Source organism: Sphingomonas sp. 2378 (assembly GCF_038084995.1).
In the GTDB taxonomy this organism is placed as follows: domain Bacteria; phylum Pseudomonadota; class Alphaproteobacteria; order Sphingomonadales; family Sphingomonadaceae; genus Sphingomonas.
This window is the reverse complement of the sequence record NZ_JAXCMJ010000005.1, coordinates 1-55,655: the sequence shown is the minus strand read 5'-3', so window position 1 is coordinate 55,655 and position 55,655 is coordinate 1. Positions and strand designations below refer to the sequence as shown.

The window sequence follows — 55,655 nt, the reverse complement described above, 5'->3', positions numbered from 1 at the left end:
TCCCGCTTGCGGGAGGGGAGCGGCCAGAGGCGCGGGCAAGTCTCTTTGTCGATCGTCAGGGATGGGGCAGACGTTGCTGAAGTAGGCTCGGGTCAGCCAAGAAGCACGCCCCTCCCGCAGGCGGGAGGGGATGGGGGAGGGCAAGGTGTCTCACCGAGCCCACCCCCGAACCTCAATACCGCCCCGCCGTCTCCCGGATCAGCGCGATCATGTTGGGAATCCCCTGAGTCCGGTTGGAACTCAACTGGTTCCTCAGATCGAACGGCGCGAGTTCGCCTTCAATATCGGTCGCCAGTATTTCAGCAGGCGTCTTGTCCTGCACCGTCTTCAGGACCAGCGCGATGATCCCCTTGGCGATCGCCGCGTTCGAGTCCGCCAGGAAGTGCAGCGCCTCGCCATCCCCCTTGGTCGGATAGACCCAGACCGAAGCCGAGCACCCCCGCACCAGCGTCGCATCGGTCTTCAACGCCTCGGGCATCGGCTCCAGCGCGCGGCCCAGATCGATCAGCAGGCGATAGCGATCGTCGGCGTCGAGAAATTCATATTCGTCGCGGATTTCGGCAAGATCGGACATGGGCCCCGCGCTACCGTTGTTCGCGCGCGACGACAACCGGTCAGTCCTTGAGCAGCGCGTCCACCGATCCGCCGTTGCGCGCCAGTTCCGCGGCGACGCGGCGGCGGCCTTCATAATAGGTCAGCACCGGCGCGGTCGGGTCGAGCCTGCGGATCAGCGCCTCGTCGCCGGGGCGGATGCTGGTTTCCCCCGCGACATAGTCGGGATAGCCTTCGCGCTTCCAGGCGGGCAGGCGAAGGGCGGCCCATTCGCCGATATGGTCGGCGACCAGCCGGTGGGTCGTTTCATGCGCGATGGTGCCCGACAGCGTGCGCACCCCGCCCAGCGGTGCGCCGTTGGTCACCCGGTCCGTCGCGACCGAACTGCGGTTGAAAACCAGCGCATGGGCGAAGGGGTGGCGAAAGGCGATCGCGTTCCGCACGCCGATCGACAGCACGTCCCAGCGCCAGCCGCCATCGGTCAGCACCACCTGCCGCGACAGCCCCGTCCGGTAGAGCGGGCTCGTCGCCAGCAGCCCGTCGGCACGGGCCAGTACCCGGCCCATCGCGGCCCGGTCGATCGGCTGCTCGGACAGCACCGTGGTCGAGCCGAAATCGGCGCGATAGGGAAAGGCGAGCGCGGCGGGGACATGCACCACCCCGGCGATGACGACCGCGCCGCCACAGGCGACCCGGGCCGTCCATCGGCGAAGGCGGGCGAGGCGCGCCATGGTTACAGGTCCACCCCGGCGGCTATGGCCTCGAGCTTGCGAATGCGCTCCTTCAGATCGGCCATTTCGATCCGCGCCGCGGCAGACGTGGCGGGCGGGTAGGGCATGTCGTGGCTGCGGTCATATTCGCGGCTTTTCAGCTGCAACCATCCGCGCCACCCCGCCAGCCCGGCGGTGACGATCATCGCCAGACCGGCCAGGCCGGCGGTCGCGATGACGATATAGAGATTGGTGTCGGTCATGATCCGGGCTCCCTGTCCGTATCAACGGTTGGCTTAACGGTCGCGCAGACGCTCGATTTCGCGGTCGAGGTCGATGCTCTTGTGCTGGTCGGTGATGACGCGCTCCAGCACCTGGATGCGGTCCTTCAACTGCTGAACCTCGGCGCGGAGCGCCTGGGTGTCGCGACTGCCCTCGCCACGCAAATGCTCGATCATGTCGAGGCCGGGCGAGCGGCGATGCTTGGCCTTGAAGATGCTGGCGATCATGACGATCGCGACGATCATGACGACCATGAACTGTGAACCGGACATGGTGGTAACTCCCCTCTAAAATCTTGTGTCAGTGCTCGATGCGGGCGGGCGTTTCGCCCAGCACACGCAGGCTGTCGATTTCGTCGCTGAGCGCCAGGCCGCGATCGGTGATGATCCGCTCCAGCACCCGGACCCGCTGTTCCAGCTTTTCGGTTTGGGCGGCATATTGCGCCGCCTTTTCCGCGACCATCGAGGCTTCGGTGGCCAGCCGCTTTTCGCGGTAAGCGAACCAGGGCCGGACGAAGACGCCGCCGATGATGGCGACCAGGCCGCAGCTGATGCCCATGATCGGGATCAGAAGAGCGATATTGTTCATCCTGTCTCTCCGGGATCAGCGATCGCGCAGCGAGTCGATTTCGCGCGCGGTCCGCTCGGCGGGGTCGGTGGCGATCCGCTCCAGCACCGCGATCCGCTCTTCCAGTCGAGAGACCTGGCCGACCAGCTTCTGGTTCTCGGCGGTCAGCAATTCGACCTTGCGTTCATCGGCCATGCCGGTCTTGCCGACGGTGCCGCCCCAGTCATTGTCCAGGCTATAGCCGTGCTTCGCACGGATCCAGGTGGTGACCACCCAGCCGATCGTCGACATCGCGATCATCGCCAGGACGAAACCCGGTCCTCCCCAAGACATGATCCTTACTCCCCTTCAGATGTGGCGTTGGCCGGGCGATCAGCGCAGGCTGTCGATCTCGTCGGCCAGTTGGCGGTTGCGGCTGGTATAGTGCAGTTCGATATCGGCGAGGCGACGGTCGAGATCGCGGAACTTCGAGCGGACCTCGGCGGTCGAGCGGCGCGGATTGCTGCGCACGCCCTGCCAGAATTTGGCGTCCTCGTCCGACTGGTAGAGCCCGAACGGCTTGGCCGTCGCCATCCAGGCGACCAGGATGTAAGCGAGCGGAACCCAGGGCATACCCACCCCGGTGACGGTCAGCAGGACCGCGGCGATGCGGACCCACAGGACGTCGACCCCGGTATAGTCGGCGATGCCCGAGCACACGCCCTTGAACTTGGCATTCTGCTTGTCGAGATAGAATTGGGTGCGGCTGGCGGACATGTCAGTTCCTCCGATCGAGGCTGTAGTCGGTCTGGCTCAGGCGCTGTTCGGGGCGCCATTCGGACTGAAGACCGGGCTTGAAGTTGGGATTGTCGGCGGCGACGATCCGTTCGATCGTGTGCAACCGATCCTCCAGGCGACGAGCGAGCAGGTGGAGCTCATCGAGAAGCTGCTCGTCCTCATGGGTGATCTTCGGCGCCTGCTTCCACTTGGTGACATAGTGGAGGATCAGCCAGGGCAGCGCGATGAACAGCGAGACAAAGAGGACGAAGGGTACGGCAACGCCTTCCATTTCACTCTCCCTTGTTCAGGCGCGCCTTGAGCGCGGCGAGTTCGGCATCGACCCGGTCGGACGCGCGGAGTTCGGCAATCTCGTCTTCCAGCGTCTTGGGGTTGGAACCCAGGCCCAGCGCTTCCGCGCGGCCCTCGGCCTCATCCACCTTGCGCTCGAGGATGTCGAAGCGGCTGAACGCGTCATGCGTCTTCGACCCGTTCCACATCTCGCGCAGGCGATAGCGGTTGTTCGCGCTTTCCAGACGGGTCTGGACCGCATTCTGCTTGGTGCGCGCCTCGCGCAGCTTGTTCTGCAACTTGGCGATGTCCTCTTCCGAGGCGCGCAGCGCATCGTCGAGCACCTGGACTTCGGCCTTCAACTGGTCGGCCATGTCGGCGGCCTTCTGGCGCTCGATCAGCGCGGCCTTGGCCAGGTCTTCGCGATCCTTGGACAGCGCCAGTTCGGCCTTTTCCGTCCAGCTTTCCTGAAGCTGGTCCAGCTTCATGATGTGGCGGCGGATTTCCTTCTGGTCGGCGATCGTGCGGGCGGCGGAGGCGCGCACCTCGACAAGCGTCTCCTCCATTTCGAGGATGATCATGCGGATCATCTTCGCGGGGTCTTCCGCCTTGTCGAGCAGGTCGGCGAAATTGGCGGCGACGATGTCGCGGGTGCGGGAGAAAATGCCCATCGGAGACTCCTTGATGGCGGCTATTCGGGGATTATGCGGTCGGTGCCTCGATCGCCGCAACCTGGGCCGTGCTGGTGGCGACATGCGCGGGGGCGAGGGCGCCCATCAGGCAGGTGGCGCTCATCACGACGGTGCAGGCGATGGCGGCGATCTGGCGGGTCAGGTTGGTGGCGAACATGGTGGAAACTCCCTGAATTCTATGTTTCGGTCCGCTCATTGGCGGGATGTCGACAGCGTTGCAGGAGCCGTGCCAACTTTAAAAATGACGTAAATACAGGCATTTATGAAATAGTTGCGATGAGCCAACGATTGCGCCCTTGCCAAGCCTTGGCAAAATCCGCCACCTGTTGGGAATGGAGCGGACGAGTCAGGTCATCGGCCAGTCGGGGGCCTTTCTGGATACGCTGGAACGCGCCAGCCGCGCCGCGGCTCTGGATCGCCCGGTGCTTGTCATCGGCGAGCGCGGGACCGGTAAGGAACTGGTCGCCGAACGCCTCCACCGGCTGAGCGGGCGGTGGGACCAGCCCCTGGTCATCATGAACTGTGCCGCGCTCCCCGAGACGCTGATCGAGGCCGAACTCTTCGGGCATGAGGCGGGCGCGTTCACCGGCGCGACCAAGGCGCGGGCGGGGCGGTTCGAGGAGGCCAATGGCGGCACGCTGTTCCTCGACGAACTGGGCACGCTGTCGATGGCGGCGCAGGACCGGCTGCTCCGCGCGGTCGAATATGGCGAGGTGACGCGGATCGGCTCGTCGCGGCCCTTGCGTGTCGATGTGCGCATCGTCGCGGCGACCAACGAGCATCTGCCCGACAAGGTCGCCACGCACCAGTTTCGCGCCGACCTGCTCGACCGGTTGTGTTTCGAGGTCGTCACCCTGCCGCCGCTCCGCGCGCGCAAGAGCGATATCATGCTGCTCGCCAATCATTTCGGGCGGCGGATGGCGGCGGAGATCGGGTGGCAGGACTGGCCCGGCTTCGGTCCCGCCGCGACGGATGCGCTGATGGAGCATCGCTGGCCCGGCAATGTCCGCGAATTGCGCAACGTGGTCGAGCGCGCGGTCTATCGCTGGGACCGGGAAGGGCCGGTGGACGCGATCGAGATCGATCCCTTCCGCTCGCCCTATCGCCCGCAGGGCCAGTCCCCCGCCGCCGCGAAAGGCGATCAGGCCAGCGCGCCTGCTCCCATGAGCGACGGCGATGAGGTGGCGGCCTGCGATGTCGGGCCGTCCGACTTCAAATCGCGTGTCGCCCGGTTCGAACGCGAGTTGCTGACCAAGGCGCTGGCCGAGAATCGCTTCAACCAGCGGACCACGGCGGAGGCACTGGGGCTGAGCTATGACCAGCTTCGCCATGCGCTTCGTCGCCACGATCTGATCGGAACGGTTGCGTAACCGCGTTCGGGGAGCCATTTGAGGCGTCCGGCGTTGCCACAGGCAAACCCCAAAGGAGCAATTACGATGGCTTTCGAACTGCCGCCCCTTCCGTACGACTATGATGCGCTGGAGCCGGTCATCTCCAAGGAGACGATGACCTTCCACCATGACAAGCATCATGCCGCCTACACCAACAAGCTGAACGAGGCGGTCGAGGCGGATTCGTCGCTTCAGGGCAAGTCGATCGAGGACATCCTCGCCAATATCTCGTCGGCCCCGGCGGTCGTCCGCAACAATGGCGGCGGCTATTGGAACCATGACTTCTTCTGGAAGATCATGACCAAGCCCGGCACGACCCAGCCCTCGGGCAAGCTGGCCGAGGCGATCGAGGCGTTCGGCGGTCTCGACAAGCTGAAGGACGAATTCAACACCAAGGGTGCGGGCCAGTTCGGTTCGGGCTGGGCCTGGGTCATCGCGGATGCCGAGGGCAAGCTGAAGGTCACCTCGACCCCGAACCAGGACAACCCCCTGATGGACGTCGTCGCCGACAAGGGCACGCCGATCCTGGGTAACGACGTGTGGGAGCACGCCTATTACCTGACCTATATGAACGACCGTCCGGGCTATCTGAAGGCCTGGTGGGACGTGGTGAACTGGGACGAAGCCGGTCGCCGGTACGAGGCGGCGGTCGCGTAATCTCGCGCTGATCCGGTTCGGATAAGGGAAGGGCGGCTCCGTGCGGGGCCGCCCTTTTCCATTTCGTCATCCCGGCGTTTTCATTCGTCATCCCAGCGAAGGCTGGGATCTCTGGCAACGGACAAGCGCCATCGTGAAAGGCCCCAGCCTTCGCTGGGGCGACGGCCTGTTACTCCACCGGCGGGTCTTGCACCTTCGCCTCATCGGCGTTCAGTCCATGCTTCATCAGCATCGGAATATTGGCGATCGCGAAGCCAAGCGTCAGCGGCATCGCCCCCCACAGCTTGAACCCCACCCAGAAATCCCAGGTCGAGTTGCGCCACACCGCCTCGTTCAACACCGCCATTAGCGCGAAGAAGATCGCCCAGTTGCGGGTCAGCTTGCGCCAGCCCTCCGGGGTGAGCCCCGAATAGACGCTGCCCAGCACCAACTGGATCAACGGCCGTCCGGTCGCCAGCCCGAAGAACAGCAGCGCGGAGAACATCGCATAGACGATGGTCGGCTTCATCTTGATGAAGCGTTCGTCGTGGAAATACAGGGTCAGCCCGCCGAACACGACGACCAGGATGCCCGACATCCACAGCATCGGCGAGATGCGGCCCATCTTCACCCGGCTGACGATCATCGCGATGACGGTCGCCACCATGAACGCGCCGGTCGCGACCAGCACGCGGGTCAGCGGGCCCATGGGCGCGAGGAAATTGACCGCGAAGAACAGGACCAGTGGACCATATTCGATCCCGGCCTTCAGCGCTGCACTCGCTTCTTTCTGTTGCGTGCTCACTTCCGGCCTCCTTCGATCCCGGCAATGATCCGGCTGACTTCGTTCGCGTCGAAGGGGCGCAGGTCGGTCATGCCCTCGCCGACGCCGATGGCATGGATGGGCAGGCCGTATTTCTCCGCCGCCGCGACCAGCACGCCGCCGCGCGCGGTGCCGTCCAGCTTGGTCATGACCAGACCGGTGACGCCCGCCACGTCCTTGAACACCTCGATCTGGTTGAGCGCGTTCTGGCCCGTCGTCGCGTCGAGCACCAGCAGGATGTCATGCGGCGCCTCGGGGTTCAGGCGGCCGAGCACGCGGCGGATCTTGGACAGTTCGTCCATCAACTCGCGCTTGTTCTGGAGACGGCCCGCCGTATCGACGATCAGCACGTCGATGCCGGTCGCGGTCGCCTGCTTCACCGCCTCATAGACGATACCCGCCGCGTCACCGCCTTCCTTGCCCGAGACGATCGGCACACCGACCCGCTCGGCCCAGGTCGCAAGCTGGCCGATCGCGGCGGCGCGGAAGGTGTCGCCCGCCGCCAGCATCACGCCGTAATCCTGCTCCATGAAGAGGTGGGCGAGCTTGGCGATGGTGGTCGTCTTGCCCGATCCGTTGACGCCGATGACCAGGATCACCTGTGGCCGGGGAAAGGCGTCGATCTCCAGCGGGGTGGCGACCTTGGCGAGCGCCTTCTCCACCTCCTCGGCGACGACCAGGCGGATACCCAGTTCCTCCATGTTCCGCTCGAAGCTGCCCTCGGCCAGCCGGGTGCGGATATGGCCCGCCGTCTCGGGACCGAGGTCGGAGGCGATCAGCGCTTCCTCGATCTCGTCCAGCGTGCCCTCGTCGAGCCGCGCGGTGCCGAGGCCCGCCAGATTGCCGACCAGCCGGTCCGAGGTGCGACGGAAACCGCCGAGCAGCTTGTCGTGCCAGGAGGAGGAAGAACTCATGCCAATTGTCCGATCAGATGGGTTTCGGTCGCCGCCGTGACCCGAACGCGGGCGATGCTGCCTGGTTCGGCGGCGGGGGAAAAATGAATGTCGGCGAAGTCGGGCGCGTGGCCGCGGGTGCCGGGCCGCTCGACCAGCACCTCGCGGGTTTCCCCGACTTGGGCCGCCAGCCAGTCGCGACGGCGACGAGCGGCGGCTTCGCGCAGGCGGGCGGCTCGTTCACGGCGGAGCGGATGGCGCACCTGCGGCATCCGTGCGGCGGGCGTGCCGTCACGCGCCGAATAGGGGAAGATGTGCGCATGGACGATGTGGCAGTCGTCGATCAGCGCCAGCGTATCGGCCGCCATCGCCTCATCCTCGGTCGGGAAGCCCGCGATCAGGTCCGCGCCGATCGCGATCTCGGGCCGTGCGGTCAGCAGGCGTTCGACGATCGCGACCGATTGCGCGCGGCTGTGCCGGCGCTTCATCCGCTTGAGGATCAGGTCGTTGCCCGCCTGGAGCGAGAGGTGGAGATGTGGCATCACCCGCGCCTCTCCCGTCACCAGGTCGAACAAACGGTCGTCGATCTCGATCGAATCGAGCGAGGACAGCCGCAGCCGGGGCAAGGCGGGGACATGGGTCAGGATACGCTCGACCAACAGGCCCAGGCTGGGCGCGCCGGGCAGGTCGTGGCCGTAACTGGTCAGGTCGACGCCGGTCAGCACCACTTCCCTGTGCCCCAGTTCGACCGCGCGCACGATCCGCTCGATGACCAGTCCGGCGGGGACCGAGCGGCTGGGCCCTCGTCCGGTCGGGATGATGCAGAAGGTGCAGCTATGGTCGCAGCCATTCTGGACCTCGACAAACGCACGCGCATGGCTCGCAAAGGCGGACACCAGATGCGGCGCGGTTTCCACCACGCGCGACAGGTCGGCGACCAGCATCGGTTCGGCGGAGGCCCAGCTTTCGGGGCGCAGCTTGTCGGCATTGCCCAGCACGCGTGCGACCTCGGGCATGGCGGCGAAGCTGGCCGGATCGATCTGCGCCGCGCATCCCGTCACGACGATCTGCGCATCGGGCCGCGCCCTGGCGGCGCGGCGGATCGCGGCGCGGGTCTGCTTGACGGCTTCGTTGGTGACGGCACAGCTATTGACGACGACCATGTCCTCCCGCCCCGCAGCGAGCGCGCGGATCGTTTCGCTCTCGGCGATGTTGAGGCGACAGCCCAGACTGATGATCTCAGGGCCAGAAAGGGACGACATGACCGCCGATCTAGGGATGGATGAAGCAAGTGTCCACGGACAGGCGCATGCCGTGCTCGACTTCTGGTTCGGACTGGCGCCAGAACGGCATTTCGCCAAGGACGAAGCGCTCGACCGCGAGATTGCCGAGCGGTTCGGGGTACTTCGCGATCAGGTGCTGGCGACCGGGGCGCTCGGCTGGCGGGACGATCCCGACAAGCTGCTCGCGGCGATCCTGTTGCTCGACCAGTTTTCGCCCAACCTGCATCGCGGCTCGGCACAGGCCTTTGCCGCCGATCCGCTCGCGCTGGAACTGTGCCTGTCGGCGATCGATGCGGGATGGGAATATCGCTATCCGCCCGAGCGGCTGGCCTTTGTCTATATGCCGCTGATGCATGCCGAGTCGCGGGCGATGCAGGATCTGAGCGTCGCCAAGTTCGCCGAACTGGGCCGCGAGGACAATCTGTCCTTCGCGCGCGATCACCGTGACGTCATCCGGCTTCATGGTCGGTATCCCAGCCGCAACGAAGCGCTTGGCCGGGCATCGACCGAGGCGGAGCGCGTCTATCTCAGCCGGCCAGACGCGGGCTGGTGAACGGCGGGGCGGGCGCGGCCGCACCCGCCAGCAGGCGCTTTTCGGCCAGCATCTGGCGCACCTGTGCCAGGTCCAGCATCGGGCCGTAGAGCGGTCCCTGGCCGTGCGAACAGCCGATCTCGCGCAGCCGCGCCTCCGTCTCCGCATCGCGCAGCCCCTTGGCGGCGATGGGCAGGTGCAGATTGTCGCCCAGTTGGACGATGGCCGACACGATCGCGCTACAGTCCGGATCGGCGCTCATGTTGCGGATGAAATCGGGATCGATCCGCACCCGGTCGAAGGGCAGGACGCGCAGATGCGCCAGGCTGGACTGGCCACTGCCGAAATGGTCGAGCGCCAGGGCGATGCCCTGATTCTTCAGGCTGGTGACGATCGATTGCGCCAGCGCCAGATTGGCGAACAGCGCATTCTCGGTGATCTCGATCTCCAGGCGGTGCGCCGGAAAGCCGCATTCGGTCAGCGTCTTGATGATCTTCTGCGCCAGCCAGGCATCCTGAAACTGCGACGCGACCATCGGCACGGACAGGATGATCGACGGGTCCCAGTCACGCGCACCCGCCATCGCCTGTCGCATCAGGCTGAGCGTCACTTCGCCCGACAGGCCGCACGCCTCCGCCACCGGCAGGAAGCGATCGGCGGCGATCGGGCCCAGCGTCGGATGCTCCCAATGGCCCGATACCTCGAACCCGGTCAGGCGTCCGGTGCCCAGATCGACCTGCGGCTGGAAGCGGGGGCAGATATCGCTATCCGCCAGAGCGGCACGCAAATCGGTAATGATGACGTTGCGCTCGGCCATCGCGTTTTCCATCGCGGGCTCGAACCACAGGGGCTTGCCGTCGCCGCGCGTCTTGGCGGTGATCAGCGCCAGATCGGCCTGGCGGACCAGCTGGTCGATGGTCGCCTCGCCATGGTCGATCCGGGTCAGGGCGATGGCGGTGCGCGGCGCGAATTCCTGATCGGCGAAGCGAATGGGCTGGCCCAGGCGGATGGCGAGCCGATCCGCCAGCCGGTCGATCCGGTCGCGCGCGCGCGGGTCGAAGGAGAGAAGGCAGCCGAAGCAGTCGCTCTCGAACCGCGCGACGATCGCCTCGGACGGGGCCTCGGCGCGGATCGTCTTGGCGACATGCTGAAGCAGGCTGTCCCCGGCCTCATGGCCGAACGATCCGGCGAAGGCGCGGAACCGGTCGATGTCGAGCAGCAGCAGGGCAACGCCGCGCTTGCGACGCTGCATCGCGTCGATCATCGCCTGCCCGCTGTCATGGAAGAAGCGCCGGTTGACCAGGCCGGTCAGCGGATCGCGCTGATCCGGGGCGGCCCGGTGGCGCAGTTGAAGCGCGGGCAGACGCCAGTAGACGACGGTGGACGCGGTCGCGGCGGTAAAGAGCAACAGCTTGGCGGGTAGATCGAATCCAAGCTCGATCAACAGGATAGCGGCAGCCAATAAGAAGGTGCCGCCCGCCACCGCGACGCCGAGCAGGCGTGCGGAAACATCGGTATTGGCATCGTTCTCGTGCGACCCGGACATAGGGGAAACGGGTCGCATGCGAGGTGTGTACAAGCCGTTAACGGCGCGTCCTGCCGCCCCGTCTCCGCGCCGAGTTGCGGGGTGCGCGGCGGACTTGCGCCGGGCGACCTTTTGCCATAAGAGCCTTCCCCAAGTTCCGTTTCGGAATGTGAAGGTGAAGCGCCCAAGGGTGCACGCTGGCCGGCGAGGTTTCGCCCGCCGGCGCTTTTGCGTTTGGCGGTGCGTCGTTGGTCTTGAGGCCGGGTTGGCCTTCGGGCCGGGTTTTGACGAGGTAAGGCGATGTTCGACAGCTTGAGCGATCGGCTTGGCGGCGTATTCGACCGCCTCCGCGGCCGTGGCGCGCTGACCGAGGCGGATGTCCGCACCGCGATGCGCGAGGTGCGCGTCGCGCTCTTGGAAGCCGACGTCGCGCTGCCCGTAGCGCGCGACTTCGTCGACAAGGTCACCGAACAGGCGATCGGCCAGAACGTCCTGCGCTCGATCACGCCGGGGCAGCAGGTCGTCAAGATCGTCCATGACGCGCTGATCGCGATGCTGGGCGCGGATGCCAGCGAGTTGCTGCTCGACGTCACCCCGCCCGCCGTCGTGATGATGGTCGGCCTCCAGGGCTCGGGCAAGACCACCACCACCGCCAAGATCGCCAAGCGGCTGTCGAGCGGGGCGATGGGCCGCGAGCGCAAGAAGGTGCTGATGGCGTCGCTCGACGTCAATCGCCCGGCGGCACAGGAACAGCTTGCAACGCTGGGCGCGCAGGTCGAGGTGTCGACCCTGCCGATCATCCAGGGACAGCAGCCGGTCGAGATCGCGCGTCGCGCGATGCAGGCCGCCAAGCTCCAGGGCTATGACGTATTGATGCTCGACACCGCCGGTCGTCTGCACGTCGACCAGGCGCTGATGGACGAGATGAAGGCGGTGGCGGAGATTGCCAGCCCTCAGGAAATCCTGCTCGTCGTCGACTCGCTGACCGGCCAGGACGCGGTGAACGTCGCGACCAGCTTCTCGGAGCAGGTGCCGCTGACCGGCGTGGTGCTGACCCGGATGGACGGCGATGCGCGCGGTGGTGCGGCGCTGTCGATGCGTGCGGTCACCGGCAAGCCCATCAAGTTCGCCGGTGTCGGCGAAAAAATGGATGCGCTGGAGGCCTTTCACCCCGAACGGGTTGCGGGCCGTATCCTGGGCATGGGCGACGTCGTCAGCCTCGTCGAGCGCGCGGCGGAGTCGATCCAGCAGGAAGACGCCGAGCGCATGGCCAAGAAGATGGCCAAGGGTCAGTTCGACATGGACGACCTGCGCGGCCAGCTTCAACAGATGCGCCGGATGGGTGGCCTGGGCGCGCTGGCGGGCATGATGCCGGGCATGAAGAAGGCGCAGAACGCGCTGGCCGATGCCGGTGGCGACAAGATCCTGCTCCGCATGGATGCGATCATCACCTCGATGACGCCCAAGGAGCGCGGAAAGCCCGAACTGATCAACGCCAAGCGCAAGATCCGCATCGCCAAGGGCTCCGGCACCACGGTGCAGGACGTGAACAAGCTCCTGAAGATGCATCAGGAAATGTCCACGGCGATGAAGAAGATCAAGAAGATGGGCGGCATCAAGGGGATGATGTCCATGCTTGGCAAGGGCGGCCTCGGCGGCCTGGGCAATGCGCTGGGCGGTCCGCAGATGGGCGAAATGCTCAACAAGGCGGGCGGCGGTGGCGGGCTTCCCGGCCTTGGCGGCATGGGCGCGGGCGGCGGCAAGCTGCCCGACGGCATGCCCAAGCTGCCCCCCGGCTTCGAAAATCTCCTGAAGAAGAAATAACCCCCGCGCCGGACGGAATGCCGGTGATTTTGAACGTTTTACATCAAGGACTAGAATATGGCTCTCAGCATTCGTCTGTCGCGTGGTGGCTCGAAGAAGCGCCCTTACTACCGCATCGTGGTGGCCGACGCCCGTGCGCCGCGCGACGGCAAGTTCATCGAGAAGATCGGCAACTACAACCCGCTGCTCGCCAAGGACAATGACCAGCGCGTGCAGCTCGACGCCGAGCGCGCGAAGCACTGGCTGGCCAATGGCGCGCAGCCGACCGACCGCGTCGCCCGCTTCCTGGACGCCGCCGGTGTCCGTGAGCGCGCCGCGCGCAACAACCCGAACAAGGCGAAGCCCGGCGAAAAGGCCACCGAGCGCGCCGAAGAGCGTGCCGAGAAGCTGAAGGCCGCTCAGGAAGCCGCCAACGCTCCGGCCGAAGAAACCGCCGAGGCGTAATCGCTTCTCGCCTCGTGCGGGGCCCGGTCGATCGCGATCGGGCTTACGCAAGGCACCGGAACAGGGGTCATGCGTTTCTTCAAGTCATTGGCTTGAGAGGATAAGCGCATGACCCCGCCGACCGAACCCGATCCCCGGACCGCACCCGACGATCATGACGACGCGACCAACCAAGGCGTCTCCGCGCCAGATCCCGCCGAAGGCGCAGACGACGCGCCCGCCGAAGGCGGCGGCGACAGCCCCGACGGAGACGGCGATTCGCCCAACGGGTGAGCCGCGCGTCACGCTGGCAGTGATCATCGGCGCGCATGGCATTGCGGGCGAGGTTCGGCTCAAGGTTTTTGCCGACGATCTGTCGGACTATCGCTCGTTCAATGACGGCGCGCTGACGATGAGGTCGGCGCGTGATGGCTCGAACGGCGTCATCGCGCGATTCGCCGAAGTAACCGACCGCAATGCCGCCGAGGCGCTGCGTGGCACCGAACTGACCGTGCCGCGCTCGGCGCTCCCTCCTCTCGACGAGGGGGAATATTATCATGCCGACATCATCGGCCTGCCCGCCATCGCCAGCGACGGCGAGGAATTGGGCCATGTCGCCCTGATCGAGAATTTCGGCGCGGGCGACGTGCTCGAGATCGAACGGCCCGATGGTCGCCGCTTCATGGTGCCGATGAATGCGCAGGCGGTTCCCGAATGGGATCGGGACCGTTTGATCGTGGAGCGTGCCTTCATCGCCTGATCGGGCGTTGCTCGTTCAACAGGTTGCGGATCGTCGTCGCGGCGACGCCTGCCTCGCCCATGGCGTGGCTGATCTGGTCCAGCCCCTTCACCACATCCCCAGCCGCGAACAGGCCGGGGACGGACGTCCGCTGGTGGTCGTCCACCTCCAGGCATCCGCTGGGGTCCGCCTTCGCCCCCGCCGACACCGCCAGTTCCGACCGGATGCGCGACCCCATCGCCGGATAGACGCTGTCGAAATCCATCCGCCCGCTCGCCGTGTCGAGCGCGATCCGGTCGCCTTCGATCGCCCAGCCGCCGCAGGGGCCATCGACCCGGCCTATGCCCGCGTCATCCAAGGCTTTCGCGCATCCGGGATCGAGGTCGTGCGCCGCATCGGGCGCGATCAGCGTCACGTCGCGAGTATAGCCGCGCAGGAACAGCGCCTCGCGCATGCCATGGTCGCTGGTGCCGATTACCCCGACCCGCTTGTCGGTGACCTCATAGCCGTCGCAGACCGGGCAATAGCGGATCAGGCCGCGTTCCAGCGCCGGGTCATGCACCTCGGGCAGCAGGTGCCTGGGGCGGTGGTTGACCACGCCGGTCGCCAGCAACACGGTTCGCGTCCTATGCTCCCGCTCATCGGTTGCGATGCGGAAACGCCCGTCTTCGGGATGGATCGCCGTCACGCGGTGCGGCGTACAATGCGCGCCATAGAGCCGCGCCTGCTCATGCATCCGCGACAACAGCGCCTTGCCGCTGATCCCCTCGGGGAAACCGGCATGATTGTGCGTACAGGGGATCATCGCGGCGCGGCTCGACCCGCTGTCGAACATATGGATACGCAGGTGATAGCGGGCGAGATAGATGGCCGCCGTCAGTCCCGCCGGTCCCGCCCCGATGATGATGCAATCGTCCATGGCGGGGCAAAGCGTGAGGGCGGCCGGTGTTCCCTGGCGTTTCGCGTCGGATCATGTATATACGCGATGTATATACGGAGGCGATATGGGCAAGGATTATCAGGCGAAGGTCTTCCGCTCGGGCAATTCGCTCGCATTGCGCCTGCCCGCCGCGCTGGGGTTGACCGAGGGGACGGAGATGACCCTGCGGGAAGAGCAGGGGCGTTATGTGTTCGAGCCGGTCCAGGCGCCCCGCAAGACGATCGACCTGACGGGCATCGCGGGTTCGATGCCGTGGTTGAAGCCGATCGAGCGTGAGGACTTCGAAATGGAGCCCCGCGTGCTGGACTGGGATGGAAAGCTGCTGGGTCGTGAGTGAACCGCGCTATCTGCTCGATTCCAATATCTGTATCTATGTCTTGCGCGATGCGACCGGCCGCGTGGCGCAGCGGCTCTCGAGCTGTGAGCCAGGCAGCGCGGTTGCCTCGGCGATTACCTACGCCGAGATCATGCGGGGACTAGGGAACCATAGCGGAGATGCGATCGATGCGTTCGATCGGCTCTTCGAACGCATCCCCATATTGCCGTTCGACCAACGTGCGGCGTCCGCCTATGCGGTGATTCCGTTCAGGCGGGGGCGGTTCGATCGGCTGATTGGAGCACACGCCGTGGCCACCGGACTAACACTTGTGACGAATAACGAAGCCGACTTTGCCGACATCCCCGGCCTGACCATCGAGAACTGGACGCTGTGACCTTCCGCGCGACGATATTGACGCTCTACCCGGAGATGTTTCCCGGACCGCTTGGCGCTTCGCTGGCGGGGCGGGCGCTGCGCGAGGATCGCTGGGCGCTGGAGACGGTGCAGATCCGGGACTTCGCCACCGACAAGCATCGCTCGGTCGACGACACACCCGCAGGGGGCGGGGCGGGCATGGTGCTGCGCGCCGATGTGCTGGCGGCGGCGGTGGATTCGGTCGCCGACGACCGGCCCGTTCTGGCGATGACGCCGCGTGGGCGCCCCCTGACCCAGCCGCGCGTCCGCGAACTGGCGGCGGGGCCAGGCGTCACCGTGCTGTGCGGTCGGTTCGAGGGATTCGACGAGCGGCTGTTCGAGGCGCGCGGCATCGAACAGGTGTCGATTGGCGACTATATCCTGTCGGGCGGCGAGATGGGGGCGCTGGTGCTGCTCGACGCTTGCGTTCGGCTGCTTCCCGGCGTAATGGGCGCGGCTTCCAGTGGAGTCGAGGAAAGCTTCGAAAGCGGCCTTCTCGAATATCCGCAATATACCCGACCCGCTGAGTGGGAAGGGCGCATGATCCCTGAAGTGCTGCGATCGGGGGATCATGCGAAAATCGCGGCCTGGCGTCATGCCCGGGCTTGCGAGGATACACGGTCAAGGCGGCCGGACCTTTGGGAACGTCATGAGGGCGTTCGGGTCGGTCGCCCTCTGGCGCGCGGCGACGATTGAGGAATAGTGTCATGAACGTGATCCAGCAGATCGAAGCTGAGCAGATCGCCAAGTTCAACGAGACGAAGAAGATCCCGGAATTCCGCCCCGGCGACACGCTGAAGGTCGGTGTGAAGGTCGTCGAAGGCGAGCGTACCCGCGTCCAGTTCTATGAGGGCGTCTGCATCGCCCGCTCGAACAAGGGCATGGGCTCGTCCTTCACCGTCCGCAAGATCTCCTTCGGTGAGGGCGTTGAGCGCGTCTTCCCGCTCTACTCGCCGAACGTCGACTCGATCGATGTCGTCCGCAAGGGCGCCGTGCGTCGCGCGAAGCTCTATTATCTGCGTGGTCGCACCGGCAAGTCGGCGCGTATCGCCGAGCGTCGCGATCCGCGTCCGGCCAAGGCCACCGCAGCCGCCGAGTAATCGGGGCTACGGACCCCGGCGGTTCGACAGGGAAGGGGCGGTGGCACCAGGCGGTGCCGCCGCCCTTTTCTTTGGGATATGCCCCGAACCGCATCCGGCATCATGGCGCGCAGCATCGGTGGTCTTCCCATGCACTTCGACTTCGCTCAGTGCGAACGGAGGGCAGGGGGACTGGCAGGCGTGTGACCGGGGAGGGGCTCATCCCCAATCCCCGTTCAGCCTGAGGGAAGTCGAAGGCCGAGGGACGAACTGGCCTCAGGGCTTGGTAAGAGCTGAAGCGTGGCCTGATGAATGCCCTCAGACAGAACGCGGGGAAGAGGGGCCTCACCCCCCGAAATTGATCAACCACACCTTGGGTTCGCCGGTCGGCTTGGGCTTGCCGTCCAGGCGTTTGGCGGTGATCAGGCGGACGGGTTGGAGGATCATCTGCCCCTTCATCGCGTCCATGCCGCCCCCCGATGGCTTGGCGAGGATCTTCTTGACCGTCTCCATACCTGCGACCACCCGCCCGAACGCGGCATAGCCCGGATAGCCCGGCCGTGCGTCCATGCCCGGGGTCGGGCCGACGGTGATGAAGAAGTTGCCGCCCGCCGATTTGGGCGACTGGCCCCGCGCCATCGAGATGGTGGCGTCGAGATGCTTGATCCCCGTCTGCGCCGTGGTCTCCAGCGGGAAGGGAGGCAGGATACGGCGTGCATCGGTTCGAATGCCGCCCTGGACGAACCCCTGTTTCGGGTTCCGCTTGTCGCGTGCGGCACGGTAGAAGACCGTGCCGTCGAACCGCCCGTCATCGACATAGGCGAGGAAATTGGCGCTGGTCGCGGGCGCATGACGCGTGTCGAGCGCAACGACGATCGGGCCTTCCGAGGTATTGAGCTGGACCCGGACATAGCCGGGGCGGGGGACATTCTGATTGGCGGGCGCGGCTGCGGTCAACAGCGCGAGGAGGGGCAACGCATACTTCATGCGCGTCCGATTACCCTTTCCGACGGCGATTGTGGAGGGGCGGCCTGACCGGGAATTCACCGACCCGACACGCCGTGGATACGGCGCAAGGCCGAGGATGGAAGCAAAGGATGGGTTAGGGAGACAGGACATGCGGTCGCTTCGGGTCTTGGCCTTATCGGTCTGCGTCATCACGGCGCCGGTCGCAGCGCATCCCCCTCAGCCCTTTGACCAGGGTGACCAACCGATCACGCCCGAGCGTCTCCAGGCTGCGGCGGTGCTCGTCACCCCGGTTACGCAAGGAGACGCGAAAAGTGTGGAAGCGCCGTTCCTGGCCATGGGCAAAGAGGAGTTCGCCAGGGGGATCGCCGGGCTCCCTGCGCCGCAGCAGGCCAGAGCGGCCAGGGACTTCGACGCGGCCTTCGATAAGGTCTGGCAGCGCAATGTGCGGCGAGCGCATGATGATCTGGTCCGCTATTACGCCGCGAACCTGAGCGATGCCGAGATCGCCACGCTGACTGCCTTTTTCGCGACAGGCATCGGCTACCGGCAATTCCATCATCGCGAACCGCTGACCGCCGAGGATCGTCAGGCGTTCAAGCAAGCGATGACGCAGCGGCCCGAGGTCGCCAAATGGGTCAAGCTCGGGATGGATATGTTCCAGAAGGAAATTGCCGAATTCCGACCGCGACTGATCGCAGTGCGCAGTGATTTGAATGCCGAGCTATGCCCGCGACTGGCGCGTGATCGCATTCCCGTCTCGATATGTCCGCCGATCCGGTCGGGTCGTCAGGGCAACTGAAACCCGCCGCCCCAACCCCCGCCGCCGCGGGAATGAAAAAGCCGCCGATCCTTCGACCGGCGGCTTTTTCGATCAGCATTCGCTACGATCTTATTGATCGAGGAAGCTGCGCATCTTGCGGCTGCGGCTGGGGTGCTTCAGCTTGCGGAGCGCCTTGGCCTCGATCTGGCGGATACGTTCGCGCGTCACCGAGAACTGCTGGCCGACCTCTTCCAGCGTGTGGTCGGTGTTCATCCCGATCCCGAAGCGCATACGCAGCACGCGTTCCTCGCGCGGGGTGAGCGAGGCCAGGACGCGGGTGACCGTTTCCTTCAAATTCGCCTGAATCGCCGCATCCACCGGGATGACCGCATTCTTGTCCTCGATGAAGTCGCCCAGATGCGAATCCTCCTCGTCGCCGATCGGCGTTTCGAGCGAGATCGGCTCCTTGGCGATCTTCATCACCTTGCGCACCTTCTCCAGCGGCATGGAGAGGCGCTCGGCCATCTCCTCCGGGGTCGGTTCGCGGCCCTGCTCGTGCAGGAACTGGCGGCTGGTGCGGACCAGCTTGTTGATCGTCTCGATCATATGGACCGGGATACGAATGGTCCGCGCCTGGTCCGCGATCGAGCGGGTGATCGCCTGGCGAATCCACCAGGTGGCGTAGGTGCTGAACTTGTAGCCGCGGCGATATTCGAACTTATCGACCGCCTTCATCAGGCCGATATTGCCCTCCTGGATCAAATCCAGGAATTGCAGGCCGCGATTGGTGTATTTCTTGGCGATGGAGATGACGAGGCGCAGGTTCGCCTCGACCATTTCCTTCTTGGCGATCCGCGCCTCGCGCTCGCCCTTCTGCACCATGTTCACGATGCGGCGGAATTCGGTCAGCGCCATGCCGGTCTGCTGCGAAATCTCGGCGATCTCGCTGCGGATGCGGTCGACGGTCGCGGCTTCGTTGGAGGCGAAGTTACCCCACTTCTTGTCGAGCCCACGCACGGTATCGAGCCAGTTCTCGTCCAGTTCATGGCCCAGATAGCGGTCGAGGAAGTCCTTGCGGTTGACCTTGTGCCGCTCCGCCAGGCGCAGCATCTGGCCGCCCAAGGCGGTCAGGCGGCGGTTGAAGGCGTAAAGCTGATCGACCAGGAATTCGATCTTGGCGTTGTGGAACTGGACGCTCTCGACCTCGGCGGTCAGTTCTTCGCGCAGCTTGTGGTACTTGCGCTCGTCCGCCGCCGACAGTTCGCCGCCCAGCGCCATCGACTCCAGGCGCTGCTGCTGGATCTTCGAGAATTTCTTGTAGATCGAGGTGATGTTGGCGAACTTCTCCAGTGCCTGCGGCTTGAGCGTCTCCTCCATCTGGGCGAGGCTGAGGGTGTTGTCCTCTTCCTCGTCCTCGGCGCGCGGGCCACGGCGTTCGCCGCCCTCGCCATCCTCGTCATCGACCGAGGGTTCCTCGGGCTCTTCTTCTTCCTTGAACTGCGGACCGGCGTTCTTGGCGCTGATCTCGCCATTGTCGTCCTCGTCCTCCTCGCCCAGATTTTCCGGGCCGGCGTCCTTGGACAGCATGGCGTCGAGATCCAGGATCTCGCGAAGCTGCATCGTGCCTTCGTTCAGCGCGGTCGACCAGTCGATGATCGCGTTGAAGGTAATCGGGCTTTCGCACAGCCCCAGGATCATGGTGTCGCGACCCGCCTCGATCCGCTTGGCGATGGCGATTTCGCCCTCGCGCGACAGCAGTTCGACCGCGCCCATCTCGCGCAGGTACATGCGGACCGGATCGTCGGTGCGATCGACGGTTTCCTTCTTCTTCGCCTCAGGCTGAGGCCCGGCATCGGCGTCGCCGTCCGTGGTCTCGGCGTCGTCGGCCTCTTCCTCGGTTTCGCCGTCCTCGCCCTGTTCCTCATTCTCGACGATATTGACGCCCATCTCGTTGAGGGCGGCCATGATATCCTCGAGCTGATCCGAAGACATCTGGTCCTGCGGCAACGCTTCGTTCAACTGGTCGTAGGTGATGTAGCCGCGCTTCTTGGCGCGCGCGATCAGCTTCTTGATCGACGCTTCGTTGAGGTCGATCAGCGGCGCATCGCCCGTTTCCGTGGTATCGGTCGTATCCGCCGCCATATTCGCCTTCGCCATCAAATGCCCTCGGGTCTCAATGCCCGGCCTCTGTCACACCGCTTGCCGATCATGCAAGCGGGTGAGAGGGCCATGCGTAATTTTCCAGTGTGGACGCAACGCGCCCAATATGCCCCGGATATGGGGCGCGGGGTGGCCTGTATCAAGCGGCCTCCCCGGCTTGCTTGTCGGCCAGATCGCGGGCCGCCTCCAGCCAGCGATAGAGCTGGTCCAGCGATTGCGCGTGCGCCGCATGGCACCGCGTCTGCTCGGCGAAGCGATCCTCGGTCATGTCGGACTGGAACGCCTGCACCGCGCGCTCGCGATTGGTGCGCGTCTCGCTTTCCTCCAGCATCACCTCGATGACCTTTTCCAGATCGCGCACGGCGATGGCGGGATCGCTGGCCTTGCTGAAGAAGCTGAACGCCAGGTCGCGGGTATAGTCGCGCGCGTCGATCGGGTGGACGTCGGTGGTCGCCATGATCTGTTCGATCAGGCTTTCCGCCTCGGCCGCGTCCTTCCGCGACAGATGCGGGTCGCTGACCGCCGCGTCGAGCAGATGGTGCCGCCAGGCGTTGAGATAGCGGTCGCCCATGTCCAATCGGCTGAGTTCGTCCATGTACCGGCACAATACATGCGGATAGCGCATCAGCCCCAGCAGCACCGCGCGTTTCAGGCTGTATTCGACCCCGCGCCCGACATGGCGATTGGCTTCGGCCACCGCCTGATGCACCGCCGCCGCATTGACCCGACGGATGCCGAAAATGTCGAAATAGCGCGACATCATCGCGCGCTTATATTCGTAGGCCAGATCCTTGTGCGGGATCTGCTGCGCCAGTTCCTCCAGCCGCTGTTTCAGCGCGGCGCGGCCCTCGGGCGTGTCGGTCTGGGCCTGGGCGATCTCGGACTGCCAGAGCAGGTCGCTGAGCGGGGTGGCGCGGGCCAGCACCGCCTCGAACCCCGCCGCGCCCTTTTCCTGGACCAGATCGTCGGGATCTTGGCCCTGGGGCAGGGTGACGAAGGACAGGCTGCGACCCGGCTGGAGCAGCGGCAGCGCCCGGTGCGCGGCGCGGATCGCGGCCTTTTGTCCCGCCGCGTCGCCGTCGAAGCAGAGCGTCGGCACATCGACCATCCGCCACAACCGCTCAAGCTGATGCTCGGTCAGCGCGGTGCCGAGCGGCGCGACCGCTTCCTCGATCCCGGCCTGGGCGAGCGCGATCACGTCCATATAGCCCTCGACCACCAGCACGCGGCCGGACTTGCGCACGGCGGGCGCGGCGCGGTCGAGATTGTAGAGCGTGCGCCCCTTGTCGAAGAGGGGCGTGTCGGGCGAGTTGAGGTATTTGGGCTCGCCCTCGCCGATGATCCGGCCGCCGAACGCGATCACTCGCCCGCGCGCGTCGCGGATCGGGATCATCAACCGGCCGCGAAACCGGTCGTAAGGGTCCTTGCCATCGACCTTGATGAGCAGCCCGCACTCGATCAGCGCCGGATCGCCATAGTCCTTCAGCGCGGCCTTCAGCTTGCCCCGGCTGTCCGGCGCGAAGCCCAGGCCGAAGGTGCGCGCCGTCTCGGACGTGACGCGGCGGCGTTCGAGGAGGTTGCGCGCGTCACCGCCCGACAGCCCGCCCAGTTGTTCGGAAAACCACGACGCGGCATCGGCCATCGCGTCGTGCAGGCCCTTGGCCCGCTCGGCCTTTTGCGCGGCGCGGCGGTCCTGCGCGGGCATGTCGAGCCCGGCCGCCTGCGCCAGTTCCTTGACCGCGTCGATGAAGGGCAGGCCGCGCTGGTCGGTCATCCAGCGAATGGCATCGCCATGCGCCGAACAGCCGAAACAATGGTAGAAGCCCTTGTCGTCGTTGACGTAGAAGCTGGGCGTCTTCTCGTTATGGAAGGGGCAGCAGCCCTTATATTCCCGGCCAGCCTTTTGCAGCTTCACCGTCTTGCCGATCAGCGCCGACAGACTGGTCCGAGCGCGTAGCTCGTCAAGGAATTGCGGGGTCAGGCTCATGGCGTCCGCGCGATTATAATGTGTAGCGGGAAAGGGGTGTTTTGGCAAGGGTCAGGGTGTTGTGGATGGTCCGGGATAGCCCTCCCCCAGCCCCTCCCGCTTGCGGGAGGGGAGTTGTTCAGGCTGTCCGACCGCGGCTTGCGCTTCCCCTCCCGCAGGCGGGAGGGGATTGAGGGGAGGGCCTATCCGCGAGCGTTCGCTCGATGGTCGCGACGACGCCATCGAGGTTGCCCAGAACATCGTTGTTCCAGAAGCGGATGACGCGCCAGCCCTGTACTTCGAGGTAGCGGGTCCGGGCTTCGTCGTAGGCGGCGCGCTCGCCGTGCTAGCCGCCATCGACTTCGACGACGAGCTTTTCGGAGCGGGCGGCGAAGTCGGCGATGTACGGACCTATAGTGACCTGTCGGTTGAAGCGGACGCCTGAAACCTGACGGCGGGATAGCACCCGCCATAACCTTCGCTCCGCATCGGTCGGGTTCAGGCGGAGTTCTCGAGCGCGCTTCGTAGGGCGGTTTTCGCGGAAAGGCCGCAGGCCCTCCCCTCGGTCCCCTCCCGCCTGCGGGAGGGGATGCGTTTGTGGTGGAGGGCAGTCCTCGCCTCCGAGCGTTACGGGCTCCCCTCCCGCAGGCGGGAGGGGTTGGGGGAGGGGACTCCGCTCGCGATCAATCCGATCCACCCGCCCCACGCCCCCAGTCACATCACGCCAGCGAAGCCTTCACCAGCCCGCTCGCCTTGCTCATGTCCAGCACGGCCGCATGGCGCGCCTTCAACTCCGCCATCACCCGGCCCATATCCTTCATCCCCGACGCGCCGATCTCCGCCTTGATCGCCTCGATCGCGGACCTCGTCTCGTCCTCGGTCAGCGTCTGCGGCAGGAAGCGCTCGATCACCGCGACCTCGGCCTTTTCGGCATCGGCCAGTTCCTGGCGGCCGCCCTGTTCGTACATGGCGATCGATTCGCGGCGCTGCTTGACCATTTTTTGCAGCACTTCGATCACGACCATGTCGTCATCGGCGGGCGCGGTCCCGGTGCGGAGTTCGATGTCGCGGTTCTTGATGGCGGCCTGGATCAGGCTGATCGCCGCGCGGCTTTCCTTGTCGCCAGCCTTCATGGCGGCCACCTGCGCGGCCTTGATGTCGTCGCGAATCATGTTTCGTCCGTCTTGTCTGAAAGGCGGGGACGATAGCCGATCGAAGCAATTCCGTGAACCGGTTGACGGATGGCTCCCCGGTGTCTAGCGGACGCCACTTAGCGACATTGCAGACATTTTAAGCAGGAGTGCCCGCCGATCATGGCCGACGCCAAGCCATTCGCCATGCCCGAAAAGCCTGAAGGCGCCACGGGTGTTCTCGTTCTGGCGAACGGAGACGTGTTGTGGGGGCGCGGTTTCGGCGTCGAGGGTGATGCCGTCGGAGAGGTGTGCTTCCACACCGCGATGACCGGCTATCAGGAGATCATGACCGACCCGTCCTTCGCCGGGCAGATCATCACCTTCACCTTCCCGCATATCGGCAATGTCGGCGCGAACCCCGACGATATCGAGGCGGACGCGCCGCACGCGCTGGGCATGATCGTCCGCGAGGATCCGACCGCCCCGTCCAATTTTCGCGCGATGGAAAATCTCGCCGGGTGGATGGCGCGGCACAACCGCATCGGCCTGGCGGGCATCGACACCCGCGCGCTGACCCGCCGCATCCGCGCCGCCGGTGCGCCCAACGGCGTAATCGCGCATTCGGCTTCGGGCGAGTTCGACATCGCCGCGCTGCTGGAGAAGGCGAAGGCCTGGCCGGGCTTGGAGGGCATGGACCTCGCCAAGGACGTGTCGACCGAGCTGCATTATGGCTGGGGTGAAACCCGCGAGGGTGGCCTGTGGCGGCTGGGCTTCGGCTATGCCGGGGCCGAGGGCGAGAACCGCCCGCACGTCGTCGCGATCGATTATGGCAGCAAGCACAACATCTTCCGCAACCTGGTTCAGGCCGGGGCGAAGGTGTCGGTGGTCCCCGCCACCGCGTCCTATGAGGATGTGATGGCGCTGAACCCGGACGGCATCTTCCTGTCCAACGGCCCCGGCGATCCGGCGGCGACCGGCGAATATGCGGTGCCGGTGATCCGCCAGCTGCTCGACACGGGCAAGCCGCTGTTCGGTATCTGCCTGGGCCACCAGCTTCTGGGCCTGGCGGTCGGCGCCAAGACCACCAAGATGCACCAGGGGCATCGCGGCGCGAACCACCCGGTCAAGCGCCTGTCCGACGGTCTGGTCGAGATCACCAGCATGAACCACGGCTTCGCGGTCGAGCGCGAGACGCTGCCTGCGAACGCGCGGGAGACTCATGTGTCGCTGTTCGACGGGTCGAATGCGGGGCTTGAACTGACCGACCGCCCGGCCTTCTCGGTCCAGTACCACCCCGAAGCCTCGCCGGGGCCGCAGGACAGCTTCTATCTGTTCGAGCGGTTCGTGGGGTCGTTGGAGAGGGCTAAGTGAAGCAGCTTTCGTTTGACGCGCTTCAACAGGTCGCGCTTTATGAATTATATATGTCAACTGTAATGGACGGAATTCAGTTCATTACTGCGGATCAGCTTTGTGAGCGTGCTGGATGTACCAAAGGGTACCTGCTTACCGCTTTGACAGAGCTTGAGGAGCGTACGTTTGTAAAGTACAATTCCACCGCTACGTCTAGGTCTTCATCCATCACGCCGAATGGCATTCGATATGTGGAAAAAGGCCTGATTGATCCCAAGAATGTATTTTCGCAAATTCGAGATCAGCGCGAAAAATATGACGAGGAGCGGACGATTGTAGTTCGCTCAGTACCAGCGTCTGATCGGATCGTGCGCCTGGACCACAACAATCCTCAAGTTGAGGAGATGGTGGCGACCGTCCAAGACCTTAAAGTCAAAATTCGGATGGGCAATGACCTTGGCGATTTGACAGCTGAGGAAGCGCAGGCGGCTGCTCAAGAGGTAGAACAGATTGAACTTGCGTTGAAGGGTGAGTTTGTTCGGCCTGAACAGATTGCGGCATTCGCTCGCAAAAGTTTGAAGTGGATAGGTGATAAGGCTGCTGGAGCCGCAGTAGGCAAGGCAGCGCTAGCGCTACTCGCCATGATCGCAGCTTTTTTTGGAATTGATTGGTAACATGCCAAAACGCACCGACATCTCCTCCATCCTCGTCATCGGCGCGGGGCCCATCGTCATCGGTCAGGCGTGCGAGTTCGACTATTCGGGCACGCAGGCGATCAAGGCCCTGAAGGAAGAGGGCTATCGCATCGTCCTGGTCAATTCCAACCCGGCGACGATCATGACCGATCCCGAGTTGGCCGACGCGACCTATGTCGAGCCGATCACGCCCGCCGTCGTCGCCAAGATCATCGAGAAGGAGCGCCCCGACGCGGTCCTCCCGACCATGGGCGGCCAGACCGCGTTGAACACCGCGCTGGCGCTGTTCGAGGACGGCACGCTGGAGAAGTTCGGCGTCCAGATGATCGGTGCCGATGCCGAGGCGATCGACAAGGCCGAGGATCGCCAGAAGTTCAAGGCGGCGATGGAGAAGATCGGGCTGGAATCCGCCCGCTCGGCCATCGCGCACACCGAAGCGGAGGCGCTGGAGGGGCTGGAGAAGGTCGGCCTGCCCGCCATCATCCGCCCCAGCTTCACGCTGGGCGGCACCGGCGGCGGCGTCGCGTATAACCGCGAGGAATTCATCGCGATCGTCCGCGCCGGGCTCGACGCCTCGCCGACGACCGAGGTGCTGATCGAGGAATCGCTCCTCGGTTGGAAGGAATATGAGATGGAGGTCGTGCGCGATCGCAACGACAACTCCATCATCATCTGCTCGATCGAGAATATCGATCCGATGGGCGTCCACACCGGCGACTCGATCACCGTCGCGCCCGCGCTGACCCTGACCGACAAGGAATATCAGATCATGCGCAACGCCAGCCTGGCGGTGCTGCGCGAGATCGGCGTGGAGACGGGCGGCTCGAACGTGCAGTTCGCGGTCAACCCGAAGGACGGCCGCCTGATCGTCATCGAGATGAACCCGCGCGTGTCGCGTTCCTCGGCGCTGGCGTCGAAGGCGACCGGCTTCCCGATCGCCAAGGTCGCGGCCAAGCTGGCGGTCGGCTATACGCTGGACGAGATCGAGAACGACATCACCGGCGCGACCCCGGCCTCGTTCGAACCGACGATCGACTATGTCGTCACCAAGATTCCGCGCTTCGCCTTCGAGAAGTTCAAGGGCTCGGAGCCCGTGCTGTCGACCGCGATGAAGTCGGTCGGCGAGGTGATGGCGATCGGCCGCAACATCCATGAATCGATGCAGAAGGCGCTGCGCGGCCTGGAGACGGGCCTGAGCGGCTTCAACAATGTCGAGCATCTGGCGGGCGCGCCGCGTGCCGAGATCGAGGCGGCCTTGGCCAAGGCGACCCCCGACCGGCTGCTGGTTGCGGCGCAGGCGCTGCGCGAAGGCTTCACCGTCGCCGAGGTCCATGCGATCGCGAAATATGATCCCTGGTTCCTGGAGCGGATCGCCGAGATCGTCGCGGCCGAGAATGAGGTCATGGAGAACGGCCTGCCGCAGGACGCGGCCGGTATGCGCCGCCTGAAGGCGATGGGCTTTTCCGACAAGCGGCTCGCTTATCTGGCGCTGCAATCGGCGAATCTGCGCGGCATGGATCGCGGCATCGCGCGCGGTTCGGGCCTGATCCACGAAGTCGTCAAGATGATGACCGGCGGCGTCACCGAGCAGGAGGTGCGCGAGCATCGCCTGAAGCTGGGCGTGCGTCCGGTCTTCAAGCGGATCGACACCTGCGCCGCCGAATTCGACGCCAAGACGCCGTATATGTACTCGACCTATGAAGCCCCGACCTTCGGTGAGCCGGAGGACGAGGCGGTGCCCAGCGATCGGAAGAAGATCGTCATTCTGGGCGGCGGTCCGAACCGGATCGGGCAGGGGATCGAGTTCGACTATTGCTGCTGCCATGCCTGCTTCGCGCTGGCGGATGCGGGCTATGAGACGATCATGGTCAACTGCAACCCGGAAACGGTCAGCACCGACTATGACACCTCGGACCGTCTCTATTTCGAGCCGCTGACCGCCGAGGACGTGCTGGCGATCCTCGACGTCGAGAAGTCGAACGGCGAACTGGTCGGCGTGATCGTGCAGTTTGGCGGCCAGACCCCGCTGAACCTCGCCCGCGCGCTGGAAGCGGCTGGCATCCCGATCCTGGGCACCAGCCCCGACGCGATCGATCTGGCCGAGGACCGCGAGCAGTTCGCCGCTCTGGTCGACAAGCTCAAGCTGCTCCAGCCCAAGAACGGCATCGCGCGCAGCCGCGAGGAGGCGCTGATCGTCGCCGAGCGGGTGGGCTATCCGGTGCTGATGCGCCCCAGCTTCGTGTTGGGCGGCCGCGCCATGGAGATCGTCGACGGCCCGCAGCAGCTTGAGGATTATATCCAGACGGCGGTGCAGGTGTCGGGCGACGCGCCCGTTCTGATCGACCAGTATCTGCGCGACGCCATCGAGGTGGACGTGGACGCGATCTGCGACGGCGACCAGGTCGTCGTGGCGGGTGTGCTCCAGCATATCGAGGAAGCGGGCGTCCATTCGGGCGACTCGGCCTGCTCGCTGCCGCCCTACAGCCTGTCGGCGGAGATCATCGCCGAGATCGAGCGTCAGACCGAGGCGCTGGCGCGCGGCCTGAACGTGCGCGGCCTGATGAACATCCAGTTCGCGGTGAAGGACGGTCAGGTCTATCTGATCGAGGTCAATCCCCGCGCCAGCCGCACGGTGCCCTTCGTCGCCAAGGCGATTGGCACCCCCATCGCCAAGATCGCCGCGCGCGTCATGGCGGGCGAGAAGCTGGCCGACCTGCCGCCGATCGACCGCCACATCGATTATTATGCGGTCAAGGAAGCGGTATTCCCCTTTGCGCGCTTCCCCGGCGTCGATCCGGTGCTGTCGCCGGAAATGAAGTCGACGGGCGAGGTCATGGGCATCGACCCCGACTTCACCACCGCCTTCGCCAAGTCGCAGCTTGGCGCGGGCACCGTCCTGCCGACCGAGGGCGCGGTGTTCATCAGCGTCAAGGACGGCGACAAGCCGCATATCGTCCCCGCCGCCAAGATGCTGTCGGAGGCGGGCTTCGCGATCGTCGCGACCGACGGCACCGCCGATTATCTCGACCGGGCCGGTGTCACGGTCGAGAAGATCAACAAGGTCGCACAGGGACGGCCCCATATCGTCGACCGGATCAAGGATGGCGGCATCACCCTGATCTTCAACACGACCGAGGGGTGGCAGAGCCTGAAGGACTCGAAACCGATCCGTCAGGCGGCGCTGGGGCAGAAGATTCCCTATTTCACCACGGCGCCCGCCAGCATCGAAGCGGCGAAGGCGATTGCGGCGGCGGGCAGCCGTGGTCTTGAAGTACGGCCCCTGCAATCCTACTATTCGCGTTCGCACAACTGATCCCGACATGAGAACATGATGTGCTGGCGGACCGCCCTCCCGTTCGGGGATGGCGGTCCGTACCGGGAATGCGTTATGGAATTGGGGACTAGGATTATGGCGACCGTCGAAAAGATGCCGATGCTCCAGGAGGGCTATGACAAGCTCACCCAGGACCTGCGGCGTCTGAAAGAGGAACGGCCGCTGATCGTCGACGCGATCGAGGAAGCGCGGGCGCACGGCGATCTCTCGGAAAACGCCGAATATCATGCGGCGAAGGAGCGGCAGGGTCAGGTCGAGGCGTCGATCGCCGATATCGAGGACAAGCTGAGCCGCGCGCAGATCATCGACCCGAAGGACTTGTCGGGCGACAAGATCGTGTTCGGCGCGACCGTCACGCTGCTCGATGAGGACGACAAGCCGGTCAAGTATCAGATCGTCGGCCAGACCGAGGCGGACGCCAAGACCGGGCGGATCAGCTACAACTCGCCGCTGGGCCGGGCGTTGATCGGGCGCAAGCTGGACGAAGAGGTCGAGGTGACGGTGCCGTCGGGCGACCGTTATTACGTCGTCAACAAGATCGAATTCATCTGATCCGATGAACTGGACAGCGGCACGGGCGACGACGGCCATCGCGGCCGTCACGGCGATCGTGTCGCTGATCCTGATCGCGGGCGGCATGGTGCCCGATGCGGCGGTCGCGGCGGGGTTCATCCCGCTCCGGTTCGAGGGGGCGGCCTTGCCCCCCGATTTCGGTTTCGCGGTGCCGACCCTGTTGACACCGTTGACCGCGACCCTGGTCCATGGCGGGCTGGCGCATATCGCGTTCAACCTGGTCATGCTGGTCTATTGCGGCGCGCAGGCCGAGCGGGCCATCGGCGCGCGGGGCATTGCGGTGCTGTATGTCGTCGGGGCCTATGCGGCGGCGATCGCGCAATATTTCCCCGACCCCGCCTCGCCCATGCCGATGATCGGCGCGAGTGGGGCGATCTCGGCGATCGTCGGGGCCTATGCTCTGCTTTTCGGGCGGCGGCGTGCGACCAGGGGCGTGGCGGGGCTATCCGCCGAGACGACGCATGTGCTGTGGTTGGCGGCGGGGTGGATCGGTATCCAGTTGCTGCTCGGCTATGCCGGGATGGGCATGGGCGCGATCGCGGTCGCCGCGCATATCGGCGGATTCATCGCCGGGCTGGTGTTCGCCAAGCCGTTGCTGTTGTGGCGCTATCGTAACGCCTGAGGACGGGGTTATACCCGTGCACTTCGACTTCGCTCAGTGCGAACGGAGCGCGGGTGGCGGGGCGAGCGGGTTATGGCGCGCTGGCCCATCCCGATCGCCCGCTCAACCCGAGCGAAGCCGAAGGGACCACGCCCCCCGACCTCGCCCGGCAATCGGATCAACCCAGCGTCGGCTCCAGCAACCGGTGCAGGTGCACGACCACGAACCGCATCTCGGCATCGTCCACCGTACGCTGCGCGGCGGCGCGCCAGGCCTTTTCGGCGCTGGCATAGTCGGGGAAGATACCGACCACTTCCAGCGCGGCGGGGTCGACGAAATCGAGGGTCTGCGGGTCGCTGACGCGGCCACCGAACACGAGGTGCAGCTTGCTCATGGTGTCTCCTGAGGATTTGCTCTTTCCCTAGCGGCAAGCGCGGCGCGATTGAAGACGCTCTTTCGCACTCGTAATGCTTTGTCATGGGACGGGGTCATGGCGATGGGGTGATGAAGATTGGCAGCGGCCCTTCTTCCATCCTAGGGACGGCTGATGAGCGACAGTCCCACCACGACCCCTTACGACATCGTCATCATCGGCACCGGCCATGCGGGCGTGCAGGCCGCGATCGCGTTGCGCCAGGAAGGGTTCGACGGCACAATCGCGATGATCGGCGAGGAAGCCTATCCGCCCTATGAGCGCCCGCCGCTGTCCAAGGAATATCTGGCCGGGGAGAAGGCGTTCGAGCGCATCCTGATCCGCCCCGAACGCTTCTGGGAAGAGCGGGCCGTCACGCTTCGTCTGGCGGAGCGGATCGTCGCGGTCGATGCGGAGGCGCGCTGCCTGACCACGGAGGCCGGGGCGTTGGTCGAATATGGCACGCTGATCTGGGCGGCGGGCGGCCATGCGCGGCGGCTGTCCTGCGAGGGGCATGACCTGGCGGGCGTGCACAGCGTCCGCAGCCGCGCCGATGTCGACCGGCTGATCGCGGAACTGCCCGATGTTCGCGAGGTGGTGGTGGTCGGCGGCGGCTATATCGGGCTGGAGGCGGCCGCCGTCCTGACCAAATTCGGCAAGGCGGTGACCATCGTCGAGGCACAGGACCGCGTGCTGGCGCGCGTCGCGGGCGAGGCCCTGTCCCGTTTCTATGAGGCCGAACACCGCGCCCACGGCGTGACGATCCGTTTGAACGAGAGTGTCGCCTGCCTCGAAGGGGAGAGAGCGATCTCCGGCGTGCGCCTGGCCGATGGCTCGGTGCTCCCCGCTCAGATGGCGATCGTCGGCATCGGCATCATCCCCTCGGTCGAGCCGCTGATCGCGGCGGGTGCGGAGGGCGACAATGGCGTGACGGTGGATGCGCAGGGGCGGACCAGCCTGCCGCATGTCTTCGCGATCGGCGATTGCGCCGCCCATGCCAACGCCTTCGCCGATGGCGCGGTGATCCGGCTGGAGTCAGTGCAGAATGCGCATGACCAGGCAACGGTCGCCGCTCGCACGATCATGGGCAGGGATGTCGCCTATCACGCGGTGCCCTGGTTCTGGTCCAATCAATATGATTTGAAGTTGCAGACGGTCGGCCTGTCCGCCGGGCATGACCGCGCGATCCTGCGCGGCGATCCGGCGGGCCGCAGCTTTTCCGTCGTCTATCTGCGGGGCGGTCGGGTGATCGCGCTCGACTGCGTCAACGCCATGCGCGACTTCGTGCAGGGCAAGGCGCTGGTCGCCGACGGCGCCGTGGTGCCGGACGAAGCTTTGGCGGACCAGGAACGACCGCTCAAGACGCTCTGGCCGCTCGGCTGACAGGAGCGCGCCAAAACAAGTCCTTGCGCCGCCTCCCGCCGCTATGTCAGACTTAATGCAAAGCTTTGCAGAAGATTGGGCAGGAGAGTGGGATGCGCTGGCGGAACGTCGTTCGGGCGGGAATGGGCATGGCGGCGGTTGCCGTTACGGGGGCCGCGCCGGTCTCGGCCAAGGTCACGGCGCCTGCGGGGGCCAGGGTCTTTCGCCTCGACGGCGGCGGTGTCACCTACGCCATGGGGGTGGATGAGAAGGGCTATCTCCAGCCGCTCTATTGGGGCTCGGCGCTGGCGGACGGCGATCCGCTGGTTTCCGGCGATCCGGTCAAGACGGGCGACCCCATCGTCCTGAAGGCGCCGGGCGAATTGTCGGGCTTCGATCCCGCCGGATCGGTGACGCTTCAGGAATATCCGGGGCAGGGCGAGGGGCTGGTCAGCGAACCGGGCGTCAAGGCGCTGTTCGCCGATGGCAATCGTGACCTTGTCCTGAAATATCGCAGCCACAAGGCCAGCGGCGAGACGTTGACCGTCGAACTCGCCGATATCCGGCGACCGCTGTTCGTCACCCTGACTTACACCATCGATCCGGAAACCGGCATCGTCGCGCGCTCCGCCAAGGTCCGCAACGGCGATGCCAGGCCGGTGCGGGTCGACCAACTCGCCGCGGCGGTCTTTTCGCTGCCGGTGGGGGACGATTACCGGCTTCATTATCTGACCGGCCGCCACGCCGCCGAATGGACGCAGAAGACCGTGCCCGTCGAGGCCGCCGTGACCGTACTGGAAAGCCGTCGCGGATCGACCGGCCATGGCAACAATCCCTGGTTCGCGATCGGTCGGGAAGGGCTGACCAGCGAGACGAACGGTCCGGTCTGGTATGGCGCGCTCGCCTGGTCGGGATCGTTCCGGATCAGCGTGGCATCGGACAATCTGGGCCGGGTTCGGATCGCCGGAGGATATAGCCCCTATGACTTCTCCTGGACGTTGAAGCCGGGCGAGACGCTGGACACGCCGATCTTCTATGCGGGCTATTCTGGCGAGGGGCTGGGCGGCGCGTCGCGGACCTTCCACCGGTTCGAGGTTTCCCATATCCTGCCGCATGGCGACAGGGCGCGAGTACGCCCGGTCCTGTACAATAGCTGGGAGGCGACCGCCTTCGACGTGACCGAGGCGGGGCAGATGGCGCTGGCCGACAAGGCCGCGAAGATCGGCGTAGAGCGCTTCGTGGTCGATGACGGCTGGTTCGGCGCGCGCAACAGCGACAAGGCGGGCCTGGGCGACTGGACGGTCAACCCGGCCAAGTTCCCCAATGGCCTGAAACCCCTGATCGACCGGGTGAAGGGCTTGGGCATGGACTTCGGCCTGTGGGTCGAGCCCGAGATGGTCAATGTCGACAGCGACCTGTACCGCGCGCATCCCGACTGGGTGCTGAATTTTCCCGACCGGCCCCGGACCGAGGGGCGCAACCAGTTGGTCCTGAACCTCGCGCGCACCGATGTTCGCGATCACCTGCTGTCCGTGCTCGACAAGCTGGTCAGCGAGAACGACATCGCGTTCCTGAAGTGGGACTATAACCGCAACTGGACCGAGGCGGGCTGGCCCGAGCAGCCGGTCGCCGACCAGCAGCGTGTCTATGTCGATTATGTCCGGAACCTTTACTACATCCTCTCCGAACTGCGGCGGCGTCATCCCGGGCTGGAGATCGAGGCATGTTCGGGCGGCGGTGGCCGTGTCGACCTGGGGATCATCGGGTTGACCGATGAGGTCTGGCCGTCGGACAATACCGACCCCGCCGACCGGTTGACCATCCAGGACGGCTTCACCCGCGCCTATCCCGTCGCGGTGATGATGGCCTGGGTGACCGACAGCCCCAATTGGGCGAACACCCGCGTCACCAGCCTGGACTATCGCTTCCTGTCCTCGATGCAGGGCGGGCTGGGCATCGGCGCGAACCTGGACAAGTGGACCGACACCGACTTCGCCACCGCGCGCAAATGGGTGGCGGCCTACAAGACGATCCGCGAGACGGTGCAGCGCGGTGCGCTCTATCGGCTGGAATCGCCGACCGGCGACAACGCGACCGCGGCGACCATGTATGTCGGTCGCGACAAGCGGCAGGGCGTGCTGTTCCAGATGCTGCATTCGTCGATGTGGCGCGACAATCCCGCCGCCATCCATGCGCAAGGGCTGGACCCGGCGCGGGTCTATACGGTGAAGATGCTCGACGGCGCGGCCCGGCCCGCAGGCGTGCCGGAGCGGGCGTCGGGGGCCTATTGGATGAACCGAGGGCTGCGTGCGCCGCTGAAGGGCGACTATGTGGGGACGGCGTTCGTGTTCGAGGCGGTAAACTGATCGACGAAGCGCGCCATTGACGGGGGGCCGGTCATCCACTGGACCGGCCGCCCTCCGCCGGCAATATGGATCAACATCGCTAAGCCGCTATACTGCGCGGTGTTGGATGGTGGAGACTTGCGTGGCGAAGCGCGGCTTTGTCGAGGGGCCTCCGGGCGATCGATACGGGGTGACACGGGCGATCCGGAGGCTGGGGCGCCGATTGGAGTTGCGCTCTTTCAGCCTTCTCCCCGAACATCTGAACCATGCGGAGGGCTATCGCGCGGCGGTGGCGGTCGCCCTGCCATTGCTTCTGGCGATCCTGACGGGGCGGAGCGAATGGGGATGGGCGGTCTATGCCGCCTTCTGGACATGCCTGTGCGATGTGCCGGGGCCGGATCACCTGCGCCGCCGCTTGCTGGCGGTCTTCGTGGCCGGGGGAACGGCGGTCGTGCTGGTCGGCTCCTGGGCGGCGTCGATCGCCCCCCATGCGGCCATGATCGTCGGCCCGCTCCTGGTCTTCCTCGTGACGCTGGGCGCGGGGCGTTTGAGGTTCGGGGGGCTCGTCGGCACGCTGTCGGGCGTGGTGGCGGTGGTCGCGGTCGGCTTTCCGAACCGGCTGGATGCCGCGTTCCTGTTGGCCATGGCGTTCTTCGCCGGAGCGGCGTGGAGCTATGCACTAATCAACCTCCTCTGGCGCATCGATGCGTTCGACCCGCTGCGCCGCGCCGGCCAATCGGTGAGCGCGCGGCTGCTCGACATGGCGGATTACCTCGCCGGGCTGCGCGACCGTCCGCACCGCGACGCGCAGTGGCATAGCGATCATGCCGAGCATCGCCGTGCGGTGCGTCTGGCGATCGAGCGGTTCCGCGAGGTGCTGGTCCGTTTCGAGAGCGAGCCGGGCCGGGCGGCGATGGCCCGGCGCGAACTGGCGGCGGCGGAGACGATGTTCGGGGCGCTGCTGGCGCTCGATCAGGCCTGTATCGATCGTTACGGGCCGGTGGAGGAGCGGACGGCTCTGGCCCAGGCGTGCCGCGACGCGGTGTCCGCCTGGTGGCTATCCCTTCGCCAGCGACCCCGCTCCCAGGCTCCGCTGGCGGAGGCCGACGCGAGGATGCGGGCGGTGCGGGGCGTCCTGACCGACGATCCGTTCAAGGGATGCGCGGCGGCGTTCGGATCGGCGCTGGCGCTGCTGTCGGGGCGGGACGCCGCCGTGGAGGTCGCCCCGGCGTCGGTCGGCACGGGCTCTCCGGTCTCGATGGTTCGCCAGGGGCTGCGTCAGGCCGGGGGGCTGATCATGGTCTATTATGCGGCGATCATCTTCGGGCTGGGCTATCCCTATTGGGCGGCGATGGCGGTGATCGTCGTGCTTCAGGGCGGCGTCCGGGTGACATGGGCGCGCTGTCTGGAGCGTATCCTGGGCAGCCTGATCGGGGGGATGATGGCGCACGCGCTGCCCCTGCTCGGCGGTGGTCCGATCGTGCCCGCGTTGGTCGCGGTGGCCCTGACCGCGATCACCATGGCGCTGCGCTCGGTCAACTACACCATTTTCGTGATGTTCCTGACGGTGCTGTTCGTGCTGGTCACCGACATGCTGCATCCGGGCGTCGGTATCGCGTCGGCCCGGATGATCGACAATGTCGTGGGCAGCCTGGCCGCGCTGGTCGCCGTCCTCGCCTTTCGGAGCGACTTCGGCCCGCCCTTGCCCAAGCGGATCGAGGACGGCATCCGCGCCAATCGCCGCTATGGCGAGGCGGTTGAGAGCGATCGGCCGTTCGCGGTCATCGAAGCCGCGCGCGCCGCCGCCGGGCGGGCCAGCGTGGAGGCGGAGATCGCCGCCCATGATCCCGGCGGCTGGCTGCACCGGCGCGTTCGTCGCGAGGCGGATCTGGCGTCATTGCAGGACATGCGCAACCTGGCCGGGCGTGCCGCCCTGGCATGGCATGCGCGATTGGGAGAGCGGGCGGGGGGCTGAGCGCGCGATTCCGCCGCTGTGTCCTTTCCCGCGCCGTCACCGCGCCAGCGCGCGCTCGGTATCCTCCCGCGCCTGGTCGACCAGAACGATCGTCGCGGCCCGCGCGGCGGCGGCGTCGGATTCGGCGATGGCGGCGAAGAGCTGGCGATGTTCGGGCATGGAGTCGCGGGGCAGCTTGGCGCTGCGATGCTTGTAGAGCGTGGTCCAGCGGACCGCCGCGCCGATGCTGCCCGACAGGCTGATGAGCAGTTCGTTGCCGGTCGCCTCCAGGATGATGTTGTGGAAGAGCTGATCGGCGGCGCGGCCCTGTTCGGTGTGGAGGCCGTTTTCCCCCATCGCCTCCAGCGCGGCCCCCATGCGCGACAATTGGCGGGTGTCGCGCTTGACGGCGGCGAGTTCGGCGGCGGCGGGCTCGACGATCAGGCGAAGCTGGAACAGGCTCTGGACGAAACCGGCGGGTGGTTCCCCCTCGAACATCCAGGCGAGCAATTCGGGGTCGAGCAGGTTCCACTCCAGCCGCTCGCGGACCCGCGTCCCCGCCTTGGGCTTGCTGACCACCAGTCCTTTGGCAGACAACATCCGCAGCGCCTCTCGCACCACGGAGCGGGACATGCCGCGCTGCTCGGCGATCTCGACCTCACCCGGCAGCGTCGATCCGGTGGCGATCCGCCCGGTCACGATGGCGACACCGATGTCCCGCGCCAGGGCGCTATGGGCGGGTCCGCGTCGCTTCACTGTCGTCACTCGACTTGTTCCTCTCCGATGGGAAGGGGGCTTGCTGGCGCCTTTGTCAGACCTTTCTATGGGTCATGATCCCGAAAGGGAAGCATGGTGTCGGGGCGTTACCGGACACCGCACGGCCTTGCCACGGCAATGATACATTGTATCAATGCCAAAATCGGCCGGTTGCCCTGACGCATCGATCGAGGCACGATGGGCCATCAACCGATCCATGAGGGGGATCCGTTTTCATGACGTTGCGTAACCTTTTGCTCGCCGCCAGCGCGCTCGCGATCCTGTCACCCGCCACGGCGCAGCAGCGCGCGGATGCCGATCAACCGTCCACCCCGGTCAAGGTCGTGACCGACTCCACGGTCAGCGACATTCCAGCCAGGTTCACGCCGCCGACCAACATCGCCGAACGCGATTACGACAAGCGCGAAGTGATGATCCCGATGCGCGACGGGACCAAGCTCTACACCGTCATCGTCGTGCCCAAGGGCGCGGTGAACGCACCGATCGTGCTGACCCGCACCCCCTATAACGCGGCGGGCCGCGCCAAGCGGTCGGACAGCACCCGGATGATCGAGGCGCTGCCGCTGGCCGATGAGGAATTCACCAAGGCGGGCTATATCCGCGTCTATCAGGACATTCGCGGCAAATACGGATCGGAGGGGGACTATGTCGTCACGCGTCCGGTCATCGGTCCGCTCAACGCGACCAAGGTCGATCACACGACCGATGCCTATGACACGATCGACTGGCTGGTGAACAAGGCGAACCTGCCTGAGTCGAACGGCCGGGTCGGCATGATCGGGTCGTCCTATGAGGGCTTCACCGTCGTCATGGCGCTGCTGAACCCGCACCCCGCGCTGAAGGTCGCGGCACCCGAGAGCCCGATGATCGACGGCTGGATGGGCGACGACTGGTTGCATTATGGTGCCTTCCGCTTCGCCAATATCGGCTGGATCGGGTCGCAGACCGGCTACAAGGGCGAGGGCAAGGCGCCGTCGAGCGGCGGCTATGACGATTACGAGAATTTCCGCACCGGTTCCGCCAACGACTGGGCCAAGAAGTCGGGGTACGACCAGCTGCCCTTCTGGCAGCGGATCGTCCAGCACCCCTCCTATGATTTCTACTGGCAGGGCCAGGCGCTCGACAAGCTGCTGGCGGCCAATCCCTCCAACGTGCCGACCCTCTGGGAACAGGGGCTGTGGGATCAGGAGGACATGTACGGCGCGATCACGTCCTGGGAAGCGCTGAAGGCCAAGGGCAAGCTGGGCAACAATTTCCTGGTCATGGGCCCATGGCGGCACAGCCAGATCAACCGGACCGGCACCAGCCTGGGGCCGTTCCAGTGGAATGGCGACACCGCCAAGCAGTTCCGCGCGGAGATGGTCCTGCCGCTGTTCAACCAGTATCTGAAGGACGGCCCGCCCGCCAACCTGCCCAGCGCCGCCATCTACAACACCGGTGAGAATCACTGGGACAGGCTGACCCAATGGCCGCTCGCCTGCCAGACCGGCTGCGCCACGCCGCTGACCCCGCTCTATCTGGCGGATAACAAGGGGCTGAGCTTCGACAAGCCGGGGGCGGGGCAGGATGCCTATGTCTCCGACCCCGCCAATCCGGTCCCGCATCTGTCGCGGCCGGTCAATTTCGACGATGGCCGCTGGGGTGACTGGCTGGTCAGCGACCAGCGGCATGTCGATGGTCGGACAGACGTCGTCACCTATACGACGCCCGTTCTGACCAAGGCGGTGCGCGTGTCCGGCGCGCCGATCGCCGATCTGTTCGCCCGGACGACCGGAACGGACGGCGATTTCGTGGTGAAGATCATCGACGTCCTGCCGCCGGAAAATGCGATCGATCCCAAGATGAGTGGCTATGAACTGCCGATCAGCCTCGACATCTTTCGGGGGCGCTATCGCAACAGCTTCGCCAATCCGACCGCGATCCCGGCGGGCAAGGTGCAGGAGTACAAGTTCCGCCTGCCGACGGTGAACCATGTGTTCCAGCCGGGGCACCGGATCATGATCCAGGTCCAGTCCAGCCTCTTCCCGCTCTATGACCGCAATCCGCAGACCTTCGTGCCCAACATCTTCACCGCCAAGGCCGGCGACTATCGCAAGGCCACGATTACGCTGGAACGCGGCGGCACCAATGCCAGCCGTGTCTGGTTGCCCGTCGTACCGCTCGACCAATCGGCGGTGACGGCGCGCTGATTCATCGGCCCCGCGGTCGGGATCGCGCCTTCCCCCTTCTCCGCTCAGGAGGGGGAAGACGCGAAGCGTTGCAGGTGTAAATATACTTAAAATATTGAAAAAGTTGACTTTTGTTTTGCCTTAATGGGTCATCTTACCTCTTGGAGGGGCGGGCCGGGAGCGCTATCTACAGCGTGTGGTTCTCGCCCCGCCATTGACCCCGCCACTGCCCTTGCCCGGTGATACGATCGCGACGGCGACCGCCGATCCCGTCGATGTGCGTCGCTATCTGGCCTTGGTGGCGGCCGCGACCGAGCGGTTGATGACCGCCGACGATCCGGCGGCGATGATCGATTCGCTCTTCGCCTTGATCCGTGACGAGCTGCAACTCGACGTCTTCTTCCATTTCCGCCGCGACGGTGACGCGACCCGGCTGGAGGCATGGGGCGGGCTGACCCGCGCCGAACGCCACGCGGCGGCGATGCTGGATGTCGAAAGCTCCGCCTGCGGGCAGGTGATGCGCGAGCGGCGGACGCTGCACCTGACCGATGTGCAGGGGAACGCAGAAACCCGGACGAGCTATGTCCGGTCACTGGGCGTCGAGGTCTATCTGTGCATGCCGCTTCTGCACGGGGACGAGGTGCTGGGCACGTTGGGCTTTGGGCGACGCACCGCGCGGCCCTTCGATGAAGAGGAGCGGCGGTTGCTCCTGCTGCTCTGCCATTATGCGGCGCTGGCGCAGCATCGCTTGCGCATCGAGGAGGCGTTGCGCCACGGCATCGACACGCAGGCGCGGTTGCTGGCCGAATTGAACCACCGGGTCCGCAACGCCCTGCAAGTCGCGATCGGTCTGGTATCGCACGAGGTGCGTTCGGCGGTCGAGCCCACCGCCCGGACGGCGCTGTCGCGTGCGGCGGAGCGGTTGCAGGTGCTGGCGAGCGCGCACCGCCCGCTCTACGCCACCGCCGATCCGGGGCTGGTCGACCTGCCCGCGCTGTTCGGCGACGTCATCACCCAGTTGCGGGGCGATGTTCCCGCCGGGACCATCCACGCGCCTTTGCCGCTGGCCGTACCGATCGAGCGGGCGGTGGCCGCCGCGCTGCTGCTCGACGCCCTTCTGGAGGGCGGGGTGGCGCTGCCCCGGATCACGTTGCAGGCCGTGGACCGCGACGGGAACGAAAAGCTGATCATCTCGTTTCTGGGCTCCGGATGGGGACGTGTCGCGGCCGTCGCCGAGCAAAATCGGCTCGTCGTGCGGCTTTGCCACCAATTGCGAGCGACATTGACGAACGAGGATGACGAGTGCCTGATCTTGGTCATGCCGCATGACGGCGATGAATACGGGCACGGTTGCGCGCATTGATGACGATCCCCACGGGAACAGCATGCCCGACGATCCGCTGAACCTGCTGATCATCGAAGACGAAGCGCTGGTCGCGATGCTGGTCGAGGATGCGCTGACGCTTCATGGTCACCGCGTCATCGGTATCGCAGACACGGTGGCGTCCGCCATGGCGCTGGCGGAGCAGGATCGGCCCGACCTGGCCTTGTGCGACGTGAAGCTGGCGGACGGGGATAGCGGCCTGACCGCCGCGCAGCTTCTGGCCGATCGCGGTATCCCTTGCGTGTTCCTCAGCGGCAATTGCCCCGACCGTGGCGGGCATCCGCTGGTCATCGGCTGCATCGCGAAACCCTTTCGCCCGGGCAGCCTGGGCTTGGCGGTCCGCGCGGCGTATCGGGTGGCGACGGGTCAGCCGGTGGACCATGCGCCCCCCGCGCTGAAATTCTATGGCGAGCCGCGGTAGCGCATTCCGCCCCGGATCGGGGAGGGACTTCCCGCCCTACGCTTCGCCGGACGGTCCCTCCAGCCGGGTTTCGATCGCCAGTTCCAGCTTGTCGAGAATGCGCTCCAGTTGCGCGGTATCGTCCGGGGTCAGCAGGCAAAAGGCCTGTTCGACGAGTTCGCGGCGCAACGGCTCGGTCTGGCGAATGACCTGTTCGCCGCTCTCCGTGATCTTCAGCCGCTTGGCCCGCCGGTCGGCCGGGTCCGCCACCCGCACCACCAGCCCGTCGCGCTCCATCGTGTCGATCGCCTGCGTCACGGTGCGTGGCGCGAGGTTGAACCACTCCGCGACGTCCGCCGCGCGCACCGGCATGTTGTTCGCGATGAAATAGAGCAGCTTGGCGCGCGCCAGCGATGCCCCCTGCGCCGCCATGCGCCGGTCAAGGTGGCGATGGAGCCGTTGGCAGATACGACTGTAGCGGAGGGCAAGGGCGTCAAGATCGAGCATATTATGAGGTAGCTCAATAAATGGTCTTGCCTTATTGTGCAAGTGCGAGCAAAAGCACCGTCAGGTTCTATTGATTCCATCGACAGGGAGGCCTGGATGGCCGACGCACATCACGTGAATGAGGGGCAGGACGTCGGCGCGCAGGATGCCGCCGAGGCGGAAGACAAGACCCCCGTCCCGCCCGCCAAGAAGCGGCGGATTCGCATCATCCTGCTGGTCGTCGCGGCGGTCGCGGTGATCGCTGGCGTGTTCTGGTACGCGAACTACAAAAGCGTCGGCCAGTATATGCAGTCGACCAACGACGCCTTCATTCAGGCCGACGCGGTGACGGTCGCGCCCAAGGTGTCGGGCTATGTCGACAAGGTGTTCGTCGGCGAAAACCAGAATGTGCAGGCGGGCCAGCCGCTGCTCCAGATCGACACCCGCGACTATCGCGCGCAGACCGCGCAGATCGAGGCCCAGATCGGTGTGGCGCAGGCCAATGCCGAGGGCGTCCAGGCGCAGATCAAGGAACAGCAGGCCGCGATCGACCGCGCCGAGGCCGATCTTCGCGCCGCGCAGAGCGATGCCGTCTTCGCCCAGGCCGAAGTCGCGCGCTACACGCCGCTGGCCGCATCGGGTGCGGAAAGCCGCGAACGTCTGTCGCAGCTTCAGAACCAGGCGCGCCAGGCCAATGCCAAGGTCGCGGCGGCCAATGCCGCGCTGTCCGCCGCGCGCCGCCGCATCGGCACGCTGAATGCGCAAGGGCAGCAGGCCCGCTCGCAAGGCCAGGCCGCACGGGCGCAGTTGGACGCGGCCGAGGTCAATCTGGGCTCGACGACCATCCGCGCGTCGATCGCGGGCCGCGTCGGCAACAAGACGGTGCGCGTCGGCCAGTTCGTCCAGGCGGGCACCCGCACCATGTCGATCGTGCCGGTCAGTCAGCTCTACATCAATGCGAACTTCAAGGAGACGCAACTCGGCCTGATGCGTCCCGGCCAGCCGGTGAAGATCGAGGTGGACGCACTGCCGGGTGTCGAGATCAAGGGCCATGTCGAGAGCGTGGCACCGGGGACCGGCGCGCAATTCTCGCTGCTGCCGCCGCAGAACGCGACCGGCAACTTCACAAAGATCGTGCAGCGCGTGCCCGTCCGCATCGCGGTCGATGCCGATGCGCAGACCCGCGCGCTGATGGTGCCGGGCATGTCGGTCGAGGTGATCGTCGACACCCGCTCGGCCAAGGGCGCGCTGAAGCGGATCGCCGAGCAGCAGGACCAGCATAACGAAGCGCGGGAGGGGGCGCAGCGCCGGTGAGCGCCGCCGCCGCCCAGCGGGGCGCCCCTCCGGCCAAGGCGGACCTGACCGCCTGGCTCGCCGTCGCGGCGGGCAGCATCGGCGCGCTGATGGCGACGCTCGACATCTCGATCGTCAACTCGGCGCTGCCGACCATCCAGGGCGAGATCGGTGCCAGCGGGACCGAGGGGACGTGGATCGCGACCTCCTATCTGGTCGCCGAAATCATCATCATTCCGCTATCGGCCTGGCTGGAGCGGTTGCTCGGTCTGCGCACCTTCCTGCTGATCGCCTCGATCCTGTTCACCGGCTTTTCGGTGGTGTGCGGCCTGTCGACCAACCTGACGATGATGATCATCGGACGGGCGGGGCAGGGGATCACCGGCGGCGCGCTCATTCCGACCGCGTTGACCATCATCGCCACCCGACTGCCGCGCGAGCAGCAGCCGATCGGCACCGCATTCTTCGGCGTGACCGCCATTCTGGGCCCCGTGATGGGGCCGCTGATCGGCGGCTGGCTGACCGAGAATGTCAGTTGGCATTATGCCTTCTTCCTCAATATTCCTGTCGGTGCCGTGCTCGTCACGCTGTTGCTGGTCGGCTTGCCGCACCAGAAGCCGCATCTCTCCGAACTGGCCAAGGCCGATTGGCTGGGCATTGCCGGGCTGGCGCTCGGGCTCGGCGGTCTGACCGTCGTGCTGGAGGAAGGGCAGCGCGAGCAGTGGTTCGAGTCGCGCGAGATCATCGAACTGACGATCCTGTCGATCTTCGGCTTCGCCCTGTTGTTCGCCGGGCAATTCGTCGCCTCGCGCCCCGTCATCCGCCTGAAGCTGCTGCTCGACCGCCAGTTCGGCAGCGTGGTGATCATGGGTATCGTGCTGGGCATGGTGCTCTATGGCACCTCCTATGTGATCCCGCAGTTCCTGGCCTCCATCGCTGGCTACAACGCCTATCAGGCAGGCAAGGTCGTACTGCTCAGCGGTATCCCCAGCCTGATCATGATGCCCTTCACCCCGATCCTCATCAAGAGAGTGGATATCCGCATCGCGGTGGGGCTGGGACTGGGCATCATGGCGCTGAGTGCCGGGATCGACACCGTGCTGACCGCGGATTCGACCGGCGGCTCGTTCACCGACAGCCAGTTGTTGCGTGGTGTCGGCACCATCCTGGGCATGTTGTTCCTGAACCAGGCCGCGATCTCCTCCGTCCCGCCATCGCAGGCCGGGGATGCGGCGGGGCTGTTCAGCGCGGCGCGAAATCTGGGCGGGTCGTTCGCGCTCGCCGGGATCGCGACCGTGCAGGACCAGCGCAGCTTCCTGCACGAGCGCCGTCTGGAGGAATCGCTGTCGGCCAATTCGGGGGCGACCCAGGACTGGCTGTCCGCGCTGACCCAGCAGTTCGGCAGCGCCGACGCGGCGCTGCGCATGATCGGCAATACGATCCGGCAACAGGCGCTGGTCATGACCTATAACGACCTGTTCTTCATCCTGTGCGTCGGCATCCTGATGGTGATGCCGCTTGTCCTGTTCCTCCGCCCGCTGCCCAAGGGCGGCCCCGTGGCGATGCATTGAGAACCATGATGCGCAAGCAGCTTTCCCTCATCCCGCTCCTCCTGCTGGGGGCCTGCACCGTCGGGCCCAACTATGCCGGGCCGCCCCAGGCGATCGGATCGGCGGCGACCCCGCCCGCCGGGTTCGTTCGCGCGGACAACATGCTCGCGACCACCGCACCGGCGGTGGCCGACTGGTGGACGACGCTGAACGACCCGATGCTCACCTGGCTGGAAGAGCGCGCGCTGGAGGCCAATCCGAACGTTGCGGTGGCGCAGGCGCGGTTGAAGCAGGCACGCTCGGCTCTACGGCTGGAGCGGGCCAACCAGGCGCCCAACGCCAATGCCAGTGCGACCTATCTCCATGCCAATCTGCCGGGCCTGAACCTGGGCGGCGGTGAGGCGGGTGAGGGGCAGGGCGGCGCCGGTGGCGGTGGAAGCTCGGGCGGTCAGAGTGTCGACTTCTTCAACCTGGGCTTCGATGCGAGTTGGGAGATCGACCTGTTCGGCGGACGCCGCCGCACGGTCGAGGCGGCGCGCGCCAATGCGGCGGCGGCGGAGGCCAATGTCGCCGACGCGCAGGTGTCGCTCAGCGCCGATGTCGCCCAGGCCTATATCGGGCTGCGCGACACGCAACAGCGGCTGATCCTGGCGCGCGATGCGTCGCGGATGCAGCGCGATACGCTCAAGCTGACCGAGCAGCGCTTCGCCAACGGCACCGCCTCGCAACTGGAGGTGGAGCGGTTGCGCAACCAGGTCGAGAGCACCGATGCGCAGATCCTGCCGCTGTCCTCCTCGGTCGAGACCTATCTCAACGCGCTGGCGATCCTGATCGGCGAGGCGCCGGGGACGTTGGACCAGCGGCTGACCCAGGCGGGGCCGGTGCCGTTGCCGCCCGCGCAGGTGGCGGTGGGCGATCCGACATCGCTGCTCCAGCGCCGCCCCGATATCCGCGCCGCCGAGCGCAACCTGGCGGCGCAGACCGCGCGGATCGGCGTGGCGGAGGCGGCCAAGTTCCCGCGCCTCAACCTGATGGGGATCATCGGCATCGGCGGCACCTCGCTGGACTCGCTGACCGATCTCGACAATCTGGTGACGCTGGGTGCGCCGATGCTCCAGTGGAATGTGCTCAACTTCGGGCGGGCCAATGCGCGTGTCGGCCAGGCCGAAGGCGCGCGGGATGAAGCGGAGGCGCAATATCGCGGCGCGGTCCTGTCGGCGCTACGCGATGCGGAGGATGCGCTGTCGCGTTTCCGGGCGCGGCGGAACACGGTGGCGACGCTCGCCCGCGCCAAGGCGTCGGCGGATCGCTCGGCGGTGTTGATGCAGCAGCGCTATCGCGCGGGCGCGGCGACGCTGATCGACACGCTGGATGCGGAGCGGCAGCGCGTGGCGGCGGATCAGTCGCTGTCGCAGGCGGTGGCGGGGCTGACCAATGATTATGTGTCGTTGCAGAAGGCGCTGGGCCTGGGCTGGCGCGTGCCGTCTTAATTCGCTCGGGAAGAGCGTGATGGAGGGGTGGTGCCGGTCCGTCCTGCCCCTCCACCATCGCTGACGCGATGGTCCCCCTCCCCATCGAAGATGGGGAGGATTGGGGGGACTGGACGGTGCGGAACATCCCAAATTCTCCCCAAGCTCTGCTTGGGGAGGGGGACCGCCGGGCGTCAGCCCGGTGGTGGAGGGGCAGGGGGCCTCTAGCTAGCGTTGCAGGCCCCTCCACCACGCCCTGCGAGCGCGATCCCCCTCTCAATCGGAGATAGGGAGGATTGGAGGCTACGCCCCCGCTGCCGCGATCCGTTCGCGGGCTTCGCGTTCGATCGTTTCCAGTTCCTCGACCGTCTGCACCAGCGCCGTCATCTGCTGGCGGAGTTCGTCCACGCGCTCACGGCACCGCTCGGCCAGCGCGCGCATCTGTTCGACATGCTGCGGATCGGCATCGTACAGCCGTAGAAACTCCTCGATCTCGCGAAGGGAAAAGCCCAGCCGCTTGCCGCGCAGGATCAACTGCATCCGCGCCGTCTCGCGCTTGGAATAGACCCGCGCGGTGCCCACCCGGCGCGGTTCGATCAGCCCCCGATCTTCATAGAATCGCAGCGTGCGTGTCGTGACGCCCAGGCTGTTCGCGACATCCTGGATGCCGCGCAGCTCCTCATTGTCCCCCACCGTCTATTCCCCCACAGGCCGCGCCGTTGCCGCGGCCTTCGCCAATTCTTCCTCGACCAGTTCCTTTTTCGACAATTTGCCGATCAGGGTCTTGGGCAGGCTTTCGCGGATTTCGACTTCGCGGGGAAGTTCGATCTTGCTGACCTTGTCCTGTAAAAAGGCACGCAGGTCCTCAGGGGTCGCATGGTGATCGGCCGCCAGCTTCACGAAGGCCTTGGGCGACTGGCCGCGATAGGGATCGGGGATGCCGATCACCACCGCCTCGGCGACGGCGGGATGCTCGTATAGCGCTTCCTCGATCATGCGCGGATAGACATTATAGCCGCCGCACAGGATCACGTCCTTGATCCGGTCGACGATGAACAGATAGCCGTCCTCGTCCAGATAGCCGACATCGCCGGTGCGCAGCGCGCCGTGAATGAAGACCTGCTCGCTCTCGACGGGCTTGTTCCAATAGCCGGACATGACCTGCGGCCCGCGTGCGCAGATTTCGCCGACCTCACCCGGCGGCATCAGCCGGTCGGGATTGTCGCGGTCGCGAATCTCGATCGTCGTGCCAGGGAAGGGCAGCCCCGCCGATCCGCCCTTGTTCTCGCCGATCAGCGGATTGCAGGTGATGATCGGCGAAGCTTCCGACAGGCCGTAACCCTCGACCAGCTTGGCCCCGGTCGTGGTCTCGAACGCCACGCGCACCTCGGCGGGAAGGGGGGCACCGCCCGAGATGCACGCCTTGATCGCCGACAGGTCGACCTTGCGCGCCTCCGCCACGCCCGCGATTGCATTGTAGATGGTGGGGACGGCGGGGAAATAGGTCGGCTTGCTGCGCGCGATGGTCTTGAGCACCTGATCCAGTTCGAACCGGGGGAGCAGGATCATCTCCGCCCCCACCCGGATCGCGAAGCTGAGCACCGTGGTCAGCGCGAAGACGTGGAAGAGGGGGAGCACGCCCAATATCCGCTCCGCCCCGATCGCCTCTTCGCCGCCGGTATGGAGCACCATCGCATCGGCATTGGCGATTAGATTGGCGTGCGACAGCATCGCCGCCTTGGGGCTGCCTGTCGTGCCGCCGGTATATTGCAGCACCGCCACGTCGTCGGGCCTGGCCGATACCGGGGACAGCGCGCCGCCGCGCTTCATCATCTGCGCGAAGGTCAGGTGGCGGGGGGAGGGGCCGGGCGGCGCGATCATCGACCGCTTGAGCAGGCGATAGGCCAGCCCCTTGATGGTCGGCAGCGCGTCGGCGATGGGGCAGGATATGACATGGCGTACCGACAGCTTCTCGGCGGCATGGCTGACCCGCGCGAAAATGTCGGGAATGTCGCAGGTCGCGATGATCTCCGCGCCCGAATCCTCCAGCAGATGGCAGAGTTCGCGCTCGACATAGAGCGGGTTGACGTTGACGACGATGCCCCCGGCCTTGAGCGTCGCGAAGAACAGCACCGGGTAATAGACGATATTGGGCAGGCACAGCGCCACGCGGGTTCCCTGCTTCACGCCCAGCGCCTGAAGCCCCGCCGCCGCCCGGTCCACCATGTCGGACAGTTCGCCGTACCGGGTGATGCGGCCCATGAAATCGATCGCGGGTCGGTCGCCGTGCCGCCGTACCGTAGTCTCGAACATATCGGATAGCAGCCGGGGTTCCGAAACCAGCGGGCGTCCCGTCGCCTGACCCGGTGCACCGCCCGTCGTGGTTTCCCCGATGGCTCCTGCCGTCATCGCGTCGCTCTCCTATATCATTTTTCGACCATACCCGGTTGTCGATCGGGGTCGAGTTGCTTATTGTCTTGACGTATAGGGTAGGTAACGCACCTTAACGTTAGGCCGCAAGCCCATAAAGAGAGGATTGGATGACCAACATCGTGATCGCAGGCTATGCCCGCTCTCCCTTCACCCAGGCTGGCAAGGGCGCGCTGGCGCGGGTTCGGCCCGATGATCTGGCCGCACAGGTGATTCGCGGCCTGATCGAGCGGACCGGCGTCGATGCCTCGGAGATCGAGGATGTCATTCTGGGCTGCGCCTTTCCCGAGGGCGAGCAGGGGATGAACGTCGCGCGACTGATCGGGCTGCTGGCGGATCTGCCGCTGTCGGTCGGCGGCATGACGGTGAACCGCTTCTGTGGATCGTCCATGTCGGCCATCCATATCGCCATGGGCCAGATCCAGATCGGCGCGGGCGAGGCGTTCATCTGCGCCGGTATCGAGTCGATGAGCCGGGTGCCGATGGGCGGCTACAACCCGCTGCCCAACCCCGAACTCGCCGCGGCGCGGCCCGGTGCCTATATGGGCATGGGCCAGACCGCCGAGAATGTCGCCCAGAAGTACCAGATCACCCGCGCCGAGCAGGAGAAGTTCGCGGTCGCCAGCCAGAAAAAGGCCGCCGAGGCGCGCGCCGCCGGTCGGCTGGCGGAGGAGATCGTGCCGATCCGCACCAAGGCGGGCGATGTGACCGAGGATGGCCTGATCCGCCCCGACACGACCGAAGAGGTGCTGTCCGGTCTGAAGCCCGCCTTCGACAAGGACGGCACGGTGACGGCGGGCACCGCGTCTCCGCTGACCGATGGCGCGGCGGCGGTGCTGGTCACCTCGGAAGAATTTGCCAGGAAGCACGGCCTGACCATCCTCGCCCGGATCAAGTCGGTCGGCATCTCCGGCTGCGAGCCGGAGACGATGGGCCTCGGCCCGATCGGCTCGTCCAAAAAGGCGCTGGAGCGTGCGGGTATCTCTTCGAGCGATCTCGACATTGTCGAGATCAACGAAGCCTTTGCCAGCCAGGCGATCGCCTGCATCCGCGACCTTGGCTTGAAGGAAGACACGATCAACAAGGACGGCGGCGCCATCGCGATCGGCCATCCGCTGGGCGCGACCGGCGCGCGCATCGTCGGCAAGGCGGCGGCTTTGCTGGCGCGTGACGGCGGTCACTACGCACTCGCCACCCAGTGCATCGGCGGCGGTCAGGGCATCGCGACCGTGCTGGAGCGTGCATGATGGCTGACGCGATCAACAAGGTTTGCGTGATCGGCGCAGGGGTCATGGGCGCGGGCATCGCGGCGCAGGTCGCCAATGCCGGTGTGCCCGTCCTGCTGCTCGACATCGTGCCCAAGGACGGCGGCGACCGTGACGCCGTGGCCAAGGGGGCGGTGGCGAAGATGCTCAAGACCGAGCCCGCCCCCTTCATGTCGTCCGCCGCCGCCAGGCTGGTGGAAACCGGCAATATCGAGGATCATCTCGACAAGGTTGCCGAGTGCGACTGGATCGTCGAGGCGGTGGTCGAGCGGCTGGACATCAAGCAATCGCTCTATGCCAAGCTGGAGACGTTGAAGCGTCCCGGTACGGCGGTGTCGTCCAACACCTCGACCATCCCGCTCGGCCATCTGGTCGAGGGGCGGTCGGAGCAGTTCAAGAACGACTTCCTCATCACCCACTTCTTCAATCCGCCGCGTTACATGCGGCTGATCGAGATCGTGACTTCGGAGCACACCGATGCCGGTGTCGCGGCCAGGGTCGAGCAGTTCGTCGATCACCGCATGGGCAAGCGGATCGTCCGCGCCAAGGATAGGCCGGGCTTCATCGCCAACCGCATCGGCACCTATTGGCTGGCGGTCGCGATCAACGCGGCGATGGACCAGGGGCTGACCGTCGAGGAGGCCGACCAGATTGGCGGCTGTCCGATGGGCGTGCCCAAGACCGGCATTTTCGGGCTGATCGACCTGGTCGGCATCGACCTGATGCCGCTGCTCGCCAAGTCACTGTCCTCGACCCTGCCGGAAGGGGACGCCTATTTCGACACGATCCGCCCGCTGCCGCTGGTCGACAAGATGATCGCGGAAGGGTTCACGGGCCGCAAGGGCAAGGGCGGCTTCTACCGCCTCGACCGCAAGCCCGACGGCACCAAGGCCAAGCAGGCGATCGACCTCCAGACCGGCGAATATCGCGCGGAAAAGAAGCCCGAGCGTCTGCCGGGTCGCGCCGAGAAGGACTTGGCCGCTTTGGTCGCAACGCCGGGCAAGGTCGGCGACTATGCCTGGGCGGTGCTGGGTCCGGTCCTGTCCTATGCCGCCGGACTGGTCGGCGAGGCGGCGGACGATGTGGTCGCGATCGATGACGCGATGAAGCTGGGCTATAACTGGAAGTTCGGCCCCTTCGAACTGATCGACCGGCTGGGGCCGGGCAAGTTGGCCGAGCGGCTGCGTGCCGAGGGCAAGCCGGTCCCGGCGCTGCTGGAGACGGCGGGCGACCGCCCCTTCTACCGCGTGGTCGATGGCAAGCGGCAATATCTGACCGCAGGCGGCGACTATGCCGATGTCGTCCGTGCCGAAGGTGTGCTGCTGCTGGAAGACATCAAGCTGCGCTCCGAACCGCTGATGAAGAACGGCTCGGCGGCGCTCTGGGATGTCGGTGACGGCGTCGCGGCGTTCGAGTTCACCGGCAAGATGAACGCGCTCGACGAGCAGGTGCTGACCCTGCTGCAAAAGGCCATCGCGCTGGTGAAGAGCCAGTATAAGGCGCTGGTCATCTATAATGAGGGCAGCAACTTCTCGGCCGGGGCCAATCTGGGCCTCGCCATGTTCGCGGTGAACATCGCCGCCTGGGGCGAAGTCGACAAGCTGGTCGTCGCGGGGCAGCAGGCGTATAAGGCGCTGAAATACGCGCCTTTCCCGGTGGTCGCCGCGCCGGCCGGCATGGCGCTGGGTGGCGGGTGCGAAATCCTGCTCCACGCCGATGCGATCCAGGCGCATGCCGAAAGCTATATCGGGCTGGTCGAAACCGGCGTCGGTCTGGTCCCCGGCTGGGGTGGCAATGGCGAGTTGATCGATCGTCTCGCCAAGTCGCCCAAAATGCCCAAGGGGCCGATGCCCGCGGTCATGAAGGCGTTCGAGACCATCTCGACCGCGCAGGTGTCGCGCTCCGCCGCGCTGGCCAAGGACATGGGCTATCTCCGCAAGGACGATGGCGTCACCATGAACCGCGACCGCCTGCTGGCCGATGCCAAGCAAAAGGCGCTGTCGCTGGTCGAGGGCTATCAACCGCCCGAAAAGCCGGTCTTCCGCCTGCCGGGTGCGGCGGGCAAGGTCGCCTTTGACGGCGCGGTCGCCGACTTCGCCAGGAAGGGCGTCGCCACCCCCTATGACGTGGTGGTGGCGGGCCGTTTGTCGCGGGTCATGACCGGCGGCGATGCCGACCTGATCGATGAGGTGAGCGAGGACCAGTTGCTCAAGCTGGAACGCGCCGCCTTCATGGAAAGCGTCAAGGACGCGCGGACGCAAGGACGGATCGAGCATATGCTCGAAACCGGCAAGCCGCTGCGCAATTGATCGGGAGAGGATAATCCCATGCAAGTCTATAACGCGCCGCTGCGCGACATGCGTTTCGTCCTGCACGAGTTGTTCAGCGAGGACGAGTTCGGCCCCGTGGCGGGGCAGGACGAGTTCGGCCCCGAACTCTACGATGCGATTCTGGAAGAAGCCGCCCGCGTCACGCAGGAGGTCCTGCTGCCGCTCAACGCCACCGGCGATATCGAGGGCTGCAAGCTGGAGAATGGCGTCGTCCGCACGCCGTCCGGTTTCAAGCAAGCCTATAGTCAGTTCTGCGAAGGTGGCTGGGCCGCGCTCGCCTCGCCGGTCGAATATGGCGGGCAGGGGCTGCCAGAGGCGGTGAACAAGCTGGTCGAGGAGATGATCTGCGCGACCAACCTGTCGTTCAGCCTCTATCCCGGCCTGACCCACGGCGCGACCACCGCGCTGATGGGCCATGGCTCGGAGGACTTGAAGCAATTCTATCTGCCAAAGATGATCTCGGGCGAATGGTCGGGTACGATGTGCCTGACCGAGGCGCATTGCGGCACCGACCTCGGCCTGCTCCGCACCCGCGCCGAGCCGCAAGACGATGGTTCGTTCCTGTTGACCGGCGGCAAGATCTTCATCTCGGCGGGCGACCATGACCTGACCGACAATGTGATCCACCTGGTCCTTGCGCGCACCCCCGATGCGCCCAAGGGGGTTAAGGGGATCAGCCTGTTCCTGGTGCCCAAATATCTGCCCAAGGATGACGGCTCGGTCGGCCCCGCCAATGGTGTCAGCGTCGCGGCCATCGAACACAAGATGGGCCTCAAGGCGTCGGCCACCTGCCAGTTGGAGTTCAACAATTCCAAGGGCTGGGTCGTGGGCGAGTTGAACAAGGGCCTCGCCGCCATGTTCACCATGATGAACACCGAGCGTGTTTCGGTCGGCATCCAGGGCCTGGGCGTCAACGAGATCGCGTACCAGTCGGCGGTGGCGTACGCGAAGGACCGCTTGCAGGGCCGCGCACTGGGCGGCGCGGCGCGTCCCGACCTGCCCGCCGATCCGATCATCGTCCACCCGGACGTTCGCCGGATGCTGATGACCATGCGCGCCTATGCGGAAGGGTGTCGTGCGCTGGGTCAGTGGGCGGCACGCGGTCTGGATGCCGAGGCGCATGCGATCGACCCCGCCGACAAGTCGCGCGCGGCGGACTTCGTGGCGCTGATGACCCCGGTCGTGAAGGCGCTGTTCACCGATCTCGCCTTCGAGGCGGCCAACATGGCGGTGCAGGTCCATGGCGGCCATGGCTATATCCGCGACCACGGGATCGAGCAGTTCGTCCGCGACGCCCGCATCGCCCAAATCTATGAGGGCACCAACGGCGTCCAGGCGCTCGACCTGGTCGGGCGCAAGATGCCCGCGCATATGGGCCGCTATATGCGCCCGTTCTTCCATGCGGTGTCGGAACAGGTCGAGGCGCTCACCAAGCATGAGGACAAGGCGATCACCGGCTGGGCGGCGGGGATGCAGCAGGCGTTCGGCGCATTGCAACTCAGCACCGGCATGATCGCGCAGAAGGGGATGAAAGACCCCGAGGAAGCGGGTGCCGCCGCGACCGACTATCTGCGGCTGCTGGGGCTGGTCGGCATGGGGCATTGCTTCCTCAAATCGGCGCGGATCGCCACCGAGCGGCTGGCCGAGGGCACCGACGAGGCGGGCTTCTACAAGGCCAAGCTCGCCACCGCCGGGTTCTTCTTCGACCGCATCCTGCCCCAGGCGACGGCGGCGTTCCTGGCGATCAAGTCGGGCAAGCGGTCGACCATGGCACTGGAACTGGAAGCGTTTTGAAATATTGCGATGCCGACTGGCACTTGATTGCGGTCAGTCGGCATTATAGGCATGGAGCATTATCCTATGCGTCATGCTAATAACGTATAGGTAAGATGGAAGCGACCGTGAAAAGCGGCGCTTCGCCCGGACGAACGGGCATGGAGAGGAGAAGAAGCATGGTGTTGACCCTGACGGCCATGGCCCTTGCGGCGGCTGGCGTGAATGCGGACTCGGTGGTCGGCCGCTGGCAGACCCAGACGCGCGGCGGCGTCGTCGAGATCCAGAAATGCGGCAATTCGGTGTGCGGTCGCATCCTGACCTCGGAAAAGCTGCGCACCAATCCGGCGCTGACCGACCAGGCCAATCGCGATCCCAAGCAGCGCAATCGCCCGCTCAAGAACCTGTTGATCCTGCAAGGCTTTTCGCAGGACGGCGCGGCCTGGAGCGGCGGCACCATCTACAATGCCGAGGACGGCAAGACCTATAGCGCCAAGCTGACCCCGGAAGGGCCGGACACGCTGAAGGTGCGCGGCTGCGTCTTCGTGCCGCTGTGCAAGACGCAGACCTGGACGCGTATCCGCTGATCCTTTGCCCAATCACGAAAATCCTTCGGGGAGTATGCTCATGACCAAGTCGTTCAAGGCTCCGTTGCTGGCCTCCGCCGTCCTGTCCTCCTCCTTCGCCTTTGCGGGCGCGGCGCATGGCCAGGCCTTCTATCTTCAGGAACAGTCCACCCGTGGCCAAGGTCGCGCCTTTTCGGGTGAGGGTGCCGACACCGGCGCATCGTCGCTCTGGTGGAACCCGGCCTCGATCGCAGGGATGGAGCGCGGCGAGGCGGTGCTCGGCGCGTCGGCGATCATCCCGAAGGGCGATGTGGTCGATAGGGGCACGGTGATCGTGCGCCCCGGCCAGTCCGCGCGACCCGTCGGTGGCAATGGGGTTTCCGGCGATCCGATCAATCGCGGCATCGTGCCGTCCGGCGCGGTCGCCATTCCGCTGAACGACCGGGTTGCGGTCGGCCTTGCCGTGACGTCGCCCTATAGCTTCACCACCGAATATGACGCGAATAGCTGGGCCCGGTACAGCGCGCTGAAGACCGAATTGCGCACCATCGACATCCAGCCTTCGGTCGGTATCGCGGTGCTCGACTGGCTGCGCGTCGGTGGCGCGCTGAACGTCGAATATACCAAGGCCGAACTGGGCAACGCGCTCCCCAATTTGTCGCCGCTGCTGGCCGATGGGTATCAGCGGCTGAAGGGCGATGGCTGGGATCTGGGATGGACCGCCGGTGTGCAGCTTCACAATGACTGGGCGACGGTCGGCATCAGCTACAAGTCGCGGATCAAGCATCAGTTGAAGGGGAGCCTGGAAGTGGGCGGGCTGCTGGGCCCGCTCGCGGCACAGAACCGGACGGTCGATGGGGCGACGGCGGAATTCTACACGCCCGCGCAGATCATCGTCGCGGGCCGCTTCCGGGCCACCGACAAGCTGACGCTGAACGCACAGGCGGTGCGCTTCACCTGGGCCGATTTCGACGCGATCCGCCTGGGCGCGCCGATCAACACCGCGATCCCGGAGAATTACAAGAACAGCTTCTCGCTGGCGGGCGGCTTTGACTATGCCGCCAATGAACGCCTGACCCTGCGTGCGGGTGTGCAGCGTGGCATTACTCCCACGCAGGACGGCAACCGCGACGCGCGCGTGCCGGATGCGAACCGCTGGAACTACTCGATCGGCGGCTCGTACAAGGTGACGCCGCGCTTCACCCTGGATGCGGCTGGCAGCTATATCGACTTCGCCAATGCCAGCATCGATCGCCGTACCGCCGCCTATGCGGGTACGGCCGCGCAGACGCCGATCCTGACCTCGGGGCAGGTGCAGAATGCCCGCGCGTTCGTCGGGTCGATCGGTGGCCGTTTCAGCTTCTGATTGAGGGAGTGGATATGAAGATCGTCGTGCCCGTGAAACGGGTGTTGGATTATAACGTGAAGCCTCGGGTGAAGGCGGACGGGACGGGCGTCGATCTGGCGAACGTGAAGATG

The 55,655-nt window shown here is 65.8% G+C and carries 53 protein-coding genes and 3 pseudogenes; 31 read left to right on the top strand and 25 right to left on the bottom strand.

Going from position 1 to position 55,655, the window contains the following annotated elements; translation table 11 throughout:
* Positions 1–172: 172 nt before the first annotated feature.
* From SM191_RS04220 to SM191_RS04175, 10 genes are read right to left on the bottom strand one after another with little or no spacing between them, the layout of a single operon-like run.
* Complete coding sequence (locus tag SM191_RS04220) at positions 173–574, bottom strand: SufE family protein (RefSeq protein WP_341505118.1); 402 nt, start codon at positions 572–574, stop codon at positions 173–175.
* A 40-nt stretch (positions 575–614) separates the two neighbouring features.
* Entirely contained in the window at positions 615–1,283 is a 669-nt protein-coding gene (locus SM191_RS04215) for a hypothetical protein (RefSeq protein ID WP_341505117.1), read from the bottom strand.
* A gap of 2 nt (positions 1,284–1,285) precedes the next feature.
* Positions 1,286–1,525: a hypothetical protein gene (locus SM191_RS04210; protein WP_267433991.1), complete on the bottom strand. Its 240-nt coding sequence runs from the start codon at positions 1,523–1,525 to the stop codon at positions 1,286–1,288.
* Between the two features lie 33 nt (positions 1,526–1,558).
* Entirely contained in the window at positions 1,559–1,816 is a 258-nt protein-coding gene (locus SM191_RS04205) for a hypothetical protein (protein ID WP_306999629.1), read from the bottom strand.
* 28 nt (positions 1,817–1,844) lie between these two features.
* Positions 1,845–2,132 (bottom strand): hypothetical protein, encoded by a 288-nt coding sequence (locus tag SM191_RS04200; RefSeq protein ID WP_306999631.1) that lies wholly within the window; start codon positions 2,130–2,132, stop codon positions 1,845–1,847.
* A gap of 15 nt (positions 2,133–2,147) precedes the next feature.
* On the bottom strand, positions 2,148–2,444 hold the full coding sequence (locus tag SM191_RS04195; RefSeq protein ID WP_341505116.1) for a hypothetical protein: 297 nt from the start codon (positions 2,442–2,444) through the stop codon (positions 2,148–2,150).
* Positions 2,445–2,483: 39 nt separating this feature from the next.
* On the bottom strand, positions 2,484–2,867 hold the full coding sequence (gene pspC, locus SM191_RS04190; RefSeq protein WP_341505115.1) for an envelope stress response membrane protein PspC: 384 nt from the start codon (positions 2,865–2,867) through the stop codon (positions 2,484–2,486).
* Between the two features lies 1 nt (position 2,868).
* Positions 2,869–3,159, bottom strand: a complete 291-nt coding sequence (pspB, locus tag SM191_RS04185) for an envelope stress response membrane protein PspB (RefSeq protein ID WP_341505114.1) — start codon at positions 3,157–3,159, stop codon at positions 2,869–2,871.
* Position 3,160: 1 nt separating this feature from the next.
* Positions 3,161–3,829 (bottom strand): phage shock protein PspA, encoded by a 669-nt coding sequence (gene pspA, locus SM191_RS04180; RefSeq protein WP_341505113.1) that lies wholly within the window; start codon positions 3,827–3,829, stop codon positions 3,161–3,163.
* A gap of 31 nt (positions 3,830–3,860) precedes the next feature.
* On the bottom strand, positions 3,861–4,007 hold the full coding sequence (locus SM191_RS04175) for a hypothetical protein (RefSeq protein ID WP_306999639.1): 147 nt from the start codon (positions 4,005–4,007) through the stop codon (positions 3,861–3,863).
* Positions 4,008–4,182: 175 nt separating this feature from the next.
* On the opposite strand from SM191_RS04175, the gene pspF reads away from it, so the two are divergent.
* Entirely contained in the window at positions 4,183–5,220 is a 1,038-nt protein-coding gene (gene pspF / locus SM191_RS04170) for a phage shock protein operon transcriptional activator (protein WP_341505112.1), read from the top strand.
* 66 nt (positions 5,221–5,286) lie between these two features.
* A complete protein-coding gene (locus SM191_RS04165; RefSeq protein ID WP_341505111.1) occupies positions 5,287–5,898 on the top strand; it encodes a superoxide dismutase in 612 nt (203 codons plus the stop codon).
* A 169-nt stretch (positions 5,899–6,067) separates the two neighbouring features.
* On the opposite strand, the gene SM191_RS04160 is transcribed toward SM191_RS04165, so the two are convergent.
* Genes SM191_RS04160 through mtaB form a run of 3 tightly spaced genes read right to left on the bottom strand, consistent with a single transcriptional unit; the run spans position 6,068 to position 8,855 of the window.
* Positions 6,068–6,682 (bottom strand): septation protein A, encoded by a 615-nt coding sequence (locus SM191_RS04160; protein ID WP_306999642.1) that lies wholly within the window; start codon positions 6,680–6,682, stop codon positions 6,068–6,070.
* On the bottom strand, positions 6,679–7,614 hold the full coding sequence (gene ftsY, locus SM191_RS04155) for a signal recognition particle-docking protein FtsY (protein WP_306999643.1): 936 nt from the start codon (positions 7,612–7,614) through the stop codon (positions 6,679–6,681). Before ftsY ends, SM191_RS04160 begins: the two co-directional genes overlap by 4 nt.
* Positions 7,611–8,855 carry a tRNA (N(6)-L-threonylcarbamoyladenosine(37)-C(2))-methylthiotransferase MtaB gene (mtaB, locus tag SM191_RS04150; protein WP_341505110.1) on the bottom strand — a complete coding sequence of 415 codons (1,245 nt, stop codon included), beginning with the start codon at positions 8,853–8,855 and terminating at the stop codon, positions 7,611–7,613. The genes ftsY and mtaB overlap by 4 nt, the downstream gene beginning before the upstream one ends.
* Between mtaB and SM191_RS04145 the strand changes: the two genes are divergently transcribed.
* Positions 8,854–9,429, top strand: coding sequence for a DUF924 family protein (locus SM191_RS04145; RefSeq protein ID WP_341505109.1), 576 nt, complete (start codon positions 8,854–8,856; stop codon positions 9,427–9,429). The genes mtaB and SM191_RS04145 overlap by 2 nt on opposite strands.
* On the opposite strand, the gene SM191_RS04140 is transcribed toward SM191_RS04145, so the two are convergent.
* Complete coding sequence (locus tag SM191_RS04140) at positions 9,404–10,954, bottom strand: putative bifunctional diguanylate cyclase/phosphodiesterase (protein WP_341505108.1); 1,551 nt, start codon at positions 10,952–10,954, stop codon at positions 9,404–9,406. The genes SM191_RS04145 and SM191_RS04140 overlap by 26 nt on opposite strands.
* Before the next feature lie 279 nt (positions 10,955–11,233).
* On the opposite strand from SM191_RS04140, the gene ffh reads away from it, so the two are divergent.
* The 3 genes from ffh (at position 11,234) to rimM (ending at position 13,940) form a co-directional block, all read left to right on the top strand.
* A complete protein-coding gene (gene ffh, locus SM191_RS04135; RefSeq protein ID WP_341505107.1) occupies positions 11,234–12,757 on the top strand; it encodes a signal recognition particle protein in 1,524 nt (507 codons plus the stop codon).
* Positions 12,758–12,814: 57 nt separating this feature from the next.
* A complete protein-coding gene (rpsP, locus tag SM191_RS04130; protein ID WP_007404083.1) occupies positions 12,815–13,201 on the top strand; it encodes a 30S ribosomal protein S16 in 387 nt (128 codons plus the stop codon).
* A 154-nt stretch (positions 13,202–13,355) separates the two neighbouring features.
* The gene (gene rimM / locus SM191_RS04125; RefSeq protein WP_341505106.1) at positions 13,356–13,940 is read left to right on the top strand and encodes a ribosome maturation factor RimM; all 585 of its coding nucleotides are present in this window, start codon (positions 13,356–13,358) and stop codon (positions 13,938–13,940) included.
* Here rimM and SM191_RS04120 read toward each other — a convergent pair.
* A complete protein-coding gene (locus SM191_RS04120; RefSeq protein ID WP_341505105.1) occupies positions 13,930–14,838 on the bottom strand; it encodes an NAD(P)/FAD-dependent oxidoreductase in 909 nt (302 codons plus the stop codon). The genes rimM and SM191_RS04120 overlap by 11 nt on opposite strands.
* Before the next feature lie 85 nt (positions 14,839–14,923).
* Here SM191_RS04120 and SM191_RS04115 point away from each other — a divergent pair, with 85 nt between their 5' ends.
* From SM191_RS04115 to rplS, 4 genes and pseudogenes are all read left to right on the top strand, one after another.
* Entirely contained in the window at positions 14,924–15,196 is a 273-nt protein-coding gene (locus tag SM191_RS04115) for an AbrB/MazE/SpoVT family DNA-binding domain-containing protein (RefSeq protein ID WP_306999651.1), read from the top strand.
* Complete coding sequence (locus tag SM191_RS04110) at positions 15,189–15,572, top strand: type II toxin-antitoxin system VapC family toxin (RefSeq protein ID WP_306999652.1); 384 nt, start codon at positions 15,189–15,191, stop codon at positions 15,570–15,572. Before SM191_RS04115 ends, SM191_RS04110 begins: the two co-directional genes overlap by 8 nt.
* A pseudogene (trmD, locus tag SM191_RS04105) lies at positions 15,569–16,284 on the top strand (tRNA (guanosine(37)-N1)-methyltransferase TrmD); the annotation flags it as partial. The gene SM191_RS04110 and the pseudogene trmD, both read left to right, overlap by 4 nt.
* A gap of 15 nt (positions 16,285–16,299) precedes the next feature.
* Positions 16,300–16,692, top strand: coding sequence for a 50S ribosomal protein L19 (gene rplS, locus SM191_RS04100; RefSeq protein ID WP_341505194.1), 393 nt, complete (start codon positions 16,300–16,302; stop codon positions 16,690–16,692).
* A gap of 324 nt (positions 16,693–17,016) precedes the next feature.
* Here rplS and SM191_RS04095 read toward each other — a convergent pair whose 3' ends face one another.
* A complete protein-coding gene (locus SM191_RS04095; protein WP_341505104.1) occupies positions 17,017–17,658 on the bottom strand; it encodes a peptidylprolyl isomerase in 642 nt (213 codons plus the stop codon).
* 130 nt (positions 17,659–17,788) lie between these two features.
* On the opposite strand from SM191_RS04095, the gene SM191_RS04090 reads away from it, so the two are divergent.
* Positions 17,789–18,439, top strand: a complete 651-nt coding sequence (locus SM191_RS04090) for a hypothetical protein (RefSeq protein ID WP_306999654.1) — start codon at positions 17,789–17,791, stop codon at positions 18,437–18,439.
* A 90-nt stretch (positions 18,440–18,529) separates the two neighbouring features.
* Here the strand turns inward: SM191_RS04090 and rpoD are convergent, their stop codons facing one another.
* From rpoD to SM191_RS04070, 4 genes and pseudogenes are all read right to left on the bottom strand, one after another.
* The gene (gene rpoD / locus SM191_RS04085) at positions 18,530–20,557 is read right to left on the bottom strand and encodes an RNA polymerase sigma factor RpoD (RefSeq protein WP_341505103.1); all 2,028 of its coding nucleotides are present in this window, start codon (positions 20,555–20,557) and stop codon (positions 18,530–18,532) included.
* A 142-nt stretch (positions 20,558–20,699) separates the two neighbouring features.
* Complete coding sequence (dnaG, locus tag SM191_RS04080) at positions 20,700–22,547, bottom strand: DNA primase (RefSeq protein WP_341505102.1); 1,848 nt, start codon at positions 22,545–22,547, stop codon at positions 20,700–20,702.
* A 118-nt stretch (positions 22,548–22,665) separates the two neighbouring features.
* Positions 22,666–22,992: pseudogene (locus tag SM191_RS04075) on the bottom strand (endonuclease domain-containing protein).
* A 253-nt stretch (positions 22,993–23,245) separates the two neighbouring features.
* Complete coding sequence (locus SM191_RS04070; RefSeq protein ID WP_341505101.1) at positions 23,246–23,698, bottom strand: GatB/YqeY domain-containing protein; 453 nt, start codon at positions 23,696–23,698, stop codon at positions 23,246–23,248.
* A gap of 141 nt (positions 23,699–23,839) precedes the next feature.
* Between SM191_RS04070 and carA the strand changes: the two genes are divergently transcribed.
* From carA to SM191_RS04045, 5 genes are all read left to right on the top strand, one after another.
* A complete protein-coding gene (gene carA, locus SM191_RS04065; RefSeq protein ID WP_341505100.1) occupies positions 23,840–25,030 on the top strand; it encodes a glutamine-hydrolyzing carbamoyl-phosphate synthase small subunit in 1,191 nt (396 codons plus the stop codon).
* Positions 25,027–25,683 (top strand): hypothetical protein, encoded by a 657-nt coding sequence (locus SM191_RS04060; protein WP_341505099.1) that lies wholly within the window; start codon positions 25,027–25,029, stop codon positions 25,681–25,683. The genes carA and SM191_RS04060 overlap by 4 nt, the downstream gene beginning before the upstream one ends.
* A 1-nt stretch (position 25,684) precedes the next feature.
* Complete coding sequence (gene carB, locus SM191_RS04055) at positions 25,685–29,017, top strand: carbamoyl-phosphate synthase large subunit (RefSeq protein ID WP_341505098.1); 3,333 nt, start codon at positions 25,685–25,687, stop codon at positions 29,015–29,017.
* 96 nt (positions 29,018–29,113) lie between these two features.
* Complete coding sequence (gene greA / locus SM191_RS04050) at positions 29,114–29,590, top strand: transcription elongation factor GreA (RefSeq protein ID WP_306999662.1); 477 nt, start codon at positions 29,114–29,116, stop codon at positions 29,588–29,590.
* 4 nt (positions 29,591–29,594) lie between these two features.
* Positions 29,595–30,233, top strand: coding sequence for a rhomboid family intramembrane serine protease (locus tag SM191_RS04045; RefSeq protein WP_306999663.1), 639 nt, complete (start codon positions 29,595–29,597; stop codon positions 30,231–30,233).
* A gap of 157 nt (positions 30,234–30,390) precedes the next feature.
* On the opposite strand, the gene SM191_RS04040 is transcribed toward SM191_RS04045, so the two are convergent.
* On the bottom strand, positions 30,391–30,606 hold the full coding sequence (locus SM191_RS04040; RefSeq protein ID WP_267433963.1) for a DUF4170 domain-containing protein: 216 nt from the start codon (positions 30,604–30,606) through the stop codon (positions 30,391–30,393).
* A 153-nt stretch (positions 30,607–30,759) separates the two neighbouring features.
* On the opposite strand from SM191_RS04040, the gene SM191_RS04035 reads away from it, so the two are divergent.
* From SM191_RS04035 to SM191_RS04025, 3 genes are all read left to right on the top strand, one after another.
* Positions 30,760–32,007, top strand: coding sequence for an NAD(P)/FAD-dependent oxidoreductase (locus SM191_RS04035; protein ID WP_341505097.1), 1,248 nt, complete (start codon positions 30,760–30,762; stop codon positions 32,005–32,007).
* 233 nt (positions 32,008–32,240) lie between these two features.
* Positions 32,241–34,352 (top strand): alpha-galactosidase, encoded by a 2,112-nt coding sequence (locus SM191_RS04030; protein ID WP_445949807.1) that lies wholly within the window; start codon positions 32,241–32,243, stop codon positions 34,350–34,352.
* Positions 34,353–34,560: 208 nt separating this feature from the next.
* Positions 34,561–36,306, top strand: coding sequence for an FUSC family protein (locus SM191_RS04025; RefSeq protein WP_306999667.1), 1,746 nt, complete (start codon positions 34,561–34,563; stop codon positions 36,304–36,306).
* A gap of 36 nt (positions 36,307–36,342) precedes the next feature.
* Here the strand turns inward: SM191_RS04025 and SM191_RS04020 are convergent, their stop codons facing one another.
* Positions 36,343–37,050: a FadR/GntR family transcriptional regulator gene (locus SM191_RS04020; RefSeq protein ID WP_267433959.1), complete on the bottom strand. Its 708-nt coding sequence runs from the start codon at positions 37,048–37,050 to the stop codon at positions 36,343–36,345.
* A 227-nt stretch (positions 37,051–37,277) separates the two neighbouring features.
* Here SM191_RS04020 and SM191_RS04015 point away from each other — a divergent pair, with 227 nt between their 5' ends.
* The 3 genes from SM191_RS04015 (at position 37,278) to SM191_RS04005 (ending at position 41,035) form a co-directional block, all read left to right on the top strand.
* Positions 37,278–39,251 carry a CocE/NonD family hydrolase gene (locus SM191_RS04015; protein ID WP_341505093.1) on the top strand — a complete coding sequence of 658 codons (1,974 nt, stop codon included), beginning with the start codon at positions 37,278–37,280 and terminating at the stop codon, positions 39,249–39,251.
* Between the two features lie 193 nt (positions 39,252–39,444).
* Positions 39,445–40,593 (top strand): GAF domain-containing protein, encoded by a 1,149-nt coding sequence (locus SM191_RS04010; RefSeq protein WP_341505092.1) that lies wholly within the window; start codon positions 39,445–39,447, stop codon positions 40,591–40,593.
* A gap of 22 nt (positions 40,594–40,615) precedes the next feature.
* Positions 40,616–41,035, top strand: coding sequence for a response regulator (locus SM191_RS04005; protein ID WP_341505090.1), 420 nt, complete (start codon positions 40,616–40,618; stop codon positions 41,033–41,035).
* Positions 41,036–41,071: 36 nt separating this feature from the next.
* Here SM191_RS04005 and SM191_RS04000 read toward each other — a convergent pair whose 3' ends face one another.
* Entirely contained in the window at positions 41,072–41,521 is a 450-nt protein-coding gene (locus SM191_RS04000; RefSeq protein WP_341505088.1) for a MarR family winged helix-turn-helix transcriptional regulator, read from the bottom strand.
* A 96-nt stretch (positions 41,522–41,617) separates the two neighbouring features.
* On the opposite strand from SM191_RS04000, the gene SM191_RS03995 reads away from it, so the two are divergent.
* From SM191_RS03995 to SM191_RS03985, 3 genes are read left to right on the top strand one after another with little or no spacing between them, the layout of a single operon-like run.
* On the top strand, positions 41,618–42,814 hold the full coding sequence (locus tag SM191_RS03995; RefSeq protein WP_341505087.1) for an HlyD family secretion protein: 1,197 nt from the start codon (positions 41,618–41,620) through the stop codon (positions 42,812–42,814).
* Positions 42,811–44,364, top strand: a complete 1,554-nt coding sequence (locus SM191_RS03990) for an MDR family MFS transporter (RefSeq protein ID WP_341505086.1) — start codon at positions 42,811–42,813, stop codon at positions 44,362–44,364. The genes SM191_RS03995 and SM191_RS03990 overlap by 4 nt, the downstream gene beginning before the upstream one ends.
* 8 nt (positions 44,365–44,372) lie before the next feature.
* Positions 44,373–45,833: an efflux transporter outer membrane subunit gene (locus SM191_RS03985; RefSeq protein ID WP_341505085.1), complete on the top strand. Its 1,461-nt coding sequence runs from the start codon at positions 44,373–44,375 to the stop codon at positions 45,831–45,833.
* 282 nt (positions 45,834–46,115) lie between these two features.
* On the opposite strand, the gene SM191_RS03980 is transcribed toward SM191_RS03985, so the two are convergent.
* Both SM191_RS03980 and SM191_RS03975 read right to left on the bottom strand, forming a co-directional pair.
* Entirely contained in the window at positions 46,116–46,505 is a 390-nt protein-coding gene (locus SM191_RS03980; RefSeq protein WP_306999675.1) for a MerR family transcriptional regulator, read from the bottom strand.
* A gap of 3 nt (positions 46,506–46,508) precedes the next feature.
* Complete coding sequence (locus SM191_RS03975; RefSeq protein WP_341505083.1) at positions 46,509–48,221, bottom strand: long-chain-fatty-acid--CoA ligase; 1,713 nt, start codon at positions 48,219–48,221, stop codon at positions 46,509–46,511.
* Positions 48,222–48,352: 131 nt separating this feature from the next.
* Here SM191_RS03975 and SM191_RS03970 point away from each other — a divergent pair, with 131 nt between their 5' ends.
* The 6 genes and pseudogenes from SM191_RS03970 to SM191_RS03945 form a co-directional block, all read left to right on the top strand.
* Positions 48,353–49,489: a thiolase family protein gene (locus SM191_RS03970; RefSeq protein ID WP_341505082.1), complete on the top strand. Its 1,137-nt coding sequence runs from the start codon at positions 48,353–48,355 to the stop codon at positions 49,487–49,489.
* A complete protein-coding gene (locus tag SM191_RS03965; protein ID WP_341505081.1) occupies positions 49,489–51,816 on the top strand; it encodes a 3-hydroxyacyl-CoA dehydrogenase/enoyl-CoA hydratase family protein in 2,328 nt (775 codons plus the stop codon). The genes SM191_RS03970 and SM191_RS03965 overlap by 1 nt, the downstream gene beginning before the upstream one ends.
* An 18-nt stretch (positions 51,817–51,834) precedes the next feature.
* Positions 51,835–53,631 carry an acyl-CoA dehydrogenase C-terminal domain-containing protein gene (locus SM191_RS03960; protein WP_341505080.1) on the top strand — a complete coding sequence of 599 codons (1,797 nt, stop codon included), beginning with the start codon at positions 51,835–51,837 and terminating at the stop codon, positions 53,629–53,631.
* 158 nt (positions 53,632–53,789) lie between these two features.
* Positions 53,790–54,197: a DUF2147 domain-containing protein gene (locus SM191_RS03955; protein WP_306999678.1), complete on the top strand. Its 408-nt coding sequence runs from the start codon at positions 53,790–53,792 to the stop codon at positions 54,195–54,197.
* A 34-nt stretch (positions 54,198–54,231) separates the two neighbouring features.
* A complete protein-coding gene (locus SM191_RS03950; protein WP_341505078.1) occupies positions 54,232–55,542 on the top strand; it encodes an OmpP1/FadL family transporter in 1,311 nt (436 codons plus the stop codon).
* Between the two features lie 14 nt (positions 55,543–55,556).
* Positions 55,557–55,655 (top strand): annotated as a pseudogene (locus SM191_RS03945) (electron transfer flavoprotein subunit beta/FixA family protein); the annotation flags it as partial.

Bases quoted from the DNA above. Each gene is read 5' to 3' on its own strand.
- SM191_RS04215 (WP_341505117.1), bottom strand. From the start codon at position 1,283: ATGGCGCGCCTCGCCCGCCTTCGCCGATGGACGGCCCGGGTCGCCTGT.
- ftsY (WP_306999643.1), bottom strand. From the start codon at position 7,614: ATGAGTTCTTCCTCCTCCTGGCACGACAAGCTGCTCGGCGGTTTCCGT.
- SM191_RS04210 (WP_267433991.1), bottom strand. From the start codon at position 1,525: ATGACCGACACCAATCTCTATATCGTCATCGCGACCGCCGGCCTGGCC.
- SM191_RS04045 (WP_306999663.1), top strand. From the start codon at position 29,595: ATGAACTGGACAGCGGCACGGGCGACGACGGCCATCGCGGCCGTCACG.
- SM191_RS04165 (WP_341505111.1), top strand. From the start codon at position 5,287: ATGGCTTTCGAACTGCCGCCCCTTCCGTACGACTATGATGCGCTGGAG.
- SM191_RS04175 (WP_306999639.1), bottom strand. From the start codon at position 4,007: ATGTTCGCCACCAACCTGACCCGCCAGATCGCCGCCATCGCCTGCACC.
- mtaB (WP_341505110.1), bottom strand. From the start codon at position 8,855: ATGTCGTCCCTTTCTGGCCCTGAGATCATCAGTCTGGGCTGTCGCCTC.
- SM191_RS04005 (WP_341505090.1), top strand. From the start codon at position 40,616: ATGCCCGACGATCCGCTGAACCTGCTGATCATCGAAGACGAAGCGCTG.
- ffh (WP_341505107.1), top strand. From the start codon at position 11,234: ATGTTCGACAGCTTGAGCGATCGGCTTGGCGGCGTATTCGACCGCCTC.
- SM191_RS04140 (WP_341505108.1), bottom strand. From the start codon at position 10,954: ATGTCCGGGTCGCACGAGAACGATGCCAATACCGATGTTTCCGCACGC.
- SM191_RS04015 (WP_341505093.1), top strand. From the start codon at position 37,278: ATGACGTTGCGTAACCTTTTGCTCGCCGCCAGCGCGCTCGCGATCCTG.
- SM191_RS04120 (WP_341505105.1), bottom strand. From the start codon at position 14,838: ATGGACGATTGCATCATCATCGGGGCGGGACCGGCGGGACTGACGGCG.
- rpsP (WP_007404083.1), top strand. From the start codon at position 12,815: ATGGCTCTCAGCATTCGTCTGTCGCGTGGTGGCTCGAAGAAGCGCCCT.
- SM191_RS04145 (WP_341505109.1), top strand. From the start codon at position 8,854: ATGACCGCCGATCTAGGGATGGATGAAGCAAGTGTCCACGGACAGGCG.
- pspA (WP_341505113.1), bottom strand. From the start codon at position 3,829: ATGGGCATTTTCTCCCGCACCCGCGACATCGTCGCCGCCAATTTCGCC.
- SM191_RS04200 (WP_306999631.1), bottom strand. From the start codon at position 2,132: ATGAACAATATCGCTCTTCTGATCCCGATCATGGGCATCAGCTGCGGC.
- rplS (WP_341505194.1), top strand. From the start codon at position 16,300: ATGAACGTGATCCAGCAGATCGAAGCTGAGCAGATCGCCAAGTTCAAC.
- SM191_RS04205 (WP_306999629.1), bottom strand. From the start codon at position 1,816: ATGTCCGGTTCACAGTTCATGGTCGTCATGATCGTCGCGATCGTCATG.
- pspC (WP_341505115.1), bottom strand. From the start codon at position 2,867: ATGTCCGCCAGCCGCACCCAATTCTATCTCGACAAGCAGAATGCCAAG.
- greA (WP_306999662.1), top strand. From the start codon at position 29,114: ATGGCGACCGTCGAAAAGATGCCGATGCTCCAGGAGGGCTATGACAAG.
- rimM (WP_341505106.1), top strand. From the start codon at position 13,356: ATGACGACGCGACCAACCAAGGCGTCTCCGCGCCAGATCCCGCCGAAG.
- pspF (WP_341505112.1), top strand. From the start codon at position 4,183: ATGGAGCGGACGAGTCAGGTCATCGGCCAGTCGGGGGCCTTTCTGGAT.
- SM191_RS03985 (WP_341505085.1), top strand. From the start codon at position 44,373: ATGCGCAAGCAGCTTTCCCTCATCCCGCTCCTCCTGCTGGGGGCCTGC.
- pspB (WP_341505114.1), bottom strand. From the start codon at position 3,159: ATGGAAGGCGTTGCCGTACCCTTCGTCCTCTTTGTCTCGCTGTTCATC.
- SM191_RS03995 (WP_341505087.1), top strand. From the start codon at position 41,618: ATGGCCGACGCACATCACGTGAATGAGGGGCAGGACGTCGGCGCGCAG.
- SM191_RS04115 (WP_306999651.1), top strand. From the start codon at position 14,924: ATGGGCAAGGATTATCAGGCGAAGGTCTTCCGCTCGGGCAATTCGCTC.
- carA (WP_341505100.1), top strand. From the start codon at position 23,840: ATGGCCGACGCCAAGCCATTCGCCATGCCCGAAAAGCCTGAAGGCGCC.
- SM191_RS03960 (WP_341505080.1), top strand. From the start codon at position 51,835: ATGCAAGTCTATAACGCGCCGCTGCGCGACATGCGTTTCGTCCTGCAC.
- dnaG (WP_341505102.1), bottom strand. From the start codon at position 22,547: ATGAGCCTGACCCCGCAATTCCTTGACGAGCTACGCGCTCGGACCAGT.
- SM191_RS04095 (WP_341505104.1), bottom strand. From the start codon at position 17,658: ATGAAGTATGCGTTGCCCCTCCTCGCGCTGTTGACCGCAGCCGCGCCC.
- SM191_RS04000 (WP_341505088.1), bottom strand. From the start codon at position 41,521: ATGCTCGATCTTGACGCCCTTGCCCTCCGCTACAGTCGTATCTGCCAA.
- SM191_RS04040 (WP_267433963.1), bottom strand. From the start codon at position 30,606: ATGAGCAAGCTGCACCTCGTGTTCGGTGGCCGCGTCAGCGACCCGCAG.
- SM191_RS04035 (WP_341505097.1), top strand. From the start codon at position 30,760: ATGAGCGACAGTCCCACCACGACCCCTTACGACATCGTCATCATCGGC.
- SM191_RS04070 (WP_341505101.1), bottom strand. From the start codon at position 23,698: ATGATTCGCGACGACATCAAGGCCGCGCAGGTGGCCGCCATGAAGGCT.
- SM191_RS04220 (WP_341505118.1), bottom strand. From the start codon at position 574: ATGTCCGATCTTGCCGAAATCCGCGACGAATATGAATTTCTCGACGCC.
- rpoD (WP_341505103.1), bottom strand. From the start codon at position 20,557: ATGGCGAAGGCGAATATGGCGGCGGATACGACCGATACCACGGAAACG.
- carB (WP_341505098.1), top strand. From the start codon at position 25,685: ATGCCAAAACGCACCGACATCTCCTCCATCCTCGTCATCGGCGCGGGG.
- SM191_RS03970 (WP_341505082.1), top strand. From the start codon at position 48,353: ATGACCAACATCGTGATCGCAGGCTATGCCCGCTCTCCCTTCACCCAG.
- SM191_RS04090 (WP_306999654.1), top strand. From the start codon at position 17,789: ATGCGGTCGCTTCGGGTCTTGGCCTTATCGGTCTGCGTCATCACGGCG.
- SM191_RS03955 (WP_306999678.1), top strand. From the start codon at position 53,790: ATGGTGTTGACCCTGACGGCCATGGCCCTTGCGGCGGCTGGCGTGAAT.
- SM191_RS03950 (WP_341505078.1), top strand. From the start codon at position 54,232: ATGCTCATGACCAAGTCGTTCAAGGCTCCGTTGCTGGCCTCCGCCGTC.
- SM191_RS03965 (WP_341505081.1), top strand. From the start codon at position 49,489: ATGGCTGACGCGATCAACAAGGTTTGCGTGATCGGCGCAGGGGTCATG.
- SM191_RS03975 (WP_341505083.1), bottom strand. From the start codon at position 48,221: ATGACGGCAGGAGCCATCGGGGAAACCACGACGGGCGGTGCACCGGGT.
- SM191_RS04030 (WP_445949807.1), top strand. From the start codon at position 32,241: ATGGGGGTGGATGAGAAGGGCTATCTCCAGCCGCTCTATTGGGGCTCG.
- SM191_RS04195 (WP_341505116.1), bottom strand. From the start codon at position 2,444: ATGTCTTGGGGAGGACCGGGTTTCGTCCTGGCGATGATCGCGATGTCG.